Genomic DNA, 56570 nt, shown 5'->3' on the forward strand with positions numbered 1-56570 from the left:
TACCGATCGCACCGCCGATCGCGATCATCTGGATCTGCCGCGGCTTAAGGTTCTTGTGGTAACCCTTGTCCTCCGCGTGCAGGGAGGTCTCAGACGCATGCGCATGACCACCATCAATAACGTGGTCGAACTCAACCTCTTCATTGGGGTTGTTGGGCATGGGTATTCCTTTCGATCCGGAAAAGATCTTGTTGGATGGGGAAACTTAGAAGACTGACCAACCGGTGCGGTCGGAGAGGTCGGCAAGGGCAGCGGTGCCGGCAAGGGAGTTGCCTTTGGCATCGAGGCGCGGGCTCCACACGCAGATGGCGCACTGGCCCGGGACGATGACCAGGATGCCGCCGCCCACCCCGCTCTTGCCGGGCAGGCCCACCCGGTACGCGAATTCGCCCGCGGCGTCGTACATGCCGCAGGTCAGCATGATGGACCCGATCCGCTTGGCCTCGCTGGGGCTCAGCACCCTGCCGGAGGTCCCCTGGCCGTCATTGGCAAGGAACAGGCCGGCCTTGGCCAGCTGGACGCAGCTCATCATGATGGAGCACTGGCGGACATAGTTCTCCACCACCGATTCCGCCGGCTGGGTGAGGTTGCCGAAGTCCTTCAGGAAATGCGCCAGGGCCAGGTTGCGGCTGCTGCCGGCCAGTTCGCCCGCAGCGGCGGCTTCGTCGATGAACGGGCCGGGGACGGCCGTCCCTTCCTCCGTGCCTGCCTGCCTGGTGAGGAACCGCAGGAGCTGCGTGGCGGCGTCGGGCGTCTCTTCCATCAGGTGGTCCGTGACCACCAGGGCGCCGGCGTTAATGAAGGGATTGCGGGGGATGCCGTGTTCAGCTTCGAGCTGGACCAGCGAATTGAACGCCGTTCCGGAGGGTTCGCGCAGTACGCGCGACCACAGCCGGGCGGAGCGGCTTCCCTGCAGGGCCATGGCCAGGGTGAACACTTTGGAGATGCTCTGGATGGAGAAGGGAACGTCGGCGTCGCCGGAACTGAAGACTTCACCGGAGGTGGTGGCGACGGCGATGCCGAAGCGGTCGAACGGGACCGTGGCCAGGAAGGGGATGTTTCCCGGGACGCCTCCTTCTTTCTTCTGCGGGCGGTGCCGCCGGACGATGTCCCCGAGGAGGAGGCCAAGGGGCGGTGCGCTGAGTGTGGTGCTCATTTCCTGCCTGGATTGTCGTTGGAGGCGGCCCATTCCTGGAGATGGAGCAGGGCCACCAGGGAGTCGCGCGGGTTGCCGAAGTCCAGCCCGGTGACCCGGACCGCCTTGGCAACGCGGTAGTAGACGGTGTTCTTGTGCAGGTTCATCCGTTTGGCGCATTCGGCGACGTCGAAGGAGGCGTCGAAATACGCCTGCAGGGTTGTTGCGAGCTCGGCGTCGTCATGGAGCAATGCGGCCAGGCTGCGGTGGCGGAAAGGGGCATCGTGGAAGTTGCGCACCGCCTGCCGGTACAGGATTTCCGCTTCGAAGTCGTCAACGGTGGCCACCGACCCTGCCTCTGCGCTGCGCACGCAGGCCAGCAGGGCCTCGGTGATTCCGGTGGCGGTGTGGATGGACAGCAGGTCCGGGGCCAGCGGCCCCACCGCGGCGGACGGCGTGATGCCGAGGTGTTTGCGGGCGTCCCGAACGATTGCTTCGGCGAGGGACCGCAGTCCCGCCTCCGCGGTCCCGGACTGCAGGTCCGGCATGATGATGGCGGTGTCACCGTTGAACTGCCCGACGACGGCGGATGCTTTGTAGGCAGCGGCATGGATGGAGGCAAGGTTGGCCAGTTCCCCGTGCTTGAGCGCGGCGTCTTCAGCCCGGGAGTCGGCGTCGGACATGCCGATCAGGAGAAGTGCCGCGGGACGCTCCGACGGGATCTTGCCGCTGTGTGCACTGGCGGCGGCTTCCGCCGGGCCCGACAGGATCCGCGCAATCCGGTCCTCCCGCATGTGGACGGACTGCTGGTTGCGGTAGCGGATGAGTTCGGCGGATACCCGGGCCGCGGACCCGGTGAGCACGTATTCGACGTCCGGGCCGAACCCGTCGCCGGTTTCCTGCAGCCAGATGTACCCCATGATCCGTTCACCGGCGAAGAGCGCGATGGCCACCCGTTCCCGCAGGCCGTCCTGCGGCCTGGCAGGCACCCGCACGGGCTGGCGGGTGCGGTGGAGTTCTCGGTAGGCGCCCAGGTCCTTGAGCAGCAGTTCGTACTTCCTCGGGCCGCGGCGGGACAGGATGGACGCTTTCCGGAGTTCATCGATGTCGTTGGTGACCGTGGAGTAGGCGAGGACCTTGTTGGCCGCATCCTCGACCAGGACATGGCTCGACGTCAGCCGGGCGGTTGTCTGGGCAATGGCGAACAGGTCTTCCTCAAGCAGGGTGAGTACTTCGCGTTCGTAGCTGCGCGGCTGGATCCGGTCCTTGGCAATGGAAAGCAGGCGGTCCCAGTCAGCGGCCGGGTCCACCAGCAGGAGCCCGGAACCGGCGGCGCCGAGGAGCTCTTCGGCCTCGGCGACATCTTCGCGGTTGCCCTTGACCGCCACGACGGGCGGCGGATTGTCCAGGAGGCGGCGGAGGGCAGGCAATGCGGAACGGCCGCGGACGCCGATAAGCAGGACAAATGCCCCGGCGGCGTGGACGCCCTCGTCATCGGCGTCGACGATCAGGAACCGTTCGATATCCGGCGCCGATGGTGCGGGCCGGAGGATGAGGCTGGCGAAGCCAAGCGGAAGATCCGAGAGGATGTCATCCACCGTAACCGCGGCCATGGGTTGTCCTTTTGCATTGGGTCCTGCCGGACGGCTCTGTCCGGTTACCTCATGCTATCCAGCCTGGTGGGGGTGGATTATGGATTCTGTTCCAACTCCCGGGGAGCATTTTTGGTTTCCAGCCCGAGGCGCCGTAGGTCCAGGCGGAAACAGGGTGCCGGGCAGCAATGCCGGAGGCGGACCGGCCGCGCTGGCCCGCCTCCGGCACGGTGGACACATGGCGCCGGCGTCAGATCCAGGCCGGCGCCGCCGGCACCGGGGTGACGGATCCGCCGTCGTGCTGTGCCCTGGTTCCGTCCGTGCCCCGTCCGGTGGCCCACTGGGCGATGGCAGCCAGCGGGCCGGAAACTATGGTGGGCGACGATGCGGCGGTTGTGTCCCCGAACGATAAGGCGGTGCCGTCCACCTGGACCACCAGGTCATTGTCCGTGCCGCGGGCATGCCACGCGTCGGTGATGTCCTTGAGCAGCCGTTCAAGGACGGGCGCGGGGATGTCCTTGAAGGTGGCCCCGTTGACCAGGTCGACGGCGTGGACCCAAACCTCGCGGGTGCGCATCCAGACCGTCTCCTCAGCCGGGACGGTCCTGCCCTGGACGGTCTTGACCTTGTGGTGCCAGGAGTCGGCGGGCAGGTCCCGCCACTCCACGTTCAGGTGCACGGCGGAGTGGTCGAACAGATTCCGCAGCGCGATGGGACTGAGCGTGGCCCCGAAGTCGATCTCGTAGTTGCGGACCTCCACCGACGGGTACATGGGTGTTTCCACGCCAGTGGCCGCCCACTCCACCAGGCGGGAAACCGCCCGGGCGTTGTAGCCCACGTGGGCTACAACGTGGCGGCGGGTCCAGCCCGGCAGCAGCGAGTCCCCGTCCAGCTCCGCGTCGGTGAGCTCGTTGAGCTTGCGGGCGAAGAACGCGGTGCCGCGCCGGGCCTGCAGCAGCCCGTCGAGCAGGACCGGATCGGTGGTTTGGTCGTGCCGGGCAACCATCAGGCTTCCTTGACCACGCGGTTGGTCAGCTGGCCCAGGCCCTCGATGGTGGTCACCAGGACCTGGCCCTCCTGCAGGTAGCGCTTGGGATCCTGGGCGTGGCCCACGCCGCCGGGGGTGCCGGTGGCGATCACGTCGCCCGGGTTCAGGGTGATGATGGTGGAAATGTAGGAGACCAGGAACTCCGGGGTGAACACCAGGTCCGAGGTGGGGGTGCTCTGCTGGACCTCGCCGTCCACGGCCGAGGTCATCAGCGGCCCGGGGGTAAATTCATCCTGGGTCACCAGGGCCGGGCCGAACGGGGTGGACTTCTCCCAGGTCTTGCCCTGCAGCCACTGGATGGTGCGGAACTGGTAGTCGCGCATGGAGATGTCGTTCAGTACGGCGTACCCGGCGATATGCTCTGCGGCCTGCGCTTCGGGGATGCGTCGGCCCTGCTTCCCGATCACGACGGCGAGTTCGGCTTCCCAGTCCACGGTGTCCGATTCCTGCGGCAGGGCCAGGTCGTCGTTGGGCCCGATCAGGGACTCGGCGTACTTGGCGAACAGGGTGGGGTGCGCCGGGACTTCGCGGCCCATCTCCTTGATGTGGTTGCGGTAGTTGTGGCCCACGCAGATGATCTTGCCGGGGGACGGGACGACGGCGGCAAGGTCGGCGCCGGCCACAGGGTGCGTTGCGCCGTTGGCCGCCTTCGCGGTGGTTTCCCAGGCGGGGTCCTGCAGCAGGGCCCCGACGTCGGCGAACCCCGGGATCTCGGTGAGGGTATCGCCGTCCTGGCGGACCGCCGTCGTACGCGCTTCGGTGCCGCCGTTGCCTGTGGAATCGAGGCGGAGGGTGAGGAGTTTCATTACTTGGTGCGTCCTTCGATGTAGGTGCGGTTGAAGTTCAGGCGCTCAAAGATGGGTGCGTCGCTGAACCGGAACAAATCAAACTCAGTCTCGGCCTGCAGGGACCAGGCTGCCCAGGACGGAACCACGAACAGGTCGCCCTTGGCCAGGACCCGGGTTTCGCCGTTGAGGGTCACGGTGCCGGTGCCTTCGAAGACCTGCCAGACGCTGGAGCCCACCTCGCGGACGGTCTCGGTCCCGGCGCCGGCCCGCAGGCGGTGGAACTCCGCGCGGATGGTGGGCATGACGTCCCCGCCGGTGGTGGGGTTGGTGTACCGGATGGCGGCGTGGCCCTGGGACACGGTAGCGGGATGGCCCTCGTCCTCCAGCAGCAGTTGCTCGCGGAGCGCGGCGTCGGTGTACTTCCACCGGTACGCGGCGATGGGGGAGTTGGTGGTGTTCTCCAGGCCGGAGAGCGGGCGCAGGCCGGGGTGGGCCCACAGCCGTTCGGAGCGGGAAATGTCCGGGGTGGCCTCGTCGGTGACGCGTTCGGTGCCGAATTCGAAGAACCCGGCATCGGCGTAGTGCACGAACGGGATGTCCAGGCCGTCGATCCACGCCATGGGCTCGTCGGTGTCGTTGTGGTGGCCGTGGAAGTTCCAGCCCGGGGTGAGGAGGAAATCGCCGCGGGACATCCGGACCGGGTCACCGTTCACCACGGTCCACACGCCCTCACCCTCCACCACGAAGCGGAACGCGTTCTGCGAGTGGCGGTGCTCCGGGGCTGTTTCCCGGCCGCCCAGGTACTGGATCGCGGCCCAGAGGGTGGGGGTGGCGTACGGGGTGCCGGCCAGGCCGGGGTTCGCCAGCGCGATCGCGCGGCGTTCCCCGCCACGGCCCACGGGCACCAGGTCCCCGGCACGGGCAGCCAGCGGGTAGAGATCATCCCACCGCCACACATGCGGCACGGCTTTGGGGGACGGGACCATCGGCATCAGGTCCGCGATCTCCGTCCACAACGGAATCAGGTTTTCTTTATCGAAATCCCGGTACAGCTGCTCAAGCTGGGCAGCTTCCTCGGCGGTGGGCTCCGGGACATGGTGTTCCTGTGCCACGGATTCGTGGGTTTGGTTTTCAGCGCTGATCGACACTGGCCTTCTCCTTGCGTGCGGACTGACTGCGGCGTGGATTCGACCTTAGGGAAGGATGCGCTGTGACCCCCAGTATATTCTGGCTGCCAGAATTTTGGTCCCCCTGTGCGGGTCAGCCGCCTGCTGACCCGTCCGCGGGATTGGCCGCGATGTCCATTTCCAGCTGGCGCTTGGTTTCCATCATGACGCCCACCAGTCCGGCATCGAACAGGGGCCGGAACCTGGCCACCGGAGTGGCCACGCTCAGGGCCCCCACCACCATGCCCCGCCCGTTGTGCAGCGCCATCCCGAAGGCGCTGATTCCCTCCTCGGTGCCCTCGAAATTTGCGGCGAATCCATTGGCCCGGACGGACTCAAGCTCGCGCAGGAAGGCCGGGTACTCGGCGTCGGGGATATAGTCGCCGGTTAGCTCCGCGTTCGGGCTGCGGAACAGCTGGTCCAGTGCCGCCGGTTCCAGCTCGGCCAGGATGGCCTTTCCGCCCGACGCCTTGTGCGCCGGCAGCAGGGTGCCCTGCCGGTCCCCGACCCTGAGGATGTTGGTGCTTTCCACGGTGTCCAGGAAGCGGACTTTGGTGCCCACCCGGATCATGAGGTTCACGGTCTCGTGGGTGCGCGCGCAGAGCAGTTCCATGTGCGGCCGGGAGATGTCCCGCAACTGCCGCGTCCAGCTGAAGCCGGCAGGGCCCGCGCCCATGGCAGGACCCGGAACGTACCGCCTGGTCTCGTCCTGGACCGCGAAACCCCGGTAGACCAGCATGGCCAGGAGCCGGTGCGCCGTGGAGGGCGCCACCCCAAGCTCGGCCGCGGCGTCCTTGAGCCGCAGGCTCCCCACGTCCCGAAGGAGTTGGAGCAGCTGCAGGGCGTTGTCCACTGCTTCGATGGAATAGGTGGGCTTCCGCCGGGCGGGAAGATTCTGCATAACAGAATCTTATGGGCCTCCAAGCGCGCCTGCCAGCACAGTGGTGGGATGAATCACACAACTTCCGCTGCAGCGCCGCAGCGCACGGCCGCCCCCGCCGCGGGTGCAGGCCGTTCCGGGTTTCCCCGGCGTTCCGTGCTCGCCGTGCTGGTGTGCTGGCTGCTGGTCGTTTTCGACGGCTATGACCTGATCGTGTATGGGACGGTCCAGGGCTCGCTCATCAGCGATACCGGCTGGGGCCTGACCAAGGCCACTGCCGGCACCATCGGGTCGATGGCCTTCGTCGGCATGATGATCGGAGCAGTCTTCGCCGGCCGCATGGCCGATACCTGGGGCCGGCGCCGCACCATCATCGGCTGCGCCATAGTGTTCTCCGTCTTCACCATCTTCTGCGCATTCGCCCCCAACGCGCCTGTCTTTGGCGGCCTCCGCCTCCTGGCGGGCGTTGGGCTGGGCGGCCTGGTGCCGTCCGCCAACGCCCTGGTAGCCGAGCTCGTCCCGGAAAAATGGCGCTCCACGATCGCCACGCTCATGATGTCCGGCGTGCCGATCGGCGGCTCCATCGCAGCACTCGTCGGCATCCCGCTGATTCCCGCCTTCGGCTGGCCGGTCATGTTCCTGGTCGCCGTCGTCGCCCTGGTGGTGGTCATTCCGCTGGGCATCCGCTACCTGCCGGAGACGCTGGCACCCGAAGCCGGCGGCAGGACCGGCGGTGCCAGAGACGTCGGGTTCGGCTCCCTTCTTCGGGCACCGTACCTCGGGATCAGCCTGCTGTTCGCCATCGGCACCCTGGTGACCCTCTTCGCCTGGTATGGCCTGGGCACCTGGCTGCCCAACCTCATGCAGCTGGCCGGGTACAACCTCGGGTCCGCCCTGACGTTCGCGTTGGCACTCAACCTTGGGGCCGTTGCGGGCTCGGTGCTGACCGCCTGGGCCGGCACGCGGTTCGGCCCCATCCCCACTGCCATTGCGGCAGCGGCGGTGGCGGCCATCGGACTGCTGGTCCTGGTCACCGGGCCGCCGGTCGCCGTCGTCTATTTCATGCTGGTGCTTGCCGGCGTGGGAACGCACGGCACGCAGTGCCTCATCATCGCCGCCGTGGCCAGCCACTACCCGGCACACCTCCGCGGTACTGCGCTGGGCTGGGCCCTGGGCGTGGGCCGGATCGGGGCCGTGGCCGCACCGCAGGCCGGCGGGCTCCTGCTCGCAGCGGGCCTGGGCGTGAATTCAAACTTCCTGGCCTTTGCCGGAGCAGCAGCCGCAGCGGCAGTCCTGATCGCTGCAGTGGGCATCAAAATCAAGAAATCAACAGCAGTAGGAGTTTCCAATGTCTAACGTCAAAGATTCCACCGATGTCCTGGTGGTGGGTGGCGGCATGGCCGGACTGGCCGGCGCGCTGGCACTGCGCGAAAACGGCGCCGACGTCACCCTGGTTGAGGTGGCACCGGCCTTCGGTGAAGTCGGGGCCGGCCTGCAAATGGCGCCCAACGCCTCCCGCGTCCTCAAGCGCTGGGGCCTGCTGGAAAAGGCGCTGGAAATCGGCGTCCAGCCCAAGCACCTGGTGTTCCGCGACGCGGTCACGGGGGAGGAACTGACCCGCCAGACCCTGGGCGGGGAGTTCGAGGAACGCTACGGCGCCCCCTACGTGGTGATCCACCGCAGCGACCTGCACCGGATCCTGCTCGAAGCATGCCAGGCGGCCGGCGTCACCCTGGTGAACGACGTCCTGGTGCAGAAAGTGGAAACCGGCGGAGACCGGGCCCGCGCCTACAGCGCCAAGGGCGAGGTGTTCGAGGCAGACGCCATCCTGGCAGCGGACGGGCTGAAGTCCACCCTCCGCGCCACCGTTGCCAACGACGGCCCCGTCAACTCGGCCTACGTGGCGTACCGCGGCACCGTGCCCATCACCGAGGAAACCCCCGCCGCGGACCTGGAGGACGTCATCGTCTACCTCGGCCCGAACTGCCACCTGGTCCAGTACCCGCTCCGCAAGGGCCAGCTGCTCAATACCGTGGCAGTGTTCAAGTCCCCGTCTTTTGAGCGTGGAGAAGAGCAGTACGGCGGCGTGGACGAACTCCAGGCGGCCTACAAGGACTGCGTCCCCGCCGTGCAGGAAGCCCTGAAGAACCTGGCCACCGGTATCCGCTGGCCCATGTATGACCGCAACCCGATCGAGAACTGGGTCTCCGGCCGCATGGCGCTGATCGGCGACGCCGCCCACCCGATGCTGCAGTACCTGGCCCAGGGCGCCTGCCAGGCGCTGGAGGACGCGGCCGTCCTGCAGGACGTGTCCCGCGGCAAGGTCTTCACCGCCGGGGGCATCGACGCCGGTGCCTGGGAAGCTGCCTTCCGCGAATTCAATGAGGCCCGCGCCGCCCGGACCGCCCGCGTGCAGCGGACCGCGCGGATCTGGGGGGAATCCTGGCACGTGGACGGCGTGGCACGCGTCCTGCGGAACATGCTGTTCAAGAGCCGCGGCGACAACAACTTCCAGTACAACGACTGGCTGTATGGCCGGAACCAGCCCGGAACCCCGGCGGAGGTTCCGGCCAGCGCAGTGCTGGCAGAGGCCTAAGCACCGCACTCCAAGGGCGGGCGTACGACGGCGGGTGGGCTCCCGCCGTCGTACGCCCACCTTTTGCTTGGGGTGGGCGCGTTTACAACCCGGTGAGACCTGGGGTCCTGCCGTTCACCGCGAAGAAGGCGTTGAGGAGTAGTTCCCCCGTGTCCACTACCGGGGCGCGGGGCCTGTGGACTCGCGGATGGTCAGGTGCGTGGGCATGACCGCGAGCTGGCGGCTGGCATTGCCCGCAAGCGGGTTGAGTTGCGCCAGCAGCATGGACACTGCAACCCTTCCGGCCTGCTCAATGGGACTTGAGATGGTGGTCAGCGGGGGATTGCAGAAGTCCGCGCCGAAAATGTCATCCGAACCAACGATGCTCATGTCGGCCGGAACCCTGATGCCACGGGCCTGCAGCCGCTGGAGCATGCCGATGGCCAGCAGGTCGTTGAACACAATGCACGCCGTGGCCCCCGTCCTGACCGCGGCATCCGCCGCCGCCGCCCCCGACGTCGTCTTGGGCGTGTACGGGCCGATCCGGTGCACCTCCATCCCCCGCTTCGTCGCGTCCTCCTCGAAGACCTTCCAGCGCATCTGGTTGGACCACGAGGTAGGTGGCCCCGCCACATAGCAGACCTTGTGGTGGCCCAGCGATGCAAGGTGCTCCAGGGCCTGGATGATGGCGGACGGCGTATCGATCATCACCGTGGGTGCGCTGGTGGAAGCGCGGTTGAAGGTCACCAGGGGCTGTGACTGCGAAACCTCCGCCAGCTGGGCATCGGTCAGGCGCGAGGCGGCCAGGATGAATCCATCTGCGGACTTGCGCATCTTATGCAGCGCATCGAGTTCCATTTCGCTGGATTCCTCGGTGTCCACCAGGAGCTGGGTCACGCCCGCAGCCTTCAGTTGGTGCTGCGTGCCCCGGATGATGTCGAAGTAGAACGGATTGGTAATGTCGGGCACCAGCACGGCCACGGCATTGGTCCGTCCCGAGCTCAGTCCCCGCGCCTGCGAGCTCGGAACGTAGTTCAGTTCCGCGGCGGCCTCTTCGATCCGCAGCCGCGTCCTGGGGTTCACCCTGTCGGGCCGCGCGAGCGCCCGGGATACCGTGGACGTGGCAACGCCGGCCAGTTCCGCCACATCGCGGATAGTGGGTGGCCGCTCCTGGCGGGTTGCCGCTCTTGAGCTTCCCCTGGTGGTGTCTGCGGCCCCTGAATCAGCCATGGCACTGGACCTTTCACTACTGGCTGGACCAACCGCCACGGCAAAATTTCCGCCGGCGTGCCCTGACTTCCGATGCATCAATCTGAGCACTGATGGCAATTTTTGGCAACCGCTTGCCACCGTCTTGCCATCTTCCTAGACTGGCTCTCGAGTCGCCTGCAGTGATTTCCGCCACAGGACGGATGTGGCCATGCGGGTGTCCTAGAGGAGAAAAACAATGAGGTTTAAATCGACTACTGGGCTCGCGGCAATAGTCACGGCTGCAGCACTCGCCCTGACCGGTTGTGGATCCGGGGGCTCCGGCAACAGCGGAGGCTCGACCAACGCGAATGGGAAAGTGGACGGCACGGGCAAGACCCTCAACGTCCTGGTCGGCGTCCTGAGCCAGTACCCCGAACAGCAGAAACAGTGGCAGAGCGATATCGCCGCCAAGTTCAAGGCTGAGACCGGCGCCGACGTGAAGTTCGAGACCTTCGCCTCGGCCAATGACGAGCTCACCCGGATCCAGACCTCGGTCGTATCGGGCCAAGGGCCTGACATCTATGGGCTGGGCACCACCTTCACGCCGACTGCCTACGCCACCAAGGCCTTCGTGACCCTCTCGGACGACGACTGGAAGGCCGTGGGCGGCAAGGACCGCTTCAACCAGGCCGCCCTCGGCATTTCAGGACCGGACAAGGACCACCAGGCCGGCATCCCCTTCGTCAGCCGTCCGTTCGTGATGGCATATAACAAGGACCTGCTGGCCGCTGCCGGCATCGACAAGCCGGCCACAAGCTGGGACGAGCTGGCAGCCCAGGCCAAGAAGATGACCAAGGGCGACACGTACGGCATCGCCACCGGCTACAAGGACAACTACGACCCCTGGAAGTTCATCTGGGCCATGGCCGTGCAGGCCGGCAACCCGCTGGTTGACGGCAACAAGCTGAAGATGGACGATCCCACCGTCAAGAAGGCCTACGAAACGTACTTCGGCTGGCTGACCAACGACAAGGTTGTTGACCCCGCCTCCGTGGGCTGGAGCAACAGCAACGCCGTGGCAGCTTTCGCCAGCGGCAAGGCCGGTTACCTGATGATGACCACCTCCAGCTCCATCCCCACACTCGACAAGTCGGCAGTTGCCGGCAAGTACGAATACACACTGATGCCCACCATCGCCCCGGGTGAGACGCAGTCCAAGTCCGACAGCGACGCCGCCAGCATCCTCTCGGGCGACAACCTCGTGGTGGCCGACTACTCCAAGCAGAAGGACCTTGCCTTTGCCTACATCAAGCTGATCACCTCCAAGGATGAGCAGCTGAACTACCAAAAGATCTTCGGCGACCTGCCTGCAAACGCCGAAGCCCTGGCCAGCCTGACGGACCCCAAGCTCAAGCCGCTCGCCGACGCCGCCGCCAAGTCCAAGGCCACTCCGTTCACCGGCGCCTGGGGCGATATCCAGCTGGGACTCCTTAACGTCACCGTCCAGTCCGTCCCTGACCTGGCCGCCGGCAAGGTGGACGAGTCCGCCCTCGAACAAAGGATCAAGGACGCCCAGAACAAGGGCCAGGCTTCCCTGGACCGGGCCTCCAAAGGATAGGTTCTGATGTCGACCGACGCCTCCCATGAAGTCCGGCCTGCGGCGGATACCGCCGCGGGCCGGGCGCCCCGCCCCGCCGACGACACAGGACGCCAGCCCGGACACAAGGGCGGACTGCGCCGCAAGGGCCTGAGCGAACGCAACCGCCCGCTATGGATGCTGATCCCGGGCGGAGCCCTGATGATCATCATCATCGTGGTCCCGCTGCTGCTGGGCATCTACATGTCCGTCCTGAACCTGGACCAGTACACCCTGCGGAAGTGGATCAGCTCGCCGTTCATCGGAGTGGAAAACTTCGTTGAAGCGGTGACGGACTCCCCGTTGCTGCACTCCGTCTGGCTCAGCGTCAGCTACTCGCTGCTGGCCATGGTGGTGACCCTGCCGCTGGGCATCGCCGCGGCCGTGGCCACCCAGAACGCGTTCAAAGGCCGGGCAGTCATCCGCTCGATCTTCCTGATTCCGTACGTCCTGCCGTCCTTCGTAGTAGCCACCGTCTGGCGGACCATGCTCCAGCCCGGCGGGATCGTGGATGAAGCCCTTGCCACGGTGGGCATCCACGTAGGCCTGTGGCTCAACGGGCCGCAGACCTTCTGGACGCTGGTCCTGGTCCAGATCTGGGCTTCCTGGCCGTTTATCTACCTCCTGGCCCTTTCCGGCCTTCAGTCCGTAGACCACGAGGTGCACGAAGCCTCGGCCTTGGACGGCGCGCTGTGGTGGAACAAGCTCCGTTACGTGGTGTTCCCCTACCTGAAGGGCCCGCTGGCCCTGGCCTTCCTGATCGGGATGCTGCACCACATCAACAACTTCACCCTCCCGTTCGTGCTGTTCGGCGTTCCGGCGCCGGCCGACGTCGAGGTCCTGCCCATCCTGACCTACGTCACCAGCTTCCAGAGCTTCCGCTTTGGCCTGAGCGCCGCGATGGCCTTCATCTCCCTGGTCCTCATCGCCATTCCGCTGTTCGTCTACCTCCGTGCCGTCAAGCTTGACGACGCCGAATCACCTGGAGCAAAGAAATGAGCACCACGACAGCCACCAGGCAGGGCACGGCGGCCTTCCACGTCGACCGTCCCGGTTCCCACCGCCAGCATGAGGTCCTGCGGCTGCTGCCCACCCCTTTGCTGATCTTCGTCCTGGTCTTCCTCGGCGTCCTGGTCCTGACTCCTGTGCTGTACATCTTCCTGGCCTCGGTCAACTCGGACATCGGGGTGGCCAACGGCGAGTTCTGGCCGTCCTCGGTCACATTCGACAACTACTCGAAGATCTGGACCAGCGTGGGCCTGGCCACCGGCCTCACCAACAGCGTCCTGGTGGCGGGAGCAACAGCCGTCGTCTCGGCGGCGCTGTCCGTGTCCACCGCGTTCGTGCTGGTCCGCTACAGCTTCCGGGGCAGGCTGACCATCCTGCGCGGCCTACTGGCACTGCAGTCCGTTCCCGGAACACTGATGGTGCTGCCGGTCTTCGTGCTCTTTTCCTCAGCCGCCACCTACCTTGGGATCCAGGTCATCGGAACCCAATGGGGCCTGTTCGTCACCTACCTGACGTTCGCCATGCCGTTCTCCACCTGGGTGATGGTCACCTACCTGCGCGGGCTTCCCAAGGAACTGGAAGAAGCAGCAAGGATCGACGGCGCGTCCAACCTGGGAGTGCTGTTCCGGATCATCCTGCCGCTGAGCTGGCCCGGCATCGTTGTCTCCGGCATCTTCGCCTTCCTTCTCGGCTGGAACGACGTCCTCTTCGCCTCGGTGATGACACGGCCGGAAAGCCAGACCGCCGCCGTCGCGCTCCAGATCTTTGGTGCCTCCCAGGAAGGCGGCGCCATCCCTTACTACGGCCAGATGATGGCGGCGGCGCTGGTATGTGCCGCTCCGGTGGTCATTCTCTACCTGATTTTCCAGCGTTACCTAGTAGGCGGGCTGACCGCCGGAGGAGTTAAATAACCATGGTTTCGACCACGCAGACCACGTGGCAGCTGTCAGGCTTCGGCGACGAGATCGACGACGACCCCGCAATCCAGATCGCCGTGCTGCAGGCCCTCGGCGCCAACCACATCGAGGTCCGCAGCGCGTGGGGTACCAACATCGTGGACCTCAGCAACGAACAGCTCCAGGCCCTCGCGTCCCTGCTGAAGGAAAAGGGCATGAAGGTCTCGGCCATCGCCTCCCCGATTGGCAAGGTGGATGTCAGCCTTCCCGTGGAGCACGAGGTGGAACGGCTGCGCCGCGCGGTCAACGCCGCCAAAGTCCTGGATGCACGGTACATCCGGATCTTCTCCTTCTACTACGGGGAATCCGTACAGGTGGAGAGCATCCGCGACGCCGTCATGGAGCGGATGCGGGCGCTCGCCGGGGTGGCCGAGGAAGGCGGGGTGATCCTCCTGCACGAGAACGAGAAGGACATCTTCGGGGATGTCCCGGACCGCGTGCTGGACATTATTGAGACCGTCAATTCGCCGGCCCTTAAGGTCGCCTGGGACGCCGCGAACTTCGTCCAGGTGGGGGTCAAGCCCTTCGACGAGGGGTACGCCAAGCTCCGCCCGCACCTTGAATACCTGCAGGTTAAAGATGCGTTGTTCGAAAATGGCCACGTGGTCCCGGCCGGTGAAGGGGACGGGGACGTCCTCCGCACCGTCGAGGCGCTGAAGGCTGACCGGTACCAGGGCTTCGCGTCCCTGGAGCCGCACCTGGCGGGGGCACATGGCCTGGGCGGGTTCTCCGGTCCCACCGCCTTCGGCATCGCCGCACGCGCTTTCGCAAAAGTCACCGCAGAAGCAGGAGTCCAGACCGCATGAGTACCTTGAACGTAGCCATCACGGGGTGCGGCGTCATTGGCCGCACCCACGCCGTAGCCCTCCAGTCGTTTCCCGAGGCCCGGATCGTCGCCCTCGTCGACGCCATCCCGGCGGCAGCGGAATCCCTCGCGGACTTCATTGAAAAGAACGGCGGCGAACGGCCGCCGCAGTTCAGTTCCCTGGCCGAAGCTTTCGCGGCTGAGGACATCGACCTCGTGGCATTGGCCACCCCCAGCGGCCTCCACATCCAACAGGGCCTGGAGGTCCTGGCCGCCGGCAAGCACGTGGTGATCGAGAAGCCACTGGATGTGGATCTCACCAGGGCCCAGGAGATCGAGGCCGCAGCAAAGGAAGCCGCGGAAAAGGGCATCATCGCCTCGGTCATCAGCCAGCACCGGTTCGACCAGTCCAGCGTCGCTGTCGCGGACGCCGTGGCGAAAGGCCGCTTCGGCCGGCTGACGTCAGCCATCGCCTCCGTGGCCTGGTGGCGCAGCCAGGGCTACTACGATTCCGGTGACTGGCGCGGCACCTGGTCCATGGACGGTGGCGGCGCCTTGATGAACCAGGGCGTCCACACCGTGGACCTGCTCCTCTGGTTCATGGGGCGCCCTGTGGAGATCCACGCACACACGGCACGGCTCGCCCACGAACGGATTGAGGTGGAGGACACCGCCGTTGCCACCATCACCTTCGAAAACGGCGGCCTGGCCGTCCTTCACGCCACCACCGCGGCCTACCCCGGTTTGACGGTGCGCGTCCAGCTGATGGGATCCGAAGGCTCGGCCGTGGTGGACAACGACCGGCTGGAGTACTTCCACAGCAAGGACGCCGGCGGTGAATCGGCGGACATGGGCCTGCAGGGCGGCGGCAACCAGGCGGAAGAAGAACTGGCCAAGTATCCCGAGGAAGACTACAAGGCGGCGGACCCCACCACGTACCCCGCCGGGCACGTGCGGCAATACCGCGACATCCTGGCCGCCATCGCCGGCGGACGCCAGCCGGGCGTCACCGTCAGCGACGCCGTCAACGCGCTCGCTGCGGTGCGTTCCGTCTACGTGTCTGCCACCCTGGGCCAGCCCGTCCTCTTCGACGACGTTCTGGCAGGCAAGTACAACGACCTCGAAGTCCGCACCGGCAACACCGCGGCAGAAAGTGCCTGAAGCAATGAAGTTTTCAGTATTTACGGCATCAACCCCCGACTGGACTCCCGAAGAAGCAGTGAAGCACCTCGCCGACCAAGGCTGGGACGGCGTCGAATGGCGCATCACCGACCAGGGCGACGCCGCAGAACCGGGCTTCTGGGCCGGCAACAGGGCCACGGTCCCGCTTACCGGGATGGAAGACCACCTGGACCGCATCGCCAGCCTCACCAGCGATGCTGGCCTGGAGTTCTCCGGGATTGGCGGGTACGCACGGTGCGACAACCACGCGGACGTGGACCGCATGTTGGCCGCCACGGCCCGGCTGGGCGCGGAGAAGGTCAGGGTGACCACGCTTCCGCTGGGGACTGCGGCATGGGGCAACGAACCGGCCAGCGGCACGCCCTACCCGGAACTCTTTGCCGCAGCCCGCCGCGATTTCGAGTGGATCGCCGAACGGGCTGCGCACCACGGCGTCAAGGCACTTGTGGAGCTGCACCACCGGACCATCACCGCTTCCGCGTCGTCCGCGCTGCGGCTGCTGGACGGACTGGACCCCCGGCACGTGGGCGTTATCCACGACCTGGGGAACCTGCTTATCGAAGGGCAGGAGGACTACCTTCCCGCCTTCGAGCTCCTGGGCGACTACCTGGCACACGTGCACGTCAAGAACGCGGTCTGGGTCAACAGCGGCGAAACCGATGAGTCCGGCGCCGCCGTCTACCGCAATGAGTGGGCCCCACTCCGCTCGGGCCAGGGCAGCGTGCTGCAGTACTTCAAGGCGCTCGCGGCCTTCGGCTATGACGGGTGGGTCACCGTGGAGGACTTCTCCACCGAGCTACCCCTGGCCGAGCGTACGGCGGACAACCTCGAGTACCTTCGCTCCACGGCTGCCCTGGCAGGCCTCTCCGTCCCGGCCAGGAGGCGTTGAGCAATGGGCCAGCCAATAGCGGACCACCCGGACCGGCTGCTGCCGGCTGATCCCGGTGTCCGGGAGGTTGCCCGGTCCCTCTTCAAAAGGGTGGAGGGGCTGCCGATCATATCCCCGCACGGACACGTGGACGCGGCGGTCATCGAACAGAACACTCCCTTCCCTGATCCTGCCGCGCTCCTGGTCACTCCGGACCACTACGTCACCCGGTTGATCCATGCCGGCGGGGTCCCCATGGACCAGCTGGGGCTTGGCGGCCAGCCTGCTGATTCACGGCAGGTGTGGCGCCGCTTCTGCGAAGCGTGGCCCAACTTCGAGGGAACGGCGTCCGGGTACTGGATCCGGCAGGAGTTCGCCCAAGTGTTCGGGTTGCAGGAGGAGCCGTCCGCGGACAACGCCGACCGGCTCTACGACGCCCTGCAGGCCAAACTTTCGGAGCCCGGTTTCCGCCCGCGCGAGCTGTTCAAGGAATTCAACATCGAGGTCCTGGCCACCACGGATGACCCGCTGGACACCCTGGACAGCCACGCAGCGCTGCAGGCGGATCCTGCCTTCGCAGGCAGGGTGCTGCCCACCTTCCGGCCGGACCAGTACCTGAACATGGCGCATCCGGCGTGGCAGGACAACGTGGAGCGCCTCATCAGCGCCGCAGGGGAGGGCGCCACCGGCTACGCCGGCTACATCAAGGCGCTCGAAGCCAGGCGGCGGCACTTCGTGGACCGGGGCGGGGTGTCCGCCGACCACGGCGTGTTCACCCCGGCCACCCTCAAACTGGACGACGGCGAGGCGGAGCGGCTTTTCGAGCTCGGCCGCACCGGCCAGGCAGGGCCGCGGGAACGGGATGCCTTCGAGGCCCACATGCTGTACCAGATGGCCAGGATGTCGGTGGAGGACGGCCTGGTGATGACCATCCACCCGGGCTCGTTCCGCAACCACCACACGCCCACCTTCGAGGCTTTCGGAGCCGACACGGGTCATGACATTCCGGTGGCGGTCAACTACACGGAGGCCGTCCGGCCGCTGCTGCAGGACTTCGGCACGGCCAAGGACTTCCACCTGGTCCTCTTCACGCTCGATGAGACGGTGTTCTCCCGGGAGCTGGCGCCGTTGGCCGGGTTCTACCCGTCGGTGTACCTGGGGGCACCGTGGTGGTTCCTGGACGCTCCGGACGCGATGCTGCGCTTCCGGTCGGCGGTGACGGAGACGGCGGGCTTCTCGCGGTCCTCGGGCTTTATCGACGACACCCGCGCCTTCTGCTCCATCCCTGCCCGGCACGATACGGCGCGGCGGATCGAGGCCTCCTTCCTGGCACGCCTGGTGGCCGAGCACCGGATCACCGAGGACCGGGCCCAGGAACTGATTGTCGACATCGTGGATGCTTCACCGCGGCGGGTGTTCAAGCTGTGAGCGCTGTCCCGCCCGCCCCGGGTGCACTGCCGGTCCTGGACCGCACCCTGAAGCCGCTGCCCACGGCGCCGGTGCGGATCGTGCACCTTGGCCTGGGCGCGTTCCACCGGTCCCACCAGGCCTGGTACACCCAGCACGCCGGTGACGCGGGGGAGTGGGGGATCGCGGCGTTCACCGGCCGCCGCCCGGATGCCGCCGAGGCGCTGTCCGCCCAGGACTGCCTGTACACCTTGGTGGAGCGTTCGGCAGCCGGGGACAGCTTCGAGGTTATCGGCAGCATTGTCGAGGCGGTGGACGGGGCCGACGTGGGCCGTCTGTGCGAGCTTCTGGCGGCGAAAGAAACGGCGATCGTCACGCTGACCATCACCGAGGCAGCCTACGGGCTGGCGGCGGATGGAAGGTTCGACGCCGACGCGCCGGCTGTCGCGGAAGACCTCCGGGCGCTGTCGGCAGCAGCGTCCGGGGGAACAGGACCAGGGGAGGCAGGGGTGCCCGGCACGCCGCTGGGCCGGCTGGTGCTTGCCCTCGCCCGGCGCCGCGACAGCGGCGCGGGACCCCTCGCCGTCGTCAGCTGCGACAATCTTTCGGCCAACGGCGAGGTAGCCCGCCGTGCCGTCCTGGGCCTGGCCGGGGCCTGGGGCCAAGGCCTGGCGGAGTGGATCGACGCCAACGTCAGCTTTGTCAGTACCTCGGTGGACCGCATTACTCCCCGCGCCACGGACGCGGATACCACGGAAGTGGCCGAACAATGCGGCTACCGCGACAGCTCGCCGGTGGTGGCCGAACCGTTCCGCAACTGGGTGCTCAGCGGTGATTTCCCGGCCGGCAGGCCGCGCTGGGAGGACGCCGGTGCCGTGGTTGTCGATGACATCGAGCCGTATGAGAACCGCAAACTGTGGCTGCTCAACGGTTCACACTCGATCCTGGCCTACGCCGGGCAGCTCCGCGGCCACGCAACGGTGGCCGAAGCCCTATCCGATCCGGTGTGCCGGAAGGCAGTGGAGGAATTCTGGGACGAGGCGGCAAACCACTTGACCGCTGCCGGGCTGGACATCCCGCAGTACCGGCAGGCCCTGCTGGACCGGTTCGGCAATGCCCGCATCGCCCACCGGCTGGCTCAGATCGCGGCCGACGGGACCACCAAGCTGCGCATGCGCGCCGTCCCGGTCCTGATGGCGGAACGGGCCGCAGGCCGCCGCGGCAGCGGCAGCGCACTGATGCTTGCCGCATGGATCGACTACGCCGGCTCCGGCGCCGAATTCCAGGACCCGCTGGCCGCAGACATCAGGGCAGCCAACGCCGTGCCCGGCACCGGAAGGATCCAGGCACTGCTCCGCCTGGTCAGCGCCGGCCTCGCCGAGGACCCGCAAATCCTTGCCCTGGTCTCAGCCTTGTCCGGAACCCTCAGCGCCAACCCGGCCGGCTCCGCCACCCCCGCACACACGTGAACGCAGGTTGCACCGCCAACCCCATCCCCTTGGAAGGAACAATAAATCCCATGAAGATCATTGCCGCCGATGTGTTTGTTACCAGTCCGTCGCGGAATTTCGTGACGTTGCGGATCACGACGGAGGACGGTGTGACCGGGATTGGTGATGCGACGTTGAACGGTCGTGAGTTGGCTGTTGCGGCGTATTTGAAGGAGCATGTGGCGCAGTTGCTGGTCGGCAAGGATGCGCACCGGATTGAGGATACGTGGCAGTTCCTGTACCGGAGTGCGTATTGGCGGCGGGGTCCGGTGACGATGGCGGCGATCGCTGCGGTGGATATGGCGTTGTGGGATATCAAGGGCAAGGTGGCCGGGTTGCCGGTGTACCAGTTGCTGGGCGGTGCGTCGCGGAACGGGTTGCGGGCGTACGGGCATGCGTCGGGGTCGGATATTGAGTCGTTGTTTGATTCGGTGCGGGAGCATTTGGAGCTGGGGTATAAGTCGATCCGGATCCAGACCGCGATCCCGGGGATCAAGGCTGTTTATGGGGTGGCGGCGCAGGCGCAGGCGTCGGGGGAGCGGTATGACTATGAGCCGGCCGGGCGGGGTGCGTTTCCGCAGGAGGAGGACTGGGATACCCGGGCGTATTTGCGGCACCTGCCGACGGTGTTTGAGGCGGTGCGGAATGAGTTTGGTCCGGAGATCCCGTTGCTGCATGACGGGCATCACCGGATGACGCCGATCCAGGCGGCGAAGCTGGGCAAGGCGCTGGAGCCGTATGACTTGTTCTGGTTGGAGGACTGCACGCCGGCGGAGAACCAGGAGGGTTTGCGGCTGGTCCGGCAGCACACCACCACGCCGCTGGCGATCGGTGAAATCTTCAATACGGTGTTCGACTTCCAGACGCTGATCAAGGAGCAGCTGATTGATTATGTGCGGGCGGCGTCCACGCATTTTGGCGGGATTTCGCCGTTGAAGAAGGTGATGGATTTCGCTGCGCAGTACCAGATCAAGTCGGGGTTCCATGGTCCGACGGATATTTCGCCGGTGGGGTTCGCGGCGCAGCTGCATGTGGGGTTGGCGATCCATAACTACGGGATCCAGGAGTACATGCAGCACTCGGCCAGGACCAACGAGGTCTTCGAGCAGTCCATGACGTTCGTGGACGGGTACCTGCACCCCGGTGACAAGCCGGGTATCGGCGTCGAATTCAACGAGGAAGCCGCCGCGGCCTACCCGTACCAGCAGGCCTACCTGCCCTACAACCGCCTGGTCGACGGCACCGTCCACGACTGGTAAGGAAGCACCCGCATGAACAAGATCCGCATCGTCGTGATGGGCGTCTCCGGCTGCGGCAAGACCACCATTGGCGACCTCGTCGCCCGCGAACTCGGCGTCCCGTTCCTGGACGGCGACTCCCTCCACCCTGTAGAGAACGTCGCCAAAATGGCCGCCGGGACGCCCTTAACGGACGAGGACCGCTGGCCCTGGCTGGCAACGGTGGGATCTGAACTGGCTGCTGCCGGGGACGGCGGACTGGTCCTGGCCTGCTCCGCGTTGCGCCGCAGCTACCGCGACGCCATCCGCGCCCAGGCGCCGGACACCATCTTCCTGCACCTGAACGGCAGCAGGGAGGTCCTCAAGGCACGAACCGAAGGCCGCACCGGCCACTTCATGCCACCAGCCCTGCTCGACTCCCAGCTCGCCACCCTCGAACCACTCCAGGAAGACGAGCGCGGCGTGGTGGTGGACATCGCCGCGCCCGTCGCCGACGTGGTGGCCCAGGCACTTAAGGGGATCGGCGGCGTCGTACCTCCAGGCAAGGATGCGTCCGGCACCCGGCCGCGGCAGTTCGACGTCGACCTCGCGGCAGCGCCGTTCAACCTCGACGCCGGGGCGATCGCCTGGGTGGAAGGCACCCTCGGTGCCATGACGCTCGAGGAAAAGATCGGGCAGCTCTTCATCAACCACAACAACGACTACTCGCCCGGGTACCTCGACGGGGTGTTGGAGAACTACCACGTGGGCGGCATGCGGTACCGCCCGGGTCCATCCGCCGCCGTCCAGGAACACATCCGCTACGCACAGTCCAAAACGCGGATCCCGTTGCTGATTGCGTCCAACCCGGAAATGGGCGGAGCCGGCAGCTGCGATGACGGCACGTTCGTGTCCACGCACCTGCAGGCAGGCTCCCACCCGGACAAGACCATTGCCCGGCAGATGGGGCAGGTGGCCGGAGTGGAGACCGCGGCCCTGGGGTGCAACTGGGCGTTCGCGCCAATCGTGGACATCCACTACAACTGGCGGAACACCGTCATCTCCACCCGTTCCTTCGGGAACACCCCGGAAATCGTGGTGGAGCGTGCCAAGGAATACTTCGACGGCATCAGCGAATCGCCCACGGCCTGCGCCATGAAGCACTTCCCGGGCGACGGCATCGACGAGCGCGACCAGCACGTCGTCACGTCTTACAACACCCTCTCTTATGAGGAGTGGAACCGGACGTACGGGCATGTGTACCGGGAGATGATTGCGCACGGCGTGCAGTCCATTATGGTCGGCCACATCGGGGCGCCCGAGGTCTCCCGGCACTTCCGGCCCGGGATTGCCGACGCGGAGATCCTGCCGGCCACGCTGTCTCCGGAACTGCTGCAGGACCTGCTGCGCGGTGAGCTTGGCTTCAACGGGCTGGTGCTGACGGATGCCTCACAGATGGTGGGCCTGACCCAGGCGAAGAAGCGCAAGGACCTGGTGCCGGCCACGATCGCTGCCGGCTGCGACATGTTCCTGTTCTTCCGGAACCCCGCTGAGGACTTCCAGTACATGCTGGACGGCTACAAGTCCGGAGTCATCACCGAGCAACGGCTGCACGACGCCCTGCGGCGGATCCTCGGTTTGAAGGCGTCGCTGGGCCTGCACCTCAAGCCTGCTGACCAGCTGGTGCCTCCTCCCGGAGCACTTGCGGTCATTGGATCCGCCGAGCACCGGGCCATTGCCGCTGGGATTGCGGACAAGACCGTGACCCTGGTCAAGGACACGGCAGGAAACCTTCCCATCACTCCGGCCACACATCCGCGGATCCGTTTGTACGGGATTTCCGGTGGCGCCGACTTCACCCGCGCCGACCCGCTTGCCTACCTGGACGTAGTCAAGGAGGAGCTGGAAGCCGCCGGTTTCGAGGTGCACCTGTTCCGGACTGCTGAGCAGCGTGAGGCAGCAGGGGAGGCCGGGATGAACTTCATGCGGGTCCTGGCCGAGGAAGCCACGGGGGACTACGCGGAGAAGTACGACGCTGCGTTTGTCTTCGCCAACGTCAAGGGCTTTGCGCAGGAAGCAGCCATCCGCATCAAGTGGTCTTCCCCGATGGCAGCGGAAATCCCGTGGTACGTCACGGAAGTGCCCACGGTGTTCGTCTCGCTGAACCAGCCGAACCACCTGATCGACGTGCCCATGGTCAAGACAGCCATTCACGCCCATGCGGGCACCCGGGAAGCCATCCGGGCAGCCGTGGACAAGATCCAGGGCAAATCGGAGTTCCAGGGCACGTTCAACGACAACGTATTCTGCGGGTCCTTCGACACCCGGCTTTAGGAACCAACCGAAGGAGGCGCCACCGCAGCAGCGGTGGCGCCTCCTTTATGCTTCAGGCCCGGGTCCCCCTAGGCGTCTTCACGCTCCGGGTTCTCCAGCCGGAAGAAGTTGGACTGTCTCCCATCGGACCTCTGTTCCTGGTAGATGAAGTTGAGCCCGCGGTCGTCAAACGTCTTAAACCACTCCTCCCAGCTGACTTCACGAAGGTTCGCGTCCTTCTCCCTGAAGTCGATGCGCAGGACGCCCAGGTGGTCCCCGTGTTCCGTGCCGTCAACAGTCGCCGGAACGCCGCCGCGTTCTTCCGCCCACTGCCTGATGACCTCATGGTGTGTGGTCGCGAGGCTGCGTCCTTCGCGCTCTGGCTCCTCCTCGGTGGACGTAATTTCCTGCGAGTACTTCAACGACTTGGACGAGTCGTCGCCATGGCGGACCCTGCCGCCGTCGGGGCCGGCTCCCAGGTCTTCTTCGTCGTCCGCCCCGGAGCGGCTGTTGCGGCCCCGGCCGTTATCCGCGTCCTCCTGCCGGGCCTGGGCCACCTCTTTCACAAGTTCTTCCTTGCGCAGGCCAGATGCGCCGCTGATGTGCTCCTCCCTGGCCTCCTGGCGGAGCTCGTCCACCTTCATGTTGCGCAGCTCAGTCTCACTGACGTCGGGCGTATTCGGTGTCTGGTTACCCGGCTTTTCACTCATGGCTTGTCCTCCCTTTGCAGAACGGTTCGGCAGAACCAACAAATAATAAGGCTACTTACTTTCTAGTCCGGGGACCGGCCCTGAGTCAAGGGCGGCCTTGTGGTGCGGTGCGCAGGTGTGCCGTGCTCCATGGGGCTTTGGACTCTGGGGCAGATGGCAGTCCGGTTTGTAGGCTCCCTGGAGAGCGGACTATAAGGAGGTGTGCCGTGGGCAGAATGATGCCGGAGGTGCTGGGACTTAGCGCGCCCGGGCTGCGTTCCCCGCGCGCCGCCCGCCCTGGCCGACGGTTTGCGGGATTCCTGGGTCTTGCCGCCGCAGCCGGAGTCCTCACCCATGCTGTGTTGCCGCGCATGCTGGGGGAGTGGGGTGCAACGGACGCCGAAAAGGTTATGCCCCTGCCAGGGGACGAACTGGTTCCCGACGCCGATGAAATCCAGACAATGGCCGTCACCGTCCCTGCCCGGCCGGAGGACGTGTGGCCATGGCTCGTGCAAATGGGCGTCGACCGCGCAGGCCTGTACTCCTACACGTGGGTGGAAAACGGGTTGCTCCATCTGGGAGTCACCAACGCGGACCGCATCCATCCCGAGTGGCAGGACCTGAAGGTGGGCGACATTATTGCCTTTACCCCGGAGGGATATCCCGGTGGGCGGCAGGGGCCGCGCGTAGTGGACCTGGAACCGGGCCGGCACCTGGTCCTGGACTCCAGCCCCGGCGCGCCGCCGGGGACGGTGACCGGGACCTGGCAGTTCGTCCTCCGTCCCGTCGACGGCTCAGCCACACGGCTGCTCCTGAGGACCCGCTATGGTTCCCGGCGCCCCACCAGTCTCCGCGTCACCGATTTCATTCTTCGGCCCGCTTACCTGGTCATGGACCGGGCCATGCTGCTGGGCATCAGGAAGCGAGCCGGTATGCAGGGGCCGGGCACGCCGTCGCCGGCCCCTTAGCGGGCCACGCTGCTACCCGCGTAGTCTGGCCCAGTGGACTTCTCCTGTGAACTTTCAGAGGGTATTTTCCTTCGTCCTGTCCAGAAGTCAGATGCAGCGCCACTGGCAGCGGCTTTCCAGGCCAACCGGTCCTACCTTGCTCCTTGGGAGCCCGTCCGTCCGGAGAGTTTTTATACGGTGCAGGGCCAGCGGGAAGTGATCGGCAGGCGGCTGGCCGAGCTTCACGCCGGCACGGCACTGCCACTGGTGCTGGCAGGAGATGCAGGCATTGTGGGGCTGCTGAACCTCAGCTCAATCGTGCGCGGCGCGTTCCAGAATGCCCATCTGGGCTACTGGATTGCCCACTCCTACCAACGGAGAGGGCTGATGACGGCGGCCGTAGCTGCCGTCACGCAACTCGCGAAAGTCAATGTGGGGCTTCACCGGCTCGAGGCCGCAACCCTGGTGCACAACACCGCGTCCCAGCGGGTGCTGGAAAAGAACGGATTCGAGGCGTACGGCACGGCGCGCGCCTACCTTCGGATAGCCGGCCAGTGGCAGGACCACCGGATGTACCAGCGGATCCTCTAGGGCCGGTGGCCTGTGTCCGGAAAAGGCAGCCCTGGTGTCCTGATTCCCCAGCGGAGATGGCAAGCAAAAGGCCCCGGTTCCTTTGAATTCAAAAGAACCGGGGCCTTTCTGCGTGGCGGTGACGGTGGGATTTGAACCCACGTTGGCTTTTACACCAAACAACATTTCGAGTGTTGCACCTTCGGCCGCTCGGACACGTCACCAACCTCAATAGGGTACCGGAGCATGGCCTGCATCCCCAAAACGGCCTGCGGCGAATGCTCGCGCCGCGTCCGATCCTCATTGTCGTACCCCCTTGTCATGATGGGTTTATGGGGACAGCGGCGGTGGTGAAGGCGTTCGGGGATATCCGGGCTGCCATAGCGGTGCTGAATGCTGAGGTGGATGGGGCCGGGTTGGCGCCGTTTTCAGTGTCTGATCCGTTGGCTGGTTTGGCGGATGGGTGCCTGGACGTTCTGGCCGGTGCGCGGGAGGTGGAGGCCGGGTTCGCGGGGTTGAAGGCGAAGGCGGCGGTGACGTACACGGAGGCTGCTTGTGCTGTTGCGGGTCCGGATGTGCCGGTGGTGGCGCAGGAGATGGCGGTCGCGGCCGAGATCGGGTGTGTGCTGGCGCTGGGGCCGCGGGCGGCGTCCTCGTTCCTGGCGACCTCGCACGCCCTGACCACTGGTTTGCCGCTGACCTTGGAGGCTTTGCAGGCCGGGTCCCTGTCGTGGCAGCACGCGGTGGTGATGGCCGATGAAACCGCTGGCCTGGATGCTGCCGGGGCTGCGGCGTTGGAAGCCCATTTCCTGGACCCCGGAGCACCGGATGGTGCGCGGGGTTGTCCGGCCGGGGAGTTGCCGGCGCACCGGTTTCGGGTCAAGGCGCGGACGTGGCGGGAACGCCACCATGCGGAGTCGATTGAGAAGCGGCACGCCAAAGGGGTGGTGGAGCGGCGGGTGGAGTTCCGGCCGGACCGGGACGGAATGGCCTGGCTGTCTGCATGCCTGCCCGCGGACCAGGCGCTTGCCGGGTGGAACCGGCTCACCGCCGTCGCCCGGTCCCTGCAGGGCCCGGACGAGCCCCGGACCATGACCCAGCTCCGCGCGGACACGTTTGCTGCCACTGTCCTGGGAGGCGGCACACCAGACCGCACGGACGCCAGCGGCACGTCCGCCGGCAGGGATGCCAGGAGGACTTCTGCCGGCACGGATGCTTCCCCCGCCACGGCCTGTGGCGCCCTGACCCGCCACAGCGACAGCAGCGGCGGGGGAGACTGCCTTACCGCATCCGGAAGCGTTGCAGAAACAGATGTCCCGCCGACATCAATAAGGGCGCAGGTGCTGGTCACCGTTCCCGTGTTCTCCCTGCTGGGTCTGACCGATGAACCGGCAATGCTGGACGGGTATGGTCCCATCCCGCCGTCAATGGCCAGGGACCTCGTTGCGAACGGAGCCGAGTCCTTCCACCGGGTCCTGGTGGATCCGCGGGACGGGGCGCCGCTGGAGATCGGCAGGACCAGCTACCGCCTTACGAAAGCCATGCGGGCCTGGCTAAGGTTGCGCGACGGCAAGTGCCCGTTCCCCGGCTGCAGCAACCACTCCCTGGACAACGAGGCCGACCACCTCCTCGCCTGGGCCAACGGCGGCACCACCGGGATCAGCAACCTGGGACAACCCTGCCCAAAACACCACAAACTACGCCACACCACCGGCTGGACACCAACCCCCGCAACCAAAAACGAACCACCCGGCTGGACCTCACCCACCGGCCGGCACTACGCCAGCGAACACCAGGACTGGGAACCACCACGCTGGCCTCCCGGCCTGGCGCTTGAACCACGGCTGCCGGAATGGAGCGTGGCCGGCTGCGTCGACGTGGTCAGGCTGGGTTTCTCCCCGGGCGAGCAATGGCTTGGAAGGATCCTCCACCCGCCCTCTGCGTGAAGGCCCATGAAGGCCCCGGAAGGCCCCGGGCCAATCCGCCTCCGGGTTTCGCGCCCTGTGCCAAACGGGATTCAATCCCCAAGGCCCTTACAGCCCGTGCCCAGCCCTCAACCCGGATGCCCTCACGGATGCCCACCCACACCGAAGGGCCACCGCCACGCAAAAGTTCGCCACGCGCCGTCGGACTTTCGCCGTCCCCGCACGTCCGGCTAGATTCATCAGCAAGATGACAAATTCACAGAATCCGATCCACGCCACCGCATACTGGACCACTGCCAAGGAACACGGCGAGCTCAGGGCCGAGGAGGTCCCCGCACCAGGGCCGGGCGAGGCGCTGGTCCGTGCGTTGTACTCGGGGATCAGCAAGGGCACGGAGATGGTGGTCCACGCAGGGGCCGTGCCTCCCCGGGTAGCGGAGGCGATGCGGGCTCCGCATCAGGAAGGGCAGTTTCCCGGGCCCGTAAAGTTCGGTTACCTCTCGGTGGGAGTCGTGGAGGACGGACCCGCGGAATGGAAAGGCCAGCGCGTCTTTTGCCTGAACCCGCACCAGGACGTCTACGTGGTTCCCGTGGACTCCCTGACCAGGATCCCCGACGACGTCCCGTCGCGCCGTGCCGTCCTCACCGGCACCGTGGAAACCGCCGTCAACGCGCTCTGGGAAGCCGGGCCGCGGCTGGGGGACCGGGTCGCCGTCGTGGGCGCCGGCCTGGTGGGCGGCATGGTGGCTACCCTGCTGGCCAAATTCCCGCTGCAGCGGCTGCAGCTGGTGGACCTCGATCCTGGCAGGAAACAGCTCGCAGACACGCTGGGAGTGGACTTTGCGCACCCAGACAGCGCGCTGGCCGACTGCGACATCGTGTTCCACTGCTCTGCATCCCAGGAAGGCCTGGAACGCAGCCTGCAGCTCGTGGGCGATGAAGGCGACGTCATCGAGATGTCCTGGTACGCCAACCGCGAGGTCACCGTCCCGCTGGGAGAGGACTTCCACGCCAGGCGCCTCTCCATCCGGGCAAGCCAGGTGGGCACAGTGGCCCGGGCCCGCCGCCACCGCCGGACCACCGCGGACCGCCTCGACCTCGCCGTATCGCTGCTCAAGGACCCCGTCTTCGACGCGTTCCTGACCGGATCGTCCCGGTTCGAGGACCTGCCGGACGTGGTCCAACGCCTGGCGGACGGCAGCCTGGCCGCCCTGTGCCACGTCGTCGAGTACCCCGCCACCAGTCAAGCCCCCACCCCAGCCGCCCACAACTCCGAAAACTTGAGGTAACCCATGTTCAGCCTGACCGTCCGCCGCCACTTCATGATCGCCCACAGCCTTCCCCGGGAAGCCTTTGGTCCAGCCCAGGGACTGCACGGGGCAACCTTTGTGGCCGAAGTGGCCTTCCGCCGTCGCGCACTGAACGACGACGCGATCGTCCTGGACATCGGCGCCGCCGGCACCATCATCGAGGAAGTGCTCGCCGGCCTGAACTACCGCAACCTGGACGAACACCCCGATTTCAAGGACAAGCTCAGCACCACCGAAGCCCTCGCCGAGTACGTCGCCCAGCAGGTGGCGGCCCGGATCAAGGACACCAACGACGGCCCCGAGCTCGCAGGAATCGAGGTCACCCTGCGCGAGAATCCGGACGCCTGGGCCACCTATTCCCTGGACCTCACCGCCTAGCCATGCGCTCCATCCGGCTGCTGGTCCCCGGCAACATCCACCACAGCTCCGGCGGGAATGTCTACAACGCGCGCCTGGTGGCCGGCCTCCAGGCGCATGGCGCCGAGGTTGAGGTCGTCGCCGTTGAGGGACGCTGGCCACAAGCCAGTGCCGGGGAACGACGACGGCTGGGCAGCCTTCTTGGCGCGTGGGAACCGGAGGCGGTTCCCGGGCAGGCAGTGGTCATCGTGGACGGGCTGGTGGCAGTGGGTGCCCCCGATGAACTGGAACTCGCGGCCAAAGCGGGCCAGGACATATGGGTCCTGGTGCATATGCCAGTGCCGGAAAGCTCCGGAACCGCAGCTCTGGCCGACGAAGCCCGCGCACTCCGGGCAGCAACCGGAGTGGTCTGCACCAGTACCTGGGCCGCTTCGAAGCTCACGGACCGCGGACTTCCCCAGGCCGGAGTCGCCCTTCCCGGCGTTGCCTCCGCGCCCCAGGCGAAGGGTTCCGTTCCCCCGCACTTCATTGTTATGGCGGCGCTGCTGCCGAACAAAGACCAGCTGCTCGCCGTCGAGGCCCTGGCCCAGGTGCAGGAGATCCCGTGGACTGCGTCCTTCGTGGGCTCGGACCAGGCGGACCCGGACTACGCGCAGGCGGTCCGTGCCGCCATCGCGGCCCACGGGCTGGAAGAGAGGGTCCAACTCACCGGGGAACTCACCGGCGACCCCCTGGAAGCCGAATGGGCGCGCGCAAACCTCAGCCTCCTCGTCTCCCGGCAGGAGGCCTTCGGCATAGCTGTTACCGAATCCCTGGCCCACGGTGTCCCGGTCCTGGTCCGCGAAGGGACAGGTGCGGTGGAGGCTCTTTCCTTGGCCAGCCTGGTGCCGGCCGACGGCGGACCGCGGCTTCCCGGCGCGGCACTGCCCCTTCCCGAAGGAGGGCCGGAGAGCCCGGGACGGCTCGCCTCCGTCCTCCGCCGCTGGCTTGAGGATCCAGGAATAAGGGAGGCATGGCATGCAGCTGCCCTGGACGCCCGGCCACGGCTGCCGGACTGGAACAGCACCGCGCAGCAGGTCCTGGCCATGCTGGGGGAGCGCGACTGACGGGAGCGCGGGAAACGCCGCCTGTCGGAGCCCAAGAGGCGTCACCGCAACTTAGATCGCGCCGCGGTGCCCCGCGAAGAACTCGCGCAGCAACGCACCGCACTCCTCCCCGCGGACGCCCGGGTACACCTCAACCCAGTGATTGAGCCGCCGTTCGCGGAGGATATCGAACACGGAGCCGGCGGCGCCCGCCTTCTCGTCCCAGGCCCCGAAGACCACCCGCGGGATGCGGGCCAGCACAATCGCGCCGGCACACATGGCGCAGGGTTCCAGGGTGACCACCAACGTGCAGTCGGACAACCGCCAGCCGTCACCGGCGCCGCCCTCCCCCCGGGCCAATGCCTGCAACTGCCGCGCCGCCTCCCGGATGGCCACCACCTCGGCGTGGGCCGTGGGGTCGCCCAGTTCCTCACGCTGGTTGCGGCCGGAACCCAGCACGGCGCCGTCGGGCCCTATCACCACGGCGCCGATCGGCACGTCCTCCGTGGTCAGCGCCCGCCGGGCCTCCACAAGGGCAAGGCCCATCCAGGCGTCGTGTTTCTTTTCCGGCAAGGGCATGGCTCAATGATAGTTTCGGGGGATATTCAGGTTACTTACCGACGCCGGGAGGCACCATGGACACTCTTCGGGACCGCATAAGTATTTGGTTCAAACCGTACGCGGCACTGGTCCTCACGATCCTGGTGGGCGGCGTCATCATTGTGTCGCTGGCGCTGCTCGGTGCGGAGGTCTACGACAATGTGGTGGACTCAGCCGGCCTCGCTAACCTGGACAAGCCCGCGCTGGCCTTCGCCGAAAGCCTGCGGAGCCCAGGCCTCGATGCGTTCGTCACCGGCTTCACCAATATCGGCGGCGGCGTCGGCATGCCCATCCTGGCCAGCATCCTCACCGCCTGGCTGACCTTCCTTAGCCGGAACTGGCGGCCGTTGGTCCTCATCGGCGGGGCAGCAGCGGCCTCGGTCACGGCCACCACGTTCGGCAAGAAGCTGGTGGGCCGCACCCGCCCGGACCACGCTGACGCCGTTCCCCCGTACGAGGACTCGCCGTCCTTCCCCAGCGGCCACACCCTGAATACCACCGTGGTCATCAGCCTGGTGGTGTACCTCATCTGCCTTCAGTTCCACACCATGCGGGTCCGCGTCGCTGCCATCACGGGCGGCACCATCTTCATCATTGCCATGGGATTGAGCCGCGTTTTCCTGGGGCACCACTGGCTGACCGATGTCATGGCAGGGTGGCTGCTGGGCCTTACCTGGGTCGGTGTGGTGATTATGGCCCACCGGCTGTTCCACCTGGTCCGCAGGCGGGAGCATGCCGGCGCCGCGCCGTCGTTCGACCGTCCGATCGTGCGCGATGTGGTCGCCGAGGAAGTGCACGAGCACGGAGGCTCCGGGCCCGGGAAGGGCAGCGCCGGATGATAGTTTTGGGGGATGCGTACTCTCGTTGTTGACCACCCCCTGGTCGCCCACAAGCTCACCGTCCTGCGGGACAAGAACACACCGTCCCCTGTCTTCCGGCAGCTGACGGAAGAGCTGGTGACCCTGCTGGCCTATGAGGCCACCCGGGAAGTCCGCACCGAGCCCGTCACCATCGAAACGCCCGTCAGCACAACCATCGGCACCGCGTTCACCAAACCCACCCCACTGGTTGTCCCGATCCTCCGTGCCGGCCTGGGAATGCTGGAAGGCATGACCAAGCTGGTCCCCACCGCTGAGGTGGGCTTCCTGGGCATGGCCCGGGACGAGGAAACGCTGGACATCATCACCTATGCGGAACGCCTCCCGGAGGACCTCACCGGCCGCCAGGTCTTCGTCCTGGACCCCATGCTGGCTACCGGCGGCACGCTGCGCGAGGCCATCAAGTTCCTGTTCAAGCGCGGCGCGTCGGACGTCACCTGCATCTGCCTGCTCGCGGCGCCGGAGGGCCTGGCCAGACTGGAGGAGGAGCTGTCCGGGGCCAACGTGCACATTGTCCTGGCCTCCATCGACGAGAAGCTCAACGAGAAGTCCTACATCGTCCCGGGCCTGGGCGACGCGGGCGACCGCCTCTACGGCATCGCAGGGTAGGGTCCACCCTTTTTCAGCCGGCCTCCTGCCGCTAGCCTGAGCGGATGGACTGGAAACTCGAACTCGTTTTTGTCCCCGTATCCGACGTCGACCGGGCCAAGGATTTCTACGTCAACAAGGTCGGGTTCAACGCCGACTATGACGAGCGTCCCTCGGACTCCATCCGCTTCGTGCAGTTGACGCCGCCCGGTTCGGCCTGCTCCATCTGCATCGGCGAAGGACTCACGGACGCCCCGCCCGGCACCGGATCCAACCTTCAGATGGTGGTCAGCGACATCAAGGCCGCCCACGACTTCCTGAAGAACAACGGCGTGGACGTCAGCGACATCGACGTGCAGGACTGGGGCCACTTCGTCCATTTCGCCGATCCCGACGGCAACAGGTGGTCTGTCCAGTACATCCCATGGCGCAATGAGGGCCAGGCCAGCCCTTAAAGCAAACCGCGGGCCACATCACGTGATGCGGCCCGCGTCTTGCGCCGGTTCCCCTCTGCGGTGGTGCCGTGCCTAGTACCAGTTGTGAGCCAAGTGGAAGTTCAGGGCACCGCAGGGCGACTGGTAGCTCTTCTTGATGTAGTCCAGGCCCCAGTTGATCTGCGTGCGGTAGTTGGTGAGGTAGTCCGCACCGGCGCTCGCCATCTTCTCCGCGGGAAGGGACTGGACGATCCCGTAGGCGCCGCTGCTGGCGTTGGTGGCGGTGGTGGTCCAGTCCGATTCCTTGGTCCAGAGCGTCTGCAGGCACTGCATCTGGTCCGGGCCCCAGCCAAAGGAGGCCAGCTGGCCGGCGGCGTACGCCTGGGCGCCGGCCGGGTCGTTAATTGCGACGGCGGGAGCCGGCTCGGGTGCCTTGGCGGGTTCGGGTGCCGGGGCGGGTGCGGGGGCTGCCGGCGCCGGTGCGGGGGCGGCCGGGGCGGGTTCCGCTGCCTGCGGCGCGACCGTGATTGCTGCCGGAGCGGGGCTGGCCGCCGGGTTGGAACGGATCTCGCTCTTCTCGATGCTCATTTGGGAGTCGGCCGCTGCCGTGGAAGAGTTGGAGCCGGTGGATGACACTGGGGTCATGCCGCTGGTGGCCTGGCCTGCAGCGCCTACGCCCACCAGCACCGCGCACGATGCTGCGAGGATCCCGGCGCGCTGGCCCAGGGTGGTTTTCTTGGCCTGCTTGGCGGCCCGGTGTTTAGCCTTGGCCTGCAGGCGTGTTTCTGCCGTGTTTTTGGACATGATTGATCGCCTCTCACACCTGCGGAGTTAGCTGTCGGGTTCGGATGAGGGCATCCGGCCATACGGAAAGAACACGTACTGGCTTAACCCCAAGGGCATTCATTGCCCGGGACGGTGGGTCCCCCGCCTCTGCCGTAGCTCAATCGGGATCCGGGGAAGCGGCAGAGCTTGGCGTCAACCCGGGATATGCGGCCCGAACGGGGACCGCACCCAATCGACGGTACAGGAAGGATACGAGAAAGTCACATTTAGGTAACGGAAGTCACGGTGGCAGCGAGTCGAATTGCGCACCGGTTCAGGTTTGGCTCAGTCGCCAAGCAGGTAGACGGTGGTCCCGCCGATGCTCCGTGCGGTGAAGTTTTCCGCTACCCACTGGGCAACCCGGGCGGCGGCGTCTGAGCCTGTGCTGGACCGGGTGGTTCCGCCCGCAATGAAGTAGTGGATCTTCCCCTGCGACACCAGCTCCTGGAACTGCTCAAGGGTGGGGGAGGGGTCGGTCCCGTTGAAGCCGCCGACTGCCATCACAGGCAGTTCCGTTGCCAATTGGTAACCGGCAGCATTGTTGGAGCCCACCACCGCCGCCGCCCAGGTGTACCCCGCTGCACCGTCTTTCAATGCTGCCACCAGGTCTGATGACGGGGTGGGGGCGCCAAGAAGGCCACCCATGGCGCCGCCTGCACCGCCGCCACGGCCGCCGGCCACACCAGCTCCGCCGGGGCCTTGTCCGGCCTGGCCCGCCCCGGACTGGCCGGGTCCTGCCTGCCCGGAGCCGACCTGGTTTTGTCCGGTTCGGCCGCCGAACTGCCGGGTATTGCCGCCCGTGCCGGGCCCACCGGTCCTGTTGGCACGGGAGCCGCCAGGGCCGGCAAATGCTGTCGCCGGCCCGGCGCTGACAATGGCCCCGCTGTGTGCCGTTGCCGCCGTGGAGATGGAGAACGCCAGAGGTCCGGCGAGCGACGCCGCAATGGCGAGCCCCGCCGTCGCCCGCTGCACCGCCGTCGTCCACCGCCCCGCCGCGGTCCGCTGCACCGCTGTCGTCCACTGCACCGCTGCCGTCCACTGCATGGAGCGCAGGCGAAGGAACCTGCCCAGTCCAACTCCTGCCGCGGCCGCCAGGCCTGCTGCCAGGACCAGCCAGCGGAACCAGGGACCATAGGCGGTGGTGGTACCGAGCAGCTGGAACGCCATAACTGCTGCCGCGGCCGTAGCTGAAGCCACTGCCACGGCCGCGGCCGGCTGGTGCCGGTGCTGCCACAGGAGAACCCCGCCCAACCCGGCAAGCCCGGCTATCCCGGGCGCCAGTGCCACCGCGTAGTAAGGGTGGATGATGCCGGACATGAAGCTGAACACCAGGCCGGTCACCAGCACCCACGAGCCCCAGACGATGACGCTGGCGCGCACCATGTCCGTCCGCGGGGCCCGCCGGCCCACCCAGAGAAGGCCCGCGGCCAGGATCAGGGCAGACGGCAGGAGCCATGCGATCTGGCCGCCGAACTCACTGTTGAACATCCGCAGCAGCCCGGGAACACCCCAGCCATTGCCGCCACCCACGCTGCCTGTCTCGTCGCCGGTCAGCCGGCCAAGGCCGTTGTAGCCCAGCGTCAGCTCCAGGATGGAGTTGTCCTGCGATCCGCCGATGTAGGGGCGCATGCCGGCAGGTGTCAGCTCCACCGCAAGGAGCCACCATCCGGCCGAAGCCGCCATTGCGGCGCCGGCGGCAGCCAGCCACAGCAGCCGCCGCCCCATCCTGCCGCGGCCCGCCGCCAGGACCGCCAGGGCAAAGCCGGGAACCACCAGCAGCACCTGCAACTGCTTGGCCAGGAAACCCAAGCCCAGGAACACCCCCGCCAGCAGGATCCACCGCAGCCGGTCCTCCTGGATGGCCCGGAGGACCGCGTAGCCTGCCGCTGTCATGAGCAGCACCAGCAGGGTGTCCGGGTTGTTGAACCGGAACATCAGGGTGGCCACCGGTGTGAGGGCAAGGACGGCGGCGGCCAGCAGCCCGGCCCGGTGCGCGAGCCTCGCGTCACCGGTGGCCGGGGCAGCCGCGCGCCGGACGGCGAGGTAGAGCAGCCACGCCGCGCCGACCCCCATCAACGCATCGGGCACCAGGATGCTCCAGGAATTCAGCCCGAAGAGCCGGACGGACAATCCCGTGATCCACAGCGACGCCGGCGGCTTGTCCACCGTGATGGAGTTGGCCGCATCGGATGAACCGAAGAACCAGGCCGTCCAGTCCTGCGATCCGGCCTGGGCCGCCGCCGAGTAGAACGCATTCGCCCAGCCGGACGCCCCCAGGTTCCAGAGGTACAGCACTGCGGTGCCCGCCAGGACGGCAGCCAGTTCCAGGCGCTGCAGCGCGGCCGGCCAGGCCCGCCGCGCTGCAGGGACGTCCTGTGCTGTGCCCGGAGCGGGGGAAGCTGTTCCGGCTGCCCGGCCGGGACGGGACGGCACAAAGCCGGTAGCGATGCGTCGGTACGTGGTGCTGGTGAATCGGCCGGCCATGGCGTCCTACTTGGTCAGTTGGTACACGGTGGAGCTGCCCACCGTCTGGGCCTGGAAGTTGGCCTGGACCCAGGCAGCCACCTCGGAGTTGCCGCCCCGGCCGCCCATTGCGCCTCCGCCCATTCCGCCGCCTGCGATGAAGTAGCTGATTTCGCCCTTGGAGACCATGTCCTGGAATTCGGCGAGTGTGGGGTAGGGATCGCCGCCGTTCCAGCCGCCCAGGGCGATAACGCTGGTGTTCGAGGCAAGTTCCAGGCTGGCCGCCTGGCTCGCGCCGGAGACGATCGCCGACCATTTGGTGGTGGTGGACGCCAGCAATGCGGTGACGGACGCATCGGCCGCCCCTTCGCCGGGACCGCCTGCGCCGCCAACACCGGGACCCCCAACACCGGAATCCCCAGCATCAGGACCACCAGCACCGGGAAGGCCGTTGGCGGGGTCGAAGCCTTCTGCGCCGGCGGTGGCGTCCGTGCCGGCCTCCCTGCCGTCAGCCCGGTCACCGCGGAGTCCCGCTGCCCGGTTGCCGAAGCCGGCGGTCGACGAACCCGCTGGCCCCGACGTCGGAATGGAACCCGCATGTGCCGTAGCGGCAGTGGCGAGGGTCCACGCGGCGGGTCCCAGCCCACCGGCCAGGAGGGATACGACGACGACGGCGGCCGCGCCTGCGCGCCGGAAGCGTCCCTTCGGGGCCACGGCGTCCAGGCGGAACAGGATTCCGGCGGCGGCAACGGCGCCGAGGACGATGATCGCGGGACGCAGCCAGGGGAGCCACGAGGCGTCGCGGCCCAGCAGGACCGCGGACCAGATGGCCGTGCCGAGGATGGCCACGGCCAGGACCGTGCGGGCAGGCCAGTACCCACGGCCGCGCCAGAGTTCCACGGCGCCGATGCCTACCAGTGCCGCGATGGCCGGGGCCAGCGCCACCGAGTAGTAGGGGTGGACAATGCCGCTCATGAAGCTGAAGACCCCGGCCGTGACCAGGAGCCAGCCGCCCCAGAGGATCAGTGCGGCCCGGTTCGCTGAGGTGCGGACTTCGCGGCGGGTGAACCAGAGGCCGGCCAGCAGCAGGACGAGGGCTGCGGGCAGCAGCCACGATACTTCGCCGCCGAAACTCGTGCCGAACATCCGGAGCAGGCCTGCCGCACCGCCGAAGCCGGCGTTCCCGCCGCCGAAGCCGGGTGCGCCGCCCAAACCGCCTGCGGGTGCGCCGCCCCCGCCCGCTGCCCCGCCGCCGGGCATGCCCTCACCCGAGCCGGTGATGCGCGCCAGCCCGTTGTAGCCGAACGTCAGTTCCAGGAAGCTGTTGGTCGTGGACCCGGCCATGTACGGCCGCTCCGAAGCCGGAGTCAACTGGAAGAGGGCGATGTAGCTGCCGGCCACAACGATGATGCCGCCCAGCGCGCCCAGCAGGTGCAGCAGGCGGCGCCCCAGCGTGGTGGGGGCGGCCCACAGGTAGGCAAGTCCCAGTGCCGGAACCACCAGGAAGCCCTGCAGCATCTTGGTGAGGAATGCCAGGCCGATCACGGCGCCGGCCGCCACGAGCCACTTCCATCCCGCGCGCTCGATGGCCCGGGTGGTGAAGTACGCCGCCAGCACCAGGCAGAGGGTGAGCATCGCATCGGGGTTGTTGAACTTGAACATCAGGGCAGCCACCGGGGTCAGCGCCAGTGCGCCGCCCGCCAGGAGGCCCGCAGCGGGACCGGAGACCCGCTTGACCGCCAGGTAGAGGAAGCCGACGGCGGCAACGCCCATGAGCGCTTCCGGCACCAGCATGCTCAGTGATGAGAATCCGAAGATGCGGCCCGCGAGCGCCGGGATCCAGAGTGCGGCGGGGGGCTTGTCCACGGTGATGGCGTTGCCGGCGTCCAGCGATCCGAAGAGGAACGCGGTCCAGTCCTTGGTGCCGGCCTGGATGGCCGCCGCGTAGAAGGAGTTTCCGTAGCCGGTGGCTGCCAGGTTCCAGAGGTAGAGCACAGCCGTGGCCACCAGGAGCCCGGCCGCGGACGGCCGGACCCAGCGCGGCTGGCTGCCGAAGGCGTACCGGGTCCAGCGTGCCGGTGCCTCCGGCCCTGATGCTGCGGTGGCAGCGGCCGTGCCGGTGGCTGGAGCGGCCGTTTCGCCCCCGGGGGTTGATGCCGGTGAGATGGTGGAGGTCATGATGCTGCCGTTTCTGTGGAGGTCGTGGCGGGAGCGTGGTCAGCGGTGGTGGCGCTGGCTTCGCCGGTGCGGGTGCCGGTGCCGGGGGTTGGGGGACGCGGTGACCGCTCACGGAAGACCCACAGCCGGAACAGCAGGAACCGGACGGCCGTGGCTGCCAGGTTCGCCGCCACGACGGTGAGGACTTCCACCCACCGGTCCGGCGTCGTCGCGCGGTGGACCAGGGCGAGCGCCCCGGAGGTGAGCAGCAGGCCGATGCCGAACACGATCAGCCCCTCGAAATGGTGCCGGACCGGATTGCCGCCCTGGATGCCGAACGTGAAACGCCGGTTGGCGCCGGTGTTGGCCACCGCCGTGATGAGCAGCGCCAGGAAGTTGGCCAGCTGCGGGTCCATGAAGCCGCGGCAGAACACGAAGATGGCCAGGTAGGCCAGGGTGGAGGCGGCGCCGATGGCCGCGAACCGGACCAGCTGGCCGAACAGGCTGCTGCCGCGGGTCTGCTCACCGGCCCTCGATGATGCGGGAAGCGGCCCACGGGCCAGGGCGGCACGCAGTTCCGGGACCGGGATCCGGCCATAGACCAGGTCGCGGGTCAGCCGCGCCATGCCGCGGACATCTGCCAGGGCAGTGCGGACCACGTCCACGCTGGAATCCGGATCGTCGATCCAGTCCACCGGAACCTCGTGGACGCGCAGGCCGCAGCGTTCGGCGAGGACCAGCAGTTCGGTATCGAAGAACCAGGAGTTGTCCACGGTGTAGGGGAGGATTTGCTGGGCGACGTCGGCCCGGATCGCCTTGAATCCGCACTGGGCGTCGCTGAAGCGTGCGCCCATGAAGGAATGGAGCATGAGGTTGTAGCCGCGCGAAATGAACTCCCGTTTGGGACCGCGGACAACGCGCGAGTCCCGGGTGAGCCGGGTACCGATGGCCAGGTCCGAGTGCCCGGAGATCAGGGGCGCCAGCAGGGGAGCCAGGGCGGCGAGGTCAGTGGAGAGGTCCACGTCCATGTACGCCAGCACCGGTGAGGGGGACGCCAGCCATACGTTGCGCAGGGCATTCCCCCGGCCCTTCTCGTCGAGGTGGACCACGGCCAGTTCAGGGAACTCGCGGGCCAGCCGTTCGGCGATCTTCAGCGTGCCATCCGTGCTGGCGTTGTCCGCCACGGTGATCCGGAAGCTGTGCGGAAAGGTTTCATGAAGGTGGCCGTGGAGCCTGCGCAGGCATTCCTCCAGGTCGCGTTCCTCATTGAAGACCGGAATGGTCACGTCCAGGACGGGGACGGCGGTGCGGGTGTCCACGGGTGCCCGCCGTACGGCATGCCCCCTGGAAGGAAGGCCCGGCGGCGCCACTGCGGCGTCCTGGCGGGGTCCTGAAGTGGAGTCGGTGAGCGTCATGCATCAACAGTGGCGCTGCCGGATTTGAGGGCTTTAGGCACAACCTGTGACGTGCCTGTGTAAGTGAAGGTCACTTTATCGGCGGCCTGCCTGTGGGCGCGGATCACCGGGGCTACGGCGTCGTGGTCCAGGCCGTCGCGGGAAGCCGGATGGCGAACTCCGTCCTGCCCGGCCGGGAAACCAGCTCAACGGTGCCCCCATGGGCCATGACGATGGATTCCACGATGGACAGCCCCAGCCCGGACGATCCCTCGGAACCGGACCGGGCGGCGTCGGCCCGGGTGAAGCGGGAAAAGATGCTGCCTTGGAATTCGGCGGGGATGCCGGGCCCGTCATCGGTGACCGTGACCACCACGCTCCCGTCGGCGGAGCGCATCAGCCCGGTGGTCACCGTGGTGCCGGCCGGGGTGTGCTTCCGGGCGTTGGAGAGCAGGTTGGCCAGGACCTGGTGGAGCTGGGTGTTGTCGCCGCGGACGGTCACGGGTTCGTCCGGAAGCTGCAGCTGCCAGGTATGGTCCGGAGCCATGACCTTTTCATCGCTGACGGTTTCGACCACCAACTGGGTGAGGTCCACGTCCGTGGTTTCGGTTGCCTTGCCTTCATCCAGCCTGGCCAGGAGCAACAGGTCCTCCACCAGGGCTGTCATGCGTTCCGACTGGCTTTGGACGCGCCCCAGGGACTTTTGGCCGTCCTCGGTCAGCGTTTCGGTCATCCGCATCAGTTCGGTGTAGCCGCGGATGGCGGTCAGGGGTGTCCTCAGCTCGTGGGAGGCATCGGCTACGAACTGGCGCACCTTCATCTCGCTGCGCTGCCGTGCCTCGAGAGCGTTGGCAACGTTGTCCAGCATGAGGTTCAGGGCATGGCCCACGCTTCCCACCTCGGTGGTGGGGTGCGCCGCGGAGGGTGGCACGCGCACGGCGAGCGCCACCTCACCGGCGTCGAGGGGCAGCTTTGAGACCCTGGTGGCCACGTCGGAGAGCTGTTCAAGGGGCCGCATGGTCCGGCGGATCAAGGCAGTGCCGGCCAGCCCAATCAAGACCAGGCCGCCCAGCGACACGAGCACCATGGTCAGCACCAGGGAGGCTTCGGTGGCATTCTTCATGGCCAGGGGGAGCCCGGTGATCACCACATCGCCGTACGGCGTCGCGGTGGCGAGGACCCGGTAGTCGCCGTTGGACAGCTGCCGGTCCACCGGCACACCGTTGCGTGGCAGTGCCTGCAGGGTGGCCACATCGGCGGAAGTCAACGCTGTGCGCGTGAAGTCGGAGGACAGGAAACCTGCGGCGTTGCTGATCTGGCCGTTGCTCACGCGGGCGTTGAGTGTTCCCACGCTCTGGCCCCGGGCGTCGAGCGGGTCAGGGCGTCCGGAAGGGTTGCCTTCCGGCGGGCGGCCGCGGGAGGCCTGCATCAACTGGCTGTCCAGCTGGTTGGTGAGGACCACGTCCATCGAGGCGTAGCTGGCCACGCCGATCGCGCTGGAGATGGCCACCAGGAGGGCCATGGAGAGCAGGATCAGGCGGGTCCGCAAATGCCAGGTGGAGGGGTTGAACCAGGACCGGCCGGTGGGCCGGGGGACACCGGAAAGCGACGACATGCGTTTCCCCGGTTAGTCTGCGGGCTTGATGACGTAGCCCGCCCCGCGCACGGTATGGATCATCGGCGGGTGCCTGGCCTCGATCTTCTTGCGCAGGTAGGAGATGTAGAGTTCCACGATGTTCGCCTGACCGCCGAAATCGTAGTCCCACACATGGTCCAGGATCTGCGCCTTGCTGACCACGCGCTTGGGGTTTTCCATCAGGTAGCGCAGGAGTTCAAACTGCGTCGCCGTCAGCTGGATGTCCTCGCCGGCACGGGTTACTTCGCGGGTGTCCACGTTGAGTACCAGATCGCCCACCACCAGCTCGGCGGTGTCCATGGCAGCGACTCCGGAACGCTGCACCAGGCGGTGCAGGCGCAGCAGGACCTCTTCCATGCTGAAGGGCTTGGTGACGTAGTCGTCCCCGCCTGCCGCCAGGCCCACGATCCGGTCCTGGACAGCGTCCTTTGCCGTAAGGAACAGCGCGGGCACCTCCGGCGCAAAGGCGCGGATCCTGCCCAGTAGTTCCACGCCGTCGAACCCCGGCAGCATGACATCCAGCACCAGGACGTCCGGGTGGAAGTCCTTGGCCAGTTTCACGGCCGTGGGTCCGTCACCGGCAACGGCTACGGACCAGCCGGCCATGCGCAGGCCCATGCTCATCAGCTCCGACAGGCTGGGCTCGTCGTCCACCACCAGGGCACGGATCGGGGAACCGTCGGGATGGGTGAGCTGGGGAAGGTTGTTGGTCATGGGGTGCGGGGATGCCATGGGACAACTCTCCGATCTGTCGGTTAGCCAGTGCTTTGCCGTTGCTGTGTTCCAGCTGTGAGCTCCAGCCTAGCCACCTGGGGCTTCCCTGGCTCCGGTTGGGGTCTCGAGGGTCACAGGAGGGCTTGGCCTGCTGCACAGCCAGCGCACAGCAAATCGGCAGAGCCTGATGACACCAAACAACAGCACCACCACCTGACAGTTTCAACTTCTTGGAGAACGCCATGGACCAGCACGACAACCGCACCGTCCCCGGGGCTTCCGGGCATGACGGCCAGCCGGATACCGCCATGGAGGGCGGGCAGCAAGGCCGGCCCGCACCGGTTTGGGGCGGCGCCCCGGAAGGCCGCACCGGGGCCTACGAACCATCCGGCCGGGATCAATCCCCGGGGCAACAGCCCGCCCAGGGGTGGGGCGCACCCGCCCCCGGGACGCCGTCCCCAGGGTGGGGCACGACGACGGCGGGCGGCCAGGCGGACAACGCCGGCACGGGCTGGGGCGCACCGCAGCACTACGCGCCTGATGCTTCGTCCCGTCCAGGGAAGGGGAACTGGACCGGTAGGAAAAGCCTGCTGGTGGGCGGCGTTGCGGTGGTCGTCGGCGCCGCGGCCGGCGCGGGAGCCTACGCAGCCGGCAACGGGGCTACAGCTGCCTCAAGCGTCAACGGCACGGGGGCGGCCGGACAGCTTGGGCCCGGTGGGCAAAGCGGCATGACCGGGCAGGGCGGCATGATGGGCCCGGGCGGCCAAAGCGGGGTGGACGGCAGCGGTGCGGCCGGCGGTATGAACGGCGGGATGGGCATGGATGGCGGTCCGGGCGGACTGGGCCTGGGGGCAGCGGGCCTGAACGCGGCTGTCCACTCCGAATACGTGGTCCTCCAGGACTCCGGCTACGTCACCATGGCGGGACAGGCCGGCACTGTCACAGCGATTTCGGAAACCTCCATGACCGTTAACAGCGAGGACGGCTTTTCCCGGACCTATTCCGTGGGCTCCGACGTCCAGGTGACCCAAGGCATGCGGCAACGTGGCAGCGCGTCCACCGGCAGTACGCCCAGCCTGGCCAGCGTGACCACGGGGGCAACTGTGCGCGTGACAGCCCTGAAGGACGGCAATACCTACACGGCACAGACCATCCTGCTCGCAACGTCCAGCGCCCCGACCACGCCCGGTGCCGGAACCAGCAGCAACTGACCCTTGGAAGGGGCCAAAGCGGCAAAAAAGATCGGAATTTGCCAGCAAGCGGTTGGACACGGCCTCCACCGGTACCGCGATTCTATGTCAAACGGTTGAATTTCAGGCCAATTCGAGGAGAAGGGTCTTTGCCGAATAATATTCAGAAAATGTGCCAAAGAGGGGGTCCTGACCGGACAAGCGTCGCTGTAAATTCCCTCTGCCAAAATCGTGATCTACCGCACAATTCTCCGTTTCGTCTCACAATGCGGACGATTTGGTCCATTGTTACTTGCAAGTTGGCATTGTTACGCTGCACACTTCCAATGTGAACAAGAACTCAACAGCACCTGCAGCCGCAGAATATTGGCCCAGCACATCCGCTGCTGCCGACATGCGCTGTTGTCGAATGCACGCCTGACCTTCCCACCCATCGAAGTTCTTAGGCATTCGCCCCCAGCCCAGCGTCGGGCGCCCCTCCCCGGTCTTCGCCGCGGGGAAGCCAGCATTCGAGCCGCGAAGGCGGCCATTTCACATTGAGGTAAGCATTCCATGTCAGTTGCATCCGGATACGTCCACATCTCTGTCCGTAACGCCGCCAAGGCAGGCCAGCCCTCCGGCATCCGTCCCGGCTTCGGCCCGCGGCCGGCACTTGCCCCCTCCACCTCCGGAAGCAGCTACCCTGCCCAGGGTTTTGCCCCGCAGGGATACAACCCGAACTCCTACGGCCAGCTCCGCGCCGTCCATCCGGCCGAATCCGCTCCGGTGACTGCACCCACCCCGGTCGTGTCAGGGCCGAACGCCGTCCGTCCGGTCGCCAATGACAACGTGGCCCGCGGATTCGTCCTTTACATGGGCATCGACGAGGAGACGGCCGCAGCGGCGGGTACCTCCATTGCCAAACTGGCCCAGGAGATCCGCGCCTACGCGCAATCGCTGGTCTCCGGCGCCGAGAGCTACGCCGCCGTCGCGGTGGCCCCGGCCGGCACCCCCGGCTCCGCGCTCGACGTCGTCCGTTCCACCTTCGGCGACCCCACCGTCAACAACCGCCAGCGCACGGAAACCCCGCGTGCTGCCCAGCCGCAGGAACCCCGGCCCTCCGGTGTGCTGATCGACCTCGCCCGCCGCGAAGTCCACCTTGACGGCGAGTCCCTGAACCTCACGTTCAAGGAGTTTGAGCTCCTGAACTACCTCGTCGAAAACGGCACCCGCACCGTGGGCCGCGACGAGCTCCTCGAAGGCCTGTGGCGCAACGCCGAAGAAGTGCCCAACGAGCGCACCATCGACGTCCACATTCGCCGCCTCCGCTCCAAGCTGGGGCGCCTTGCCAACACCGTCCGCACGGTCCGCGGCCAGGGCTACCGGTTCTACGAGCACCCCGAGGTTGTTGTCTGGGCTGCGCCCGAGTACTCGATCTAACTCCCGGTTCCACCTGGCCGCCTCCCCGGCGGGGGGATTGGCTAGGCTTGGGGCATGAGTGAGCACCACCTTCGCCGCCTTGTGATCATGCGCCATGCCAAGGCCGACTGGCCCGGCGGGGTGGCTGACCACGAGCGGCCGCTGGAGGAGCGTGGGCACCGGGAAGCGCCGCTGGCCGGACGGTGGCTGCTCAAGCACAACATCGTCCCGGACTTCATCCTGTGCTCCAGTGCGTTGCGGACCCGCCAGACGTGTACCTGGGTCTGCTCGGAGCTCGGTGACAAGGCCCCCACGCCCAAGCTCGAAGACGGCCTGTATGCGGCATCGGCGCTCCGGATGCTGACCGTGGTCAACCATGTACCGGACACGGTGACCACCCTGATGCTGATCGCGCACCTGCCCGGCGTCCAGGACCTGGCCATGCACCTCGCCTCGCGCGATTCGGACCACGACGCCTACATGGACGCCGCCACCCGTTTCCCCACCAACGCGCTCACCGTGCTGGAAACGGAAAAGCCATGGGCGGAACTCGATGGGCAGGATGCCCGGATTACGCGCTTCGCGGTTCCCCGGTCGCACTGACGGCGATGCCGCGCAGCATCGCCGCTACATGCCTGATGCCTGGACTGGCGGTCATGGTCCTCCGGTGGACCAGCCCCACCTGCCGTGCCTGGACCGGGTTGACCACCGGCACGGCCACCACGTCCGGAGGCAATGCCGGGCGGCCGAGGCGCGGGACCAGTGCAACACCCACCCCCTGCTCCACCAGGGCGATGTGCGTTGCAAAGTCGGGGTCATACACCCTGATGTCCGGGACGCGGCCGAGGTCGGCGAAGATGCGGAGGAGGGCTTCATTGCAAATGGCGCCATCCGGTGTGCTGATCCAGCGCTCCTCCACGAGCTGCGCGGGCTCGATGTCCGCGCACGCTGCCAGCGGATGCTGCCGGTGGACCAGGACGTCCGCCACGTCCTCGCACAGCCACTCCAGCGTCAGGTGCTCCGGGATCACCAGGGGCACCGAATTCCAGTTATGCACCAGGCCAAGGTCGGCTTCACCGTTGGCCACCCGGGCCACAGCCTCGCGCGGATCCTCCGCCAGCACGGAAATCTCCAGCGCCGCCTCCGACTGCCCGATCTGCGCCAGCAACGGACCCACCAACCCCCGGCAGGCAGTGGAAAAGGACACCAGGCGCAGGCTCCCGCTCGGCTTGGCCGGGTCCGCGAGGAGGGTTGACTCCAGTTCCTCCAGCTCGGCCAGGATGCGCCGGCCGTAGGCTGCCAGCGCCAGGCCGCGCTCGGTCAGCAGGACCCCGCGGCCGCGGCGCTCCAAAACCGCGAACCCGGCTTCCTTCTCCAGCTTCTTCACCTGCTGCGACACCGCTGAGGGGCTGAACCCCATCACCTCCGCGGCGGTAACCACTGTCCCGTGCTGCTCGATAGCCGCCAGGGCCCGCAGCGAGCCGATATCGATCATGAAGCAAAGCTACATGATCTGATGTTCAAATGGGCGCTGGTGCTTCAACCGTTCCTCTGCCACAGTGGGGACGTGAGCCTGCGCGATTCCCTCTTTGCCGTCCTGGTGGCCCTGCTGTGGGGCCTGAACTTCGTGGCCATCGACATCGGCCTCCACGCCGGTGGCCGGGACTTCCCCCCGCTGTTGTTCGTGGCGATCCGCTTCGTCCTGGTGGTTGTCCCCTGGATCTTCTTTGTCAGGAAGCCGGACGTGCCGTGGAAGGCCATTATCGGCGTCGGACTTTTCATGAGCGCCGGCCAGTTCGGGCTCCTCTACCTGGCCATGGCGCTCGGCATGCCGGCAGGCCTGGCCTCGCTGGTCCTGCAGGCGCAGGTCCTGCTGACCGTCCTGCTGGCCGCCGGGTTCCTCGGTGAGCGGCCCAGCCGGCGCCAGCTCGCAGGAGTGGTGCTGGGCGTGGCAGGCCTGGCCGTCGTGGCCGTGGGCCGCAGCGCCGTCGCCCCACTGCTGCCGCTGCTCATCGTCCTGGCGGCGGCACTGTCCTGGGCGGCTGGCAACGTCATTGCGCGCAAAGCGAGGGCTGCCTCCGGACTCGGCCTGGTGGTGTGGTCCGGGGCCGTGGTCCCGGTCCCGCTGGCCGCGTTGTCGCTGCTGGTTGACGGGCCGGCCACGGTTTGGGATTCCCTGTCCGGGCTCCAGGCACCCACCATCGCCAGTGCCCTTTATACGGCTGTCTTCGCCTCGCTCGTGGGCTACGGCATCTGGAACCGGCTCCTGGCCAGCCACCCGTCGTCGGCCGTTGTTCCGTTCACCCTGCTGGTCCCGGTGGTGGGCATGAGCGCAGCGTGGCTGGTGCTCGCAGAGGTGCCATCGCCAACGGAGCTGGCAGGCGGCCTGCTCCTCCTGGCCGGCGTGGCGACGGCGGTGCTTACCGGAGGGGGCGGGCGTCAGCGGCGGGGCTGGCCGCGGGCAGGCCGGGGTGCCGGCTTGGGCGGCGGTGAAGCGGACGACGCCGGGCGCCTGGCTGCCGCTGCCGGGTCCCGGGCGGGAGCGCGCGGGACGGAGGTCCGCTGAACGGGGGAGGCCTGCGTGCCTCCGCGCGGGGCGGCCGTCCGCTGGGCTGCCTGGGGGCGCGGCTGCTGCCCCGTGGTCCTGCCTTGCCCCGCTGGCCTGGCCTGGGCTGCCGGCTTTCCCTGCCCGCTTGCCCGCGCCGCGGGCCGGGCTGCCGGCGTGCCGCTGCGCCGTGCCGGGGAGGGCCGGCGGACCGCCGTGATCCGCCTCCTCCCCGGCCACAGGGCTCCGAGGAACAGGATCCCGAACGTTGCCGCCAGCGCGGAGGCGGCGGCAATGAAGTAGTTGTCCGGGTCGTCAGTGGGAAGAGGTGTGCCCAGGAAGGACGACTGACCGTCGAAGGCAAGCTCCCAGGTGCTGAGGAAGGCCAGCGAAAAGCCGAGGGCCAGGGCGGTCCCCGCACCCGCGGCCAGCAGGGCGAACCGGCGCCGCCGCACCAGGATTTCGGCCACCGCGGCGAGGTAGGCCAGCGCCAGGACGCCCAGGAACGCGAGGAACACCGGCTCGGCAAGGGTCATCGCCGTGAGCACCAGCAGCCCGGCAGCAACAATCCCGCAGATGACCGCGAATTTTCCGCTCTTCCCCGTATGGCGCATGTCCACCATCATCCCCGAGGAGCGGCATCCTTCAGGACGTAGCCGCGCATGATCGCCATGATTGCGGCAACACTTTGGTCACGGGTGCGCTCGGGGTTGTACGTCTGGCGGTCAAGGCCCACCACGAAGCAGGCGCCGAAGATGGCCGTTTCCAGGCTCCCCCGGGACACCGAATCATCCACGGGGTACGCCGTGGCGACGCGTTCCACTGTCTGCCCGATCACGTCGAGCAGTTCCGCCCGCAGGACCGAAAAGGTGCCCTGCCACTCACTGGGGATCCGCCAGTTTTCGCTGACCCACAGGCGCGCAAAGGAGGGGTATTCGGCCATGAAGTCCATGGCCTGCCCGATCATGGCCTCCATGGCCAGCAAGGGGTCCCGTCCGGGGCCGCCGCCGTCGGCCGCAGCGAGCAGCCGTGCCTTGAGGATGTCCACGCCGTGCCGGAGCAACTGTGCGATCAGCTCGGATTTGCTGCCGAAGTTGTAGTAGACCGTACCCTTGGAAACCCCGGCCGCTGCCGCGATTTCGTCCACCGTGACGCCGGCAGCGCCGCGCTCGCCGATCAGCTCCATCGAGGCGTCGAAGAGTTTCTGCCGCGTGGCGTTGGTCCTGGCGGGCCGGAGTGCCTTGGCCGCACCTGCTGGTTCGGTGGTCATACCGCAATCTCCGGCTTCAGGGTCTTCAGTGTCCAGTACTTGTTCTTGCGCACCGCCAGGGTGGACATCGCCGCGCCCAGCAGGGTGTAGCCCACCAGGCCGGCAAGGGTGGGGAGGATCATGGACAGGTCCCCGCCGTAGATCAGGTGCCGCATGCCCGTGACCACGTAGCCCATGGGCAGGACCTGGTGCACCACATGCAGCGGCTGGGGGGTGGTCTGCCAGGGGAACGTTCCTCCGGACGACACCAGCTGCAGGACCAGCAGGATCAGCACCACCAGCTTGCCCGGCGAGCCCAGCAGGGCCACCACGCCCTGGATGAGGGCGCTGAACGCCATGGCGGCGGCCAGCATGAACAGCCACATCAGGACCGGATGGGCAGGGTTCAGGCCCAGCGCCACGTCCACCACCAGAGTCAGCAGGGACGCCTGCACCACCGAGACCAGCAGGAAGGGGAGCCAGCCGCCCAGCGCGATCTTCCACGACGGCGCATTGGAGGCCAGGGCCCGCTGGGTGATGGGACGCATGGCCTGGACCAGCATGAAGATCCCGATCCACATGGCAAGCGTGAGGAAGAAGGGCGCCAGCCCGGCGCCATAGGACCCGGCCTTGGCCTGGGACACGTTGCTGACGGCGACAGGATCAGCCATGACCTGGGACAGGTTGCTCTTCTGGGCGTCGTCCGGGTTGGGGACCTGCCCGGCGCCCTTGCCGATCTCGTCGGCCAGGGTGCGTGAACCGGAAGCGGCCTGGCCGGCGCCGTCCGCAACCTGCGCGGCCCCGCCGTCCACCTTCCGTGCTCCGTCGGCAAGGCTGGAGGATCCGTCGACGGCGGACTGCTCGCCGGCCGCCAGGGCGGCAGCCCCCGTGTGGAGCTGGTCCGCCCCTGCCGAGGCCTGCCCGATAACGTCCTTCAGTGCGGGCATTCCGGCCGCGAGCTGGGCGGCGCCGACGCTGACCGCTTCGGAGCCGTCGGCCAGCTGCTGGACCTGGGCCGCATCGGTCTGGAGCCTGGTCTTTGCAGCCGCCACGGGGCTTGAAGCCGCGGCGGCATCAAAGTCAGCCAGGACCTTGTCCGCCTGCTCCTGGGTCAGCACGCCCGCGGTGACGAGCCTGCTGTTGGACTCCACCACCCGGTTGCGCAGGCCCTGGTCAGCGGCCTCCAGCTGTGCGGCAGCATCCTGGACTTTGGCATTCAGCTGGGCGTTTCCGGCAGCCACCTGCGCGGCGCCGTTGGCAAGCGTCTGGGCATCCGTGGGGAGGGTGGCCGTCTTGTCCTTCAGGGTGGACAGCCCGCTGCTCAGCTGCCCCGCGCCGTCGGTCAGCTGGTTGGCCCCGTCCCGCAGCTTCAGCTGGCCGGCGTACAACTGGTCCGCGCCGCTGGTCAGGGCAGAGGTGCCCTCGTGGAGGGTGACGGTTCCGTCCCGGAGCGTGGCCACGCCGTCGGCAAGCTGGGAGGCGCCGTCCGCGGCCTGGACCATCCTGGAGTGGATGGTGCCGAACCCTGTCAGCAGTTGGTTGGCAGTTTCCTCACCCACCTCCTTGGCCACCGTGGAGTGCACAGCCGTAGTCAGTTTGTCCACGATGGTGCTGAGGAGGTAGTTGTTGGCGTCATTGGTGGTGACGCTCAGCATGGCCTGGCTGGCGGAGTCGAAGCTGCCGGGGGAGACGAGGTTCGCGGAGAAGTCCTTGGGGATCTTCAGGGCAAAGGCGTACTGCCCGCTGCTGACCCCGGCGTCGGCTTCCGTGGAGCTGGCCACCGGGATCCAGTGGAACACGTTGCCTTCCACCAGGCTGTCCGCAACCTTGTGCCCCGCCTCCAGCCGCGTGCCGTCGGTGGCGGTTGCACCGGAATCCTCCACCACCAGGGCGGCGTCGAGGTTGTTGAGGTGGCCGTAGGGGTCCCAGTTGGCGTACAGGTACACAGCGCCGTAGAGCAGCGGGACCATGGTCAGCGCCAGGATGGTCAGCTTGGGCAGCAGGCCGCCCGTCATGCGCTTGAGTTCGGAGCGGGCCAACCGCAGGACAGTCACTTGGCAACCTCAGTTTCGATGGTGGTTTCGTGGTTCTCCGGTTCGGGCATGGCCTCTCCGGCGTGTTTCCCGTGCGCGGACTCCAGGTCCGGGACCGGGTCGGCCTCGGCTTCAGGCGCCGCCGCAACAGGTGCGGCGTTGCCGATGGTGGCCACTGGACCGTCCCACAAGGCGGGGACGGCACTGACTGCCGCCACGACGGCGAGCGGCCGCCCGGCGTCGTATGCGAGCGCGCGGAGGCGCGGCAGCCACGTGGACGCATCGGCGGAGTGCCGGTCCGGGGAATCCACCACCAGCAGGTCCGTGCGGGGGTTCGCCAGGGCCAGCGCCGTAAGCAGTTCCAGCCGCCGCTGCGGTTCCAGCTGCTCCGTCCACAAGTCCGCGATGTCCTCGAAGCGGTTGACCTTCAGCCATGGACCGCTCAGCAGTGCACCGCGGAAACGGCGGGGGATGAGGGCAAGGTCCTCGGTCACCAGGTCGCGGACCGAGAGGTGCTCCTCGGGTTCGTTGACGCCGGGGGAGTCCACCAGGGCCGCAGCAAGGCGGAGCTGCCTGGTGCGGGAATTGTTATCCCAGCCGAGCTGTCCGCCCGTTGCCTTCATCCTGCCGCTGACCAGCAGTGACAACGCGGTGCGCTGGTCCTGCCGGTCGCCGGCCACGAGCAGCAGTTCACCGCGGGCCACGGTCAGAGAGGTGGGAGGAAGCAGCGGATCCCGGCGTCCTTTGGCGTGGAGCTGGTGTGCTGAGAGCAAGGATTGCCTTTCGCAGAAATCGTCTGCTACAAGGCTAACCGAACTGACCGGTCAGTTCAAATAGACTTAAAGGCCGTACTTCTCCAGCAGTCGCAGCCACACCTCGCTGATCGTGGGGTAGGAAGGGACGGCGTGCCAGAGCCGGTCCAGCGGCACCTCTCCCACCACGGCGATGGTGGCGGCGTGCAGCAGTTCGGCCACGTCCGGGCCGGCGAAGGTGGCACCCAGCAGGACCTTGCGGTCCTCGTCGACCACCAGCTGGGCCCAGCCCTCATAGTTCTCCGAGTGCAGGGAGGAGCCGGCCACCTCAATGGGCAGCTCAACGGAGGACGCGTTGTAGCCGTCCTTCCGCGCCGCCTTCAAGGTGCGTCCCACGCTGGCCAGTTCGGGGTCTGTGAAGACGACGCTGGGCACGGCGTGCTGGTTGGCGGTCTGCGCGTATCGGGTCCAGTCGGCGGGAGTCCCTTTCAGTTCGCCCTTGGCGCGGGCTGCGATGGCGTCACCGGTGGCCCGGGCCTCGTACTTGCCCTGGTGCGTGAAAAGATTCTCGCCCGCGGCGTCCCCCACTGCGTAGAGCCACTGTTCGTCGCCGGGAGTGCCCTGCACCAGGCCTGACGAATCCGTTGACAGGGACAGGTGGCCGGAGTCGTCCGGCCCGAAGCCGACGCTTTCCAGGCCCAGGCCTTCGAGGGCCGGGTGGCGGCCGGTGGAGACCAGGACTTTGTCAGAGGTGACGGCGGTGCCGTCGCCCAGGGTCACGGTGATGGTGCCGTCGCCGTTCTGGCTGATGCGTTCGGTGGCGGTGTGGAGACGCAGTTCAACGCCGTCCGCGCGCAGCCCGGCGGCAACCAGCGCAGCCGCCTCGTCCGGGAAGTTGCCCAGCAGCCCGCTGCGCGCCACCAGGGTGACACTCGAGCCCAGGCGGGCGAAGGCCTGGGCCAGTTCGGTCCCGGCCACTCCGCCGCCCAGCACCGTGAGGCGCTCCGGGACCTCGCGGGCCGAGGTGGCTTCCCTGGTGCCCCAGACCGGTACGTCCTGCAGTCCCTCGATGGGGGGAGTGGTGGGGGTTGAACCGGTGGCCAGCACGACGGCATGCCGCGCCCCCAGGAGGTGCTGCGTCCCGTCCAGGCCTGCCACCTCCACAGCCTTGGGGCCGGTCAGCCAGGCGTGGCCGCGCACCAGCTCGATCCCGGTGTCCGCCACCCATGACACCTGGCTGTCGTCCTGCCAGTTGGAGGTGAAGTAGTTCCGGCGCTCCAGGACGGCGGCGGCATCAAGGGTGCGGGTAGCGGCTTCCTTGGCTCCCGGCGTGGTCTGGGCCGCGTGCAGCGCCGTGCCCGGCCGGAGGAGGGCCTTCGATGGCATGCAGGCCCAATAGGAGCATTCGCCGCCGACGAGTTCGGCTTCAACCAGCACCGCGGTCAAGCCGCCCTCCACCACCCGGCCGGCCACGTTTTCCCCTACGGCGCCTGCGCCGATAACAACAACATCAAATTCGCGCTCAGCGGCCTCGGGCATCATGAGCAAAGCCTAGCCGGGTTGACGGTCCGGGCAGCACAAAAAAGGTCCGTACCGGAGAACCGGTACGGACCTTGCTGGTGCGCCCAAAGGGATTCGAACCCCTGACCTTCTGTTCCGTAGACAGACGCTCTATCCAGCTGAGCTATGGGCGCATTCCGTGTCCCGGGAGAAGAACCGCTCTCCCTGAACCTCGAATTACTTTACGCGAGCTGCGGGCTGATGCCAAATCGAGGGGCATGTAATCTCCACAACTAGACCGGTATAGGTGACCTTCATCACTTAATCGGCGTTTTCGCGGGAATAATTCCTTGATTTCTCGCGGAATTCAGTTTCCGTGACTGGATATGTCAGTCAAGCTCCCCAAAAACTCCACTGGTCCGGACCATAGCATTTAGCTCACACCGATGAACCCGAGGAAGGGAACTGCAATGGGCGATCTGGCGCAGAAGCCGCTGCTTGAGAAAGCACCCACCACACATGCCGGTCTGCTGGCATGGGTCGAAGAGGTTGCTGAGCTTACGCGGCCGGACCGCATCTACTGGGTTGACGGGTCCGAAGAGGAAAACACCCGCCTGACTGACGAGCTTGTTGCTGCCGGCACGCTGACCCGGCTCAACCAGGACCTGTTCCCGAACTCCTTCGCCGCGTTCTCGGATCCCGCCGACGTTGCCCGCGTCGAGGAGCAGACCTTCATCTGCTCTGAAAACAAGCGTGACGCAGGGTTCACCAACAACTGGATGGACCCGCGCGAAATGAAGGACAAGCTGCGCGGGCTGTTCGCCGGTTCAATGCGCGGCCGCACCATGTACGTCATCCCGTTCGTCATGGGCCACCTGGACGCCGAAGACCCCAAGTTCGGTGTCGAGATCACCGACAGCGCCTACGTGGTCGCCTCCATGCGCATCATGGCCCGGATCGGTACCGACGTCCTGAACCGCATCACCGAAACCAACGCCTTCTTCGTGCCCGCCCTGCACTCCGTGGGTGCGCCGCTGGAACCGGGCCAGGATGACGTGCCGTGGCCCTGCAACCCGGACAAGTGGATTGTCCACTTCCCCGAGGAACGCTCCATCTGGTCCTTCGGCTCCGGCTACGGCGGCAACGCCCTGCTGGGCAAGAAGTGCTACGCCCTGCGGATCGCCTCCGTCATGGCGCGGGACGAAGGCTGGCTGGCCGAGCACATGCTGATCCTCAAGCTGACCTCCCCCGAACAGAAGACCTACTACGTCGCCGCCGCCTTCCCCTCCGCCTGCGGCAAGACCAACCTCGCACTGCTGGACCCCACCATCAAGGGCTGGAAGGTTGAGACCCTCGGTGACGACATCACCTGGATGCGGTTCGGCAAGGAAGGCGAGCTGCGGGCGGTCAACCCGGAGGCTGGCCTCTTCGGCGTTGCCCCGGGTACCGGATGGGGCACCAACCCCAACGCCATGCGTGCCATCGCCAAGGGCAACAGCATCTTCACCAACGTGGCCCTGACCGATGACGGCGGCGTCTGGTGGGAGGGCATGACCGACGAGGTGCCGGCGCACCTGACCGACTGGCAGGGCAACTCCTGGACTCCGGGCTCGGACCAGCCAGCAGCCCACCCGAACTCCCGGTTCTGCACCCCCATCGACCAGATCGACATGCTGGCAGAGGAATACCACAACCCGGACGGCGTGGAGCTCTCGGCCATCCTCTTCGGCGGCCGCCGTAAGACCACCATCCCCCTGGTTACCGAGGCGCGCAGCTGGTCCAACGGCATCTTCATGGGTTCCACCCTGTCCTCCGAAACCACCGCTGCCGCTGCGGGTGCCGTCGGCGTGGTCCGCCGCGACCCCATGGCCATGCTGCCCTTCATCGGCTACGACGCCGGTGACTACCTGAACCACTGGGTCAACCTTTCCGCCAAGGCAAACCCGGAGCGGCTGCCGAAGATCTTCCTGGTCAACTGGTTCCGCCGCAACTCCGAGGGCGGCTTCGCCTGGCCCGGGTTCGGTGACAACGCCCGTGTCCTGAAGTGGGCCATCGAGCGCCTGGAGGGCAAGGCGGACGCCGTCGAAACCCCCATCGGCTTCGTGCCCACCGGGGAGGCCATCGACCTCGAAGGCCTGGACATGACCCCCGCGCAGGTGGAGGAAGCCGTCAAGGTCGATGCCACCGAATGGGCTGCCGAGCTGGCCTCCATCGAGGAATGGTTCGCCAACTTCGGCGACTCCCTGCCCGACGCCCTGCAGTCCGAGCTGGCAGGCCTGAAGGCCCGCCTCTCCTAGGTTCACTGCCTGAAGCACGACGACGGCCCCGCACCTTTCGCGAAAGGTGCGGGGCCGTCGTCGTTCCCCCCATCGATTGCTCCCCACCGGCACCCTAACCTCGCAAGCTCGGCCAGGGAGCCCTGCCGGCGGGAACCCTGCCGGCGTGGGCCCACGTACTGGTCGTTTTCAACCTTCAAAACGACCAGTATGGAGCAGCCGATCTAGCTGGCGAGCCAGATGTCCGGGCCGAAGACCTCGTAGTGGATCCGGGTGGCCGGGATGCCGGCGTTGATGGCCTCGTTGCGGATGTTCTTCATGAACGGCAGCGGACCGCACAGGTACAGGGACGCGTCGGCCGGCAGGTCCACTTCGCGCAGGGACATGAAGCCTTCCTTGGCGCCGTCCACCGGCTGCTCGAGCCAGAGCTGCAATTCGGCGGTGTCCAGGCGTTCGACGTCGTCCGTCATCTGGCCGCGCAGCGCCCAGCTGTCCAGGGTGCTTTCGGCGTGCAGCACCAGGACCTGGCGGTCGGAACCGGACTCGGCAAGGGAGCGGAGGATGGAGGCCGTGGGGGTGCAGCCGATGCCCGCAGAGGCCAGGACCACGGGTCCGTCACCCTCCTTGAGCGTGATTTCGCCGTAGGGGTTGGAGATTTCGACGACGTCCCCCACCTGGACGGTGTTGTGCAGCACGGGGGAAACTTCGCCGCCGTCGTCCAGTTTTGTGGTGAAGGTGCGGCTGGTGCCGGCGTCGCCGGACAGGGAGTACTGCCGGACCTGGCGCAGGCCATCGGGAAGGGCCACCTTGACGCTGATGTACTGACCCGGCAGGGCTGCGGTGACGGGTGTGTCGTCGGCCGGCTGCAGGGTAAAGGTCATGGACCCGGTTCCTGCCGGGGTCTTGGCCGCCACCCGCCACGGAGTCCACATCCTGTCATTGGCCTGGGCTGCGTAGAGGCCCTTTTCCAGCTTGATCAGCGCATCCGCCATCAGCCAGTACACCTCCGTCCAGGCCTCGGCGATCTCCGGCGTGATGACTTCTGCAAGGTCCTCGGCGATCGCTGCGAACAGGTGCTCATAGACCACCTGGTACTGCGGCTCCGTGATGCCCAGGGAGGCGTGGCGGTGCGCGATGCGCGAAAGGACGGTTTCCGGCAGCGTGCCCGGATTGTTCACCAGGTGGGTGGCGAAGGCGGCGATGCTCCCGGCGAGGGCCTGCTGCTGGTTGCCGGAACGCTGGTTGGAGCGGCTGAACAAGCCATCCATCAGTTCGGGGTGCGCGGCGAAGAGGCGGGCGTAGAACTTGGGGGTGATGGATCCGATCCGGGAACCGACCAGCGGCAGGGTGGCCTCAATAACGGGGCGGGACTTGTCCGAGAGCATCTGAACTCCTGAGGTTGTGGCCGGGGCCTTCGTCCGGCCGGAGGAAAACTCACATTTCAAATACGAGTATTCTGCCTCAGTTCTACACCTTGTAGAAGTTTGAAATCAAACCGATAGCGGGCGCCCGGATAATAGGCGACTAAAGTCCCGGGCGCAGGCCGATCATTGAGAAAACCGGCGCCATTTGCCGGGCCTGGGGAAGGTCCGAGATGACCACCGAGTCAAGCTCGGCGTAGAAGGCTTCGCGGGCGCGGGCCAACGCGCCCCGCAGCCTGCATTCATTGATGAGGGGGCAGTTGCCCGTGGGGGACATGCACTCGGCGGGATCGGTGCGGGTATCGAGCTGCCGCAGGATGTGCCCCACGGTGGCAATGCGTCCGGCGTGGCTGAGCCGCGAACCGCCCGAACGGCCGC

The 56570-nt window shown here is 67.1% G+C and carries 48 protein-coding genes, 2 tRNA genes, 1 pseudogene and 1 riboswitch (1 of these 52 running past the window's edge); of the genes and pseudogenes, 26 read left to right on the top strand and 25 right to left on the bottom strand.

The features are described from left to right. The 7 genes and pseudogenes from PUN71_RS17160 to PUN71_RS17190 all read right to left on the bottom strand — a co-directional run. Positions 1 to 160, bottom strand: a pseudogene (locus PUN71_RS17160) (amino acid permease); the annotation flags it as partial. A gap of 45 nt (positions 161 to 205) precedes the next feature. Further along, positions 206 to 1156: a glutaminase gene (locus tag PUN71_RS17165; RefSeq protein WP_277799385.1), complete on the bottom strand. Its 951-nt coding sequence runs from the start codon at positions 1154 to 1156 to the stop codon at positions 206 to 208. Beyond that, positions 1153 to 2748 (bottom strand): PucR family transcriptional regulator, encoded by a 1596-nt coding sequence (locus tag PUN71_RS17170; protein ID WP_277799386.1) that lies wholly within the window; start codon positions 2746 to 2748, stop codon positions 1153 to 1155. The genes PUN71_RS17165 and PUN71_RS17170 overlap by 4 nt, the downstream gene beginning before the upstream one ends. A gap of 229 nt (positions 2749 to 2977) precedes the next feature. After that, entirely contained in the window at positions 2978 to 3733 is a 756-nt protein-coding gene (locus PUN71_RS17175; protein WP_277799387.1) for a maleylpyruvate isomerase family mycothiol-dependent enzyme, read from the bottom strand. Continuing rightward, on the bottom strand, positions 3733 to 4581 hold the full coding sequence (locus PUN71_RS17180; protein WP_043455971.1) for a fumarylacetoacetate hydrolase family protein: 849 nt from the start codon (positions 4579 to 4581) through the stop codon (positions 3733 to 3735). Before PUN71_RS17180 ends, PUN71_RS17175 begins: the two co-directional genes overlap by 1 nt. Continuing rightward, positions 4581 to 5711 carry a cupin domain-containing protein gene (locus PUN71_RS17185; protein ID WP_277799388.1) on the bottom strand — a complete coding sequence of 377 codons (1131 nt, stop codon included), beginning with the start codon at positions 5709 to 5711 and terminating at the stop codon, positions 4581 to 4583. Before PUN71_RS17185 ends, PUN71_RS17180 begins: the two co-directional genes overlap by 1 nt. Before the next feature lie 112 nt (positions 5712 to 5823). Further along, complete coding sequence (locus PUN71_RS17190; protein ID WP_277799389.1) at positions 5824 to 6630, bottom strand: IclR family transcriptional regulator; 807 nt, start codon at positions 6628 to 6630, stop codon at positions 5824 to 5826. A gap of 48 nt (positions 6631 to 6678) precedes the next feature. On the opposite strand from PUN71_RS17190, the gene PUN71_RS17195 reads away from it, so the two are divergent. Together PUN71_RS17195 and PUN71_RS17200 are read left to right on the top strand one after the other, a co-directional pair. Further along, positions 6679 to 7965 (top strand): MFS transporter, encoded by a 1287-nt coding sequence (locus tag PUN71_RS17195; protein WP_277799390.1) that lies wholly within the window; start codon positions 6679 to 6681, stop codon positions 7963 to 7965. Further along, the gene (locus PUN71_RS17200; protein WP_277799391.1) at positions 7958 to 9205 is read left to right on the top strand and encodes an FAD-dependent oxidoreductase; all 1248 of its coding nucleotides are present in this window, start codon (positions 7958 to 7960) and stop codon (positions 9203 to 9205) included. The genes PUN71_RS17195 and PUN71_RS17200 overlap by 8 nt, the downstream gene beginning before the upstream one ends. Before the next feature lie 156 nt (positions 9206 to 9361). Here PUN71_RS17200 and PUN71_RS17205 read toward each other — a convergent pair whose 3' ends face one another. Then, positions 9362 to 10414: a LacI family DNA-binding transcriptional regulator gene (locus PUN71_RS17205; RefSeq protein ID WP_277799392.1), complete on the bottom strand. Its 1053-nt coding sequence runs from the start codon at positions 10412 to 10414 to the stop codon at positions 9362 to 9364. Between the two features lie 217 nt (positions 10415 to 10631). Between PUN71_RS17205 and PUN71_RS17210 the strand changes: the two genes are divergently transcribed. The 10 genes from PUN71_RS17210 to PUN71_RS17255 are packed head-to-tail and all read left to right on the top strand — an operon-like array spanning position 10632 to position 23278. Continuing rightward, complete coding sequence (locus tag PUN71_RS17210) at positions 10632 to 11993, top strand: ABC transporter substrate-binding protein (protein WP_205622307.1); 1362 nt, start codon at positions 10632 to 10634, stop codon at positions 11991 to 11993. Between the two features lie 6 nt (positions 11994 to 11999). Continuing rightward, positions 12000 to 13010 carry a carbohydrate ABC transporter permease gene (locus PUN71_RS17215; RefSeq protein WP_277799393.1) on the top strand — a complete coding sequence of 337 codons (1011 nt, stop codon included), beginning with the start codon at positions 12000 to 12002 and terminating at the stop codon, positions 13008 to 13010. Next, on the top strand, positions 13007 to 13930 hold the full coding sequence (locus PUN71_RS17220) for a carbohydrate ABC transporter permease (protein ID WP_043455961.1): 924 nt from the start codon (positions 13007 to 13009) through the stop codon (positions 13928 to 13930). The genes PUN71_RS17215 and PUN71_RS17220 overlap by 4 nt, the downstream gene beginning before the upstream one ends. Before the next feature lie 2 nt (positions 13931 to 13932). Continuing rightward, positions 13933 to 14781, top strand: a complete 849-nt coding sequence (locus PUN71_RS17225) for a sugar phosphate isomerase/epimerase family protein (protein WP_277799394.1) — start codon at positions 13933 to 13935, stop codon at positions 14779 to 14781. Further along, positions 14778 to 15941: a Gfo/Idh/MocA family protein gene (locus tag PUN71_RS17230; protein ID WP_043455958.1), complete on the top strand. Its 1164-nt coding sequence runs from the start codon at positions 14778 to 14780 to the stop codon at positions 15939 to 15941. The genes PUN71_RS17225 and PUN71_RS17230 overlap by 4 nt, the downstream gene beginning before the upstream one ends. A 4-nt stretch (positions 15942 to 15945) precedes the next feature. Further along, the gene (locus PUN71_RS17235; protein WP_277799395.1) at positions 15946 to 16851 is read left to right on the top strand and encodes a sugar phosphate isomerase/epimerase family protein; all 906 of its coding nucleotides are present in this window, start codon (positions 15946 to 15948) and stop codon (positions 16849 to 16851) included. 3 nt (positions 16852 to 16854) lie between these two features. Then, positions 16855 to 18258 carry a glucuronate isomerase gene (uxaC, locus tag PUN71_RS17240; RefSeq protein ID WP_277799396.1) on the top strand — a complete coding sequence of 468 codons (1404 nt, stop codon included), beginning with the start codon at positions 16855 to 16857 and terminating at the stop codon, positions 18256 to 18258. Next, a complete protein-coding gene (locus PUN71_RS17245; RefSeq protein WP_277799397.1) occupies positions 18255 to 19706 on the top strand; it encodes a mannitol dehydrogenase family protein in 1452 nt (483 codons plus the stop codon). Before uxaC ends, PUN71_RS17245 begins: the two co-directional genes overlap by 4 nt. A 50-nt stretch (positions 19707 to 19756) precedes the next feature. Further along, a complete protein-coding gene (gene manD, locus PUN71_RS17250; RefSeq protein ID WP_277799398.1) occupies positions 19757 to 20986 on the top strand; it encodes a D-mannonate dehydratase ManD in 1230 nt (409 codons plus the stop codon). Positions 20987 to 20998: 12 nt separating this feature from the next. After that, the gene (locus PUN71_RS17255; protein ID WP_277799399.1) at positions 20999 to 23278 is read left to right on the top strand and encodes a gluconokinase, GntK/IdnK-type; all 2280 of its coding nucleotides are present in this window, start codon (positions 20999 to 21001) and stop codon (positions 23276 to 23278) included. A gap of 68 nt (positions 23279 to 23346) precedes the next feature. Here the strand turns inward: PUN71_RS17255 and PUN71_RS17260 are convergent, their stop codons facing one another. Continuing rightward, complete coding sequence (locus PUN71_RS17260) at positions 23347 to 23967, bottom strand: Rho termination factor N-terminal domain-containing protein (RefSeq protein WP_277799400.1); 621 nt, start codon at positions 23965 to 23967, stop codon at positions 23347 to 23349. Positions 23968 to 24182: 215 nt separating this feature from the next. Here PUN71_RS17260 and PUN71_RS17265 point away from each other — a divergent pair, with 215 nt between their 5' ends. Beyond that, entirely contained in the window at positions 24183 to 24914 is a 732-nt protein-coding gene (locus PUN71_RS17265) for an SRPBCC family protein (protein WP_277799444.1), read from the top strand. A 33-nt stretch (positions 24915 to 24947) separates the two neighbouring features. Then, a complete protein-coding gene (locus PUN71_RS17270) occupies positions 24948 to 25484 on the top strand; it encodes a GNAT family N-acetyltransferase (protein WP_277799401.1) in 537 nt (178 codons plus the stop codon). A 113-nt stretch (positions 25485 to 25597) separates the two neighbouring features. On the opposite strand, the gene PUN71_RS17275 is transcribed toward PUN71_RS17270, so the two are convergent. Then, positions 25598 to 25687, bottom strand: a tRNA-Ser gene (locus PUN71_RS17275). Between the two features lie 108 nt (positions 25688 to 25795). Here PUN71_RS17275 and PUN71_RS17280 point away from each other — a divergent pair. The 4 genes from PUN71_RS17280 (at position 25796) to PUN71_RS17295 (ending at position 30160) form a co-directional block, all read left to right on the top strand. Beyond that, positions 25796 to 27409, top strand: coding sequence for an HNH endonuclease signature motif containing protein (locus PUN71_RS17280; RefSeq protein WP_277799402.1), 1614 nt, complete (start codon positions 25796 to 25798; stop codon positions 27407 to 27409). Positions 27410 to 27635: 226 nt separating this feature from the next. Further along, a complete protein-coding gene (locus tag PUN71_RS17285; RefSeq protein ID WP_277799403.1) occupies positions 27636 to 28676 on the top strand; it encodes a zinc-dependent alcohol dehydrogenase in 1041 nt (346 codons plus the stop codon). A 3-nt stretch (positions 28677 to 28679) separates the two neighbouring features. Beyond that, the gene (locus PUN71_RS17290) at positions 28680 to 29075 is read left to right on the top strand and encodes a 6-pyruvoyl trahydropterin synthase family protein (protein WP_043451993.1); all 396 of its coding nucleotides are present in this window, start codon (positions 28680 to 28682) and stop codon (positions 29073 to 29075) included. 2 nt (positions 29076 to 29077) lie between these two features. Next, a complete protein-coding gene (locus tag PUN71_RS17295) occupies positions 29078 to 30160 on the top strand; it encodes a glycosyltransferase family 4 protein (protein WP_277799404.1) in 1083 nt (360 codons plus the stop codon). 51 nt (positions 30161 to 30211) lie between these two features. Here the strand turns inward: PUN71_RS17295 and PUN71_RS17300 are convergent, their stop codons facing one another. Continuing rightward, positions 30212 to 30718 (bottom strand): nucleoside deaminase, encoded by a 507-nt coding sequence (locus PUN71_RS17300; protein WP_277799405.1) that lies wholly within the window; start codon positions 30716 to 30718, stop codon positions 30212 to 30214. 56 nt (positions 30719 to 30774) lie between these two features. Here PUN71_RS17300 and PUN71_RS17305 point away from each other — a divergent pair, with 56 nt between their 5' ends. The 3 genes from PUN71_RS17305 to PUN71_RS17315 are packed head-to-tail and all read left to right on the top strand — an operon-like array spanning position 30775 to position 32660. Further along, entirely contained in the window at positions 30775 to 31578 is an 804-nt protein-coding gene (locus PUN71_RS17305; protein ID WP_043451998.1) for a phosphatase PAP2 family protein, read from the top strand. Positions 31579 to 31590: 12 nt separating this feature from the next. Next, positions 31591 to 32226 carry a uracil phosphoribosyltransferase gene (gene upp, locus PUN71_RS17310; protein ID WP_043451999.1) on the top strand — a complete coding sequence of 212 codons (636 nt, stop codon included), beginning with the start codon at positions 31591 to 31593 and terminating at the stop codon, positions 32224 to 32226. Between the two features lie 44 nt (positions 32227 to 32270). Then, positions 32271 to 32660, top strand: coding sequence for a glyoxalase superfamily protein (locus PUN71_RS17315; protein WP_043452002.1), 390 nt, complete (start codon positions 32271 to 32273; stop codon positions 32658 to 32660). Positions 32661 to 32732: 72 nt separating this feature from the next. On the opposite strand, the gene PUN71_RS17320 is transcribed toward PUN71_RS17315, so the two are convergent. The 6 genes from PUN71_RS17320 to PUN71_RS17345 form a co-directional block, all read right to left on the bottom strand. Continuing rightward, positions 32733 to 33443 (bottom strand): aggregation-promoting factor C-terminal-like domain-containing protein, encoded by a 711-nt coding sequence (locus tag PUN71_RS17320; RefSeq protein ID WP_277799406.1) that lies wholly within the window; start codon positions 33441 to 33443, stop codon positions 32733 to 32735. 5 nt (positions 33444 to 33448) lie between these two features. Further along, positions 33449 to 33609, bottom strand: a riboswitch (cyclic di-AMP (ydaO/yuaA leader). 140 nt (positions 33610 to 33749) lie between these two features. Next, the gene (locus PUN71_RS17325) at positions 33750 to 35948 is read right to left on the bottom strand and encodes an ArnT family glycosyltransferase (RefSeq protein ID WP_277799407.1); all 2199 of its coding nucleotides are present in this window, start codon (positions 35946 to 35948) and stop codon (positions 33750 to 33752) included. Between the two features lie 6 nt (positions 35949 to 35954). Next, positions 35955 to 38105, bottom strand: coding sequence for a glycosyltransferase family 39 protein (locus tag PUN71_RS17330; RefSeq protein ID WP_277799408.1), 2151 nt, complete (start codon positions 38103 to 38105; stop codon positions 35955 to 35957). Further along, positions 38102 to 39499 (bottom strand): bifunctional glycosyltransferase family 2/GtrA family protein, encoded by a 1398-nt coding sequence (locus PUN71_RS17335; RefSeq protein ID WP_277799409.1) that lies wholly within the window; start codon positions 39497 to 39499, stop codon positions 38102 to 38104. Before PUN71_RS17335 ends, PUN71_RS17330 begins: the two co-directional genes overlap by 4 nt. Positions 39500 to 39611: 112 nt before the next feature. Beyond that, entirely contained in the window at positions 39612 to 41093 is a 1482-nt protein-coding gene (locus tag PUN71_RS17340; protein WP_277799410.1) for a sensor histidine kinase, read from the bottom strand. 12 nt (positions 41094 to 41105) lie between these two features. Further along, entirely contained in the window at positions 41106 to 41846 is a 741-nt protein-coding gene (locus PUN71_RS17345; RefSeq protein ID WP_277799411.1) for a response regulator transcription factor, read from the bottom strand. A gap of 224 nt (positions 41847 to 42070) precedes the next feature. Here PUN71_RS17345 and PUN71_RS17350 point away from each other — a divergent pair, with 224 nt between their 5' ends. The 3 genes from PUN71_RS17350 (at position 42071) to PUN71_RS17360 (ending at position 45019) form a co-directional block, all read left to right on the top strand. Continuing rightward, positions 42071 to 43039, top strand: a complete 969-nt coding sequence (locus PUN71_RS17350) for a hypothetical protein (protein WP_277799412.1) — start codon at positions 42071 to 42073, stop codon at positions 43037 to 43039. A gap of 531 nt (positions 43040 to 43570) precedes the next feature. Beyond that, positions 43571 to 44437, top strand: a complete 867-nt coding sequence (locus PUN71_RS17355; RefSeq protein WP_043452011.1) for a winged helix-turn-helix domain-containing protein — start codon at positions 43571 to 43573, stop codon at positions 44435 to 44437. Positions 44438 to 44491: 54 nt separating this feature from the next. Beyond that, positions 44492 to 45019 (top strand): SixA phosphatase family protein, encoded by a 528-nt coding sequence (locus PUN71_RS17360; RefSeq protein ID WP_110545004.1) that lies wholly within the window; start codon positions 44492 to 44494, stop codon positions 45017 to 45019. Here the strand turns inward: PUN71_RS17360 and PUN71_RS17365 are convergent. Beyond that, positions 44988 to 45911 (bottom strand): LysR family transcriptional regulator, encoded by a 924-nt coding sequence (locus PUN71_RS17365; protein ID WP_277799413.1) that lies wholly within the window; start codon positions 45909 to 45911, stop codon positions 44988 to 44990. The genes PUN71_RS17360 and PUN71_RS17365 overlap by 32 nt on opposite strands. A gap of 72 nt (positions 45912 to 45983) precedes the next feature. Here PUN71_RS17365 and PUN71_RS17370 point away from each other — a divergent pair, with 72 nt between their 5' ends. After that, a complete protein-coding gene (locus PUN71_RS17370) occupies positions 45984 to 46982 on the top strand; it encodes an EamA family transporter (RefSeq protein WP_277799414.1) in 999 nt (332 codons plus the stop codon). A 601-nt stretch (positions 46983 to 47583) separates the two neighbouring features. Here the strand turns inward: PUN71_RS17370 and PUN71_RS17375 are convergent. From PUN71_RS17375 to PUN71_RS17395, 5 genes are all read right to left on the bottom strand, one after another. Continuing rightward, on the bottom strand, positions 47584 to 48231 hold the full coding sequence (locus PUN71_RS17375) for a TetR/AcrR family transcriptional regulator (RefSeq protein WP_277799415.1): 648 nt from the start codon (positions 48229 to 48231) through the stop codon (positions 47584 to 47586). Next, on the bottom strand, positions 48228 to 50264 hold the full coding sequence (locus PUN71_RS17380) for a YhgE/Pip family protein (protein ID WP_277799416.1): 2037 nt from the start codon (positions 50262 to 50264) through the stop codon (positions 48228 to 48230). The genes PUN71_RS17375 and PUN71_RS17380 overlap by 4 nt, the downstream gene beginning before the upstream one ends. Continuing rightward, positions 50261 to 51016 (bottom strand): ABC transporter ATP-binding protein, encoded by a 756-nt coding sequence (locus PUN71_RS17385; protein WP_277799417.1) that lies wholly within the window; start codon positions 51014 to 51016, stop codon positions 50261 to 50263. The genes PUN71_RS17380 and PUN71_RS17385 overlap by 4 nt, the downstream gene beginning before the upstream one ends. 66 nt (positions 51017 to 51082) lie before the next feature. Beyond that, positions 51083 to 52537, bottom strand: coding sequence for a dihydrolipoyl dehydrogenase family protein (locus PUN71_RS17390; protein ID WP_277799418.1), 1455 nt, complete (start codon positions 52535 to 52537; stop codon positions 51083 to 51085). A 75-nt stretch (positions 52538 to 52612) separates the two neighbouring features. Then, positions 52613 to 52689 (bottom strand) — tRNA-Arg (locus PUN71_RS17395). 276 nt (positions 52690 to 52965) lie between these two features. Here PUN71_RS17395 and PUN71_RS17400 point away from each other — a divergent pair. Beyond that, positions 52966 to 54792, top strand: a complete 1827-nt coding sequence (locus tag PUN71_RS17400; protein WP_277799419.1) for a phosphoenolpyruvate carboxykinase (GTP) — start codon at positions 52966 to 52968, stop codon at positions 54790 to 54792. A gap of 203 nt (positions 54793 to 54995) precedes the next feature. Here the strand turns inward: PUN71_RS17400 and PUN71_RS17405 are convergent, their stop codons facing one another. Together PUN71_RS17405 and PUN71_RS17410 are read right to left on the bottom strand one after the other, a co-directional pair. Then, positions 54996 to 56156, bottom strand: coding sequence for a globin domain-containing protein (locus PUN71_RS17405; protein ID WP_043452024.1), 1161 nt, complete (start codon positions 56154 to 56156; stop codon positions 54996 to 54998). Positions 56157 to 56295: 139 nt separating this feature from the next. Then, positions 56296 to 56570, bottom strand: partial view of an RrF2 family transcriptional regulator gene (locus PUN71_RS17410; protein ID WP_277799420.1) — the 3' portion only. The gene runs 175 nt beyond the window's last position; 275 of the gene's 450 nt are visible here — the last part of the coding sequence; its start codon lies off the right edge, out of view; it ends in the stop codon at positions 56296 to 56298.

The organism is Arthrobacter sp. NQ7 (genome assembly GCF_029581595.2).
GTDB classification, from domain to species: Bacteria; Actinomycetota; Actinomycetes; order Actinomycetales; family Micrococcaceae; genus Arthrobacter; species Arthrobacter phenanthrenivorans_B.

Excerpts from the sequence above, each read along its gene's own strand:
- manD (WP_277799398.1), top strand. The coding sequence starts at position 19,757 with ATGAAGATCATTGCCGCCGATGTGTTTGTTACCAGTCCGTCGCGGAAT.
- PUN71_RS17220 (WP_043455961.1), top strand. The coding sequence starts at position 13,007 with ATGAGCACCACGACAGCCACCAGGCAGGGCACGGCGGCCTTCCACGTC.
- PUN71_RS17235 (WP_277799395.1), top strand. The coding sequence starts at position 15,946 with ATGAAGTTTTCAGTATTTACGGCATCAACCCCCGACTGGACTCCCGAA.
- PUN71_RS17265 (WP_277799444.1), top strand. The coding sequence starts at position 24,183 with ATGATGCCGGAGGTGCTGGGACTTAGCGCGCCCGGGCTGCGTTCCCCG.
- PUN71_RS17190 (WP_277799389.1), bottom strand. The coding sequence starts at position 6,630 with ATGCAGAATCTTCCCGCCCGGCGGAAGCCCACCTATTCCATCGAAGCA.
- PUN71_RS17180 (WP_043455971.1), bottom strand. The coding sequence starts at position 4,581 with ATGAAACTCCTCACCCTCCGCCTCGATTCCACAGGCAACGGCGGCACC.
- PUN71_RS17170 (WP_277799386.1), bottom strand. The coding sequence starts at position 2,748 with ATGGCCGCGGTTACGGTGGATGACATCCTCTCGGATCTTCCGCTTGGC.
- PUN71_RS17295 (WP_277799404.1), top strand. The coding sequence starts at position 29,078 with ATGCGCTCCATCCGGCTGCTGGTCCCCGGCAACATCCACCACAGCTCC.
- PUN71_RS17355 (WP_043452011.1), top strand. The coding sequence starts at position 43,571 with ATGTCAGTTGCATCCGGATACGTCCACATCTCTGTCCGTAACGCCGCC.
- PUN71_RS17255 (WP_277799399.1), top strand. The coding sequence starts at position 20,999 with ATGAACAAGATCCGCATCGTCGTGATGGGCGTCTCCGGCTGCGGCAAG.
- uxaC (WP_277799396.1), top strand. The coding sequence starts at position 16,855 with ATGGGCCAGCCAATAGCGGACCACCCGGACCGGCTGCTGCCGGCTGAT.
- PUN71_RS17260 (WP_277799400.1), bottom strand. The coding sequence starts at position 23,967 with ATGAGTGAAAAGCCGGGTAACCAGACACCGAATACGCCCGACGTCAGT.
- PUN71_RS17325 (WP_277799407.1), bottom strand. The coding sequence starts at position 35,948 with ATGGCCGGCCGATTCACCAGCACCACGTACCGACGCATCGCTACCGGC.
- PUN71_RS17230 (WP_043455958.1), top strand. The coding sequence starts at position 14,778 with ATGAGTACCTTGAACGTAGCCATCACGGGGTGCGGCGTCATTGGCCGC.
- PUN71_RS17315 (WP_043452002.1), top strand. The coding sequence starts at position 32,271 with ATGGACTGGAAACTCGAACTCGTTTTTGTCCCCGTATCCGACGTCGAC.
- PUN71_RS17305 (WP_043451998.1), top strand. The coding sequence starts at position 30,775 with ATGGACACTCTTCGGGACCGCATAAGTATTTGGTTCAAACCGTACGCG.
- PUN71_RS17225 (WP_277799394.1), top strand. The coding sequence starts at position 13,933 with ATGGTTTCGACCACGCAGACCACGTGGCAGCTGTCAGGCTTCGGCGAC.
- PUN71_RS17210 (WP_205622307.1), top strand. The coding sequence starts at position 10,632 with ATGAGGTTTAAATCGACTACTGGGCTCGCGGCAATAGTCACGGCTGCA.
- upp (WP_043451999.1), top strand. The coding sequence starts at position 31,591 with ATGCGTACTCTCGTTGTTGACCACCCCCTGGTCGCCCACAAGCTCACC.
- PUN71_RS17350 (WP_277799412.1), top strand. The coding sequence starts at position 42,071 with ATGGACCAGCACGACAACCGCACCGTCCCCGGGGCTTCCGGGCATGAC.
- PUN71_RS17400 (WP_277799419.1), top strand. The coding sequence starts at position 52,966 with ATGGGCGATCTGGCGCAGAAGCCGCTGCTTGAGAAAGCACCCACCACA.
- PUN71_RS17405 (WP_043452024.1), bottom strand. The coding sequence starts at position 56,156 with ATGCTCTCGGACAAGTCCCGCCCCGTTATTGAGGCCACCCTGCCGCTG.
- PUN71_RS17285 (WP_277799403.1), top strand. The coding sequence starts at position 27,636 with ATGACAAATTCACAGAATCCGATCCACGCCACCGCATACTGGACCACT.
- PUN71_RS17340 (WP_277799410.1), bottom strand. The coding sequence starts at position 41,093 with ATGTCGTCGCTTTCCGGTGTCCCCCGGCCCACCGGCCGGTCCTGGTTC.
- PUN71_RS17200 (WP_277799391.1), top strand. The coding sequence starts at position 7,958 with ATGTCTAACGTCAAAGATTCCACCGATGTCCTGGTGGTGGGTGGCGGC.
- PUN71_RS17320 (WP_277799406.1), bottom strand. The coding sequence starts at position 33,443 with ATGTCCAAAAACACGGCAGAAACACGCCTGCAGGCCAAGGCTAAACAC.
- PUN71_RS17335 (WP_277799409.1), bottom strand. The coding sequence starts at position 39,499 with ATGACGCTCACCGACTCCACTTCAGGACCCCGCCAGGACGCCGCAGTG.
- PUN71_RS17345 (WP_277799411.1), bottom strand. The coding sequence starts at position 41,846 with ATGGCATCCCCGCACCCCATGACCAACAACCTTCCCCAGCTCACCCAT.
- PUN71_RS17300 (WP_277799405.1), bottom strand. The coding sequence starts at position 30,718 with ATGCCCTTGCCGGAAAAGAAACACGACGCCTGGATGGGCCTTGCCCTT.
- PUN71_RS17165 (WP_277799385.1), bottom strand. The coding sequence starts at position 1,156 with ATGAGCACCACACTCAGCGCACCGCCCCTTGGCCTCCTCCTCGGGGAC.
- PUN71_RS17375 (WP_277799415.1), bottom strand. The coding sequence starts at position 48,231 with ATGACCACCGAACCAGCAGGTGCGGCCAAGGCACTCCGGCCCGCCAGG.
- PUN71_RS17195 (WP_277799390.1), top strand. The coding sequence starts at position 6,679 with ATGAATCACACAACTTCCGCTGCAGCGCCGCAGCGCACGGCCGCCCCC.
- PUN71_RS17330 (WP_277799408.1), bottom strand. The coding sequence starts at position 38,105 with ATGACCTCCACCATCTCACCGGCATCAACCCCCGGGGGCGAAACGGCC.
- PUN71_RS17290 (WP_043451993.1), top strand. The coding sequence starts at position 28,680 with ATGTTCAGCCTGACCGTCCGCCGCCACTTCATGATCGCCCACAGCCTT.
- PUN71_RS17215 (WP_277799393.1), top strand. The coding sequence starts at position 12,000 with ATGTCGACCGACGCCTCCCATGAAGTCCGGCCTGCGGCGGATACCGCC.
- PUN71_RS17280 (WP_277799402.1), top strand. The coding sequence starts at position 25,796 with ATGGGGACAGCGGCGGTGGTGAAGGCGTTCGGGGATATCCGGGCTGCC.
- PUN71_RS17390 (WP_277799418.1), bottom strand. The coding sequence starts at position 52,537 with ATGATGCCCGAGGCCGCTGAGCGCGAATTTGATGTTGTTGTTATCGGC.
- PUN71_RS17205 (WP_277799392.1), bottom strand. The coding sequence starts at position 10,414 with ATGGCTGATTCAGGGGCCGCAGACACCACCAGGGGAAGCTCAAGAGCG.
- PUN71_RS17175 (WP_277799387.1), bottom strand. The coding sequence starts at position 3,733 with ATGGTTGCCCGGCACGACCAAACCACCGATCCGGTCCTGCTCGACGGG.
- PUN71_RS17365 (WP_277799413.1), bottom strand. The coding sequence starts at position 45,911 with ATGATCGATATCGGCTCGCTGCGGGCCCTGGCGGCTATCGAGCAGCAC.
- PUN71_RS17360 (WP_110545004.1), top strand. The coding sequence starts at position 44,492 with ATGAGTGAGCACCACCTTCGCCGCCTTGTGATCATGCGCCATGCCAAG.